Source organism: uncultured Bradyrhizobium sp., assembly GCF_964252615.1.
Lineage (GTDB): Bacteria > Pseudomonadota > Alphaproteobacteria > Rhizobiales > Xanthobacteraceae > Bradyrhizobium.
The window spans coordinates 1-55,146 of record NZ_CAXUNQ010000031.1 but is presented as its reverse complement, the minus strand read 5'-3'; the positions used below and the strand labels follow the sequence as shown (position 1 = coordinate 55,146).

The following is a 55,146-nucleotide window of genomic DNA, read 5'->3' as shown; positions in this document are numbered from 1 at the left end:
CGCTACGTCCACTTAAATCGAACCGGACAGCCGTGGCACAAGGCCGGGCATGACGAACTAACCACAAAAATCGAAATCAGAGGCTCAAGTCCGCGGCTCGAACATGCATTGCAGCGTCGGCTTCGCGATCTTGGTGAAGGTCGCAGCAATCTGTGGTTGCTTGGATGCCGGCACCCAGTCGTTCTCGATGGTCGGCACCCCGGTCTCGCTGATGCCTCGCAGCAACGCCTCGCGCAGATCCGGGTCGTCAACGGCTGCGACCGCATGGTCGTGTAAACAGCCGCAGACGGATTCAGGATGCGCCCAGCGATCCACCATGTGCGGCGCGCACAAGCGCACGAATTCGCCGCGCGGGTCGGGCAGTTTCTTCCAGGACCAGATTTGCGCTTGCGCAGAACTTCCGAAGATGACGGCCAGGAGGACGGCGGCGAGCGAACTGGTGCGGATCATCGTCACATTCTTCTTTTCGCGTTTTATGGGGACAGACGTGATCAGTTGGCGGCAACGGCAGCCGGCGCGGCGCTAACGACCGGCGAGCCGCTGTAGGAGAAGGTGCCGACGCCGGGCAAGCTGGCGTCGGACGAACCGGCCATCGAGGGACCGGCCAGAATGAAGGCGAAGGCCAGGATGAAGCTGATCGTCCGCATGGACTGTCTCCGGTTCGGGCTCAGGCGCTGACGCCCTTTCGTTGCCAACTTGATAGCCAATGGCTGTTTCCGGATGTCTGCTCGAAAAACAGAAAATGGTTTCGTCGTTCATGAGAATTGTTTCGTCGGAACCACATGACGAAACAATTCACCGCAAAACATCCACAATTCAAGCAGGTTGAGCTGGCGAGGCGAACCTACGGGGCGCTCGCTTCCGCAAGCCCGTTTCCGCCGGCCGCGTCAGCATTTCTTCAGCCTTTCCGGGGTAGGCAGGCCCTGGGTGCGAAGTAGCGGTGGATCAGGACCGTCCGCATCCGACTTAACCCGCGCATGCAACTTTTCTAGGCACTCGCGCGTTTTTGCATATCTCCGGAAATAAGGAGTGCAGTCGTGGGTAATGGCAGCATGGATGTCCGCAGCATGATCCCGGCCCGCGACACCGGTCAGCCGAATGCTGAACCTCTGGCAAGCGGCTTTCCCGACCTGCGGCTTGACGGCCGAAATCCCTTGAAATACGAGCGCATCACAAAATGCCGCGCGATGTCAGAGCAAAGCGCTGACGGCGGCCGGGGCAACGACCAGATGCCCCAGAAACTGGTGCACCTGGTCGGTTATCGCGATCCCAATGCCGTCCGAAGCATTGGATCCGGCCGTCCCGCTCGCCATGAACCACTGACATCATCCCCGCCGATTACTGGATGAATTCACTGCACTTCTGGACTGCGGCGTCGGCAGCGCCCCATGGCATGATCGGCACCGACGACGTCGAATTCTTCGGCGAGCCTTCTATGATCCTGTCCGAATAGACCATGTAAACGAGCACATTGCGTTTGGAGTCGCAGCCTCGGACGATCTGCATTTTCTTGAAGAACAGCGAGCGCCGCTGACGGAACATGTCGTCCCCCTGCTCCAGCTTGCCCTTGAAACGGATGGGACCGATTTGCCGGCAGGCCAGCGAAATGTCCGAAACTTCTTCCGCAAGACCCAGCCAACCCTTGTAGCCGCCCTTTTCAGGCACCGTGAAATGGCAAGCCACGCCATCCACCTCCGGGTCGTCAAGGCCATAGGTCGCGAGCTTGTCGTTGGGGCTGAGCCATTTGAAAACCGTCGAGCGCCGGAAGATCAAGTCCGGCTCATCGGCGGCGCGCGCGGATGAGCCGCCCACCACCGCTAGCGCCAAGCCGGCGAAAATCCAGCATCTCAGGCGCGTGTGGCAGCGATGGCGTGTCATGACGATCTCCGTGTGCAAGTCCTTCATGTAGTGCGGCGATTTCAAACCGAAAGACGCCCGACCTGTCCGAGCTTAGTTAATGAATTGTGAGACTTTTTTGCTACGCTGACGCCATATCCGCGAGGAAAACAAGACGCTCGCGCTAGCGGGGTTCGCGGCTGCGAACTAAACAGTGAGCTATTCGGAGTGCTGGGAAGTGGATGCGTACAGTAAGGAATCGGTCCGCCGACGGTACTCTAACAAAAGCTATCGGTTCGGCAACGCAGGGTTTTCCAGGGGATTTTGGGCAGTTGCGACGTTAACGGCCGGAGTTTGCGGCGCCGCTTCCTCTACGGCGGCCGCAACCTATTTCTGGCCGGACTACTATGAACCCGACCTGTCATATCGCGCGGTAACGCCGCATATTCACAGGCCCAAAAAACCTCGGCTTCCCAAGACCGACAACGTCTTGCAAGACACCCGCAAGCCGCAGGGACCGCTGATCATCGCCATCTCGATCGAGAAGCAAATCCTCAAGGTCTACGACGCCAACGGCGCGTTTGCGGAGACGCCGGTTTCTACCGGCATGCGCGGGCATTCGACGCCGATGGGCGTGTTCAGCGTCATCCAGAAGCACAAATACCACCAGTCAAACATCTATAGTGGCGCGCCGATGCCGTATATGCAGCGCATCACGTGGTCGGGGGTTGCGATGCATGCCGGCGCCCTCCCCGGCTACCCGGCGTCGCATGGCTGCATCCGAATGCCCACGAACTTCGCCGTGAAGATGTGGGGGTGGACCCGGATGGGTGCGCGCATCATCATTGCGCCGGGTGAACTGGCGCCGGAGAGCTTTGCGCACGCGCTGCTGCCGACCAGAAAGGCGATACCGGTTGCGGCCATGGAGCTGCCGAAGAACGTCGATGTCGCCGTTATCACAAAGTCCGATAAGGGCGCGATCGTACACCCACCCGTCAAGCCCGCCTATTCGGAAGCAAGTCTTGAACTCAAATCGACGGTCGGGCACGAGTCTGCAAGAGCCGTCCACAGCATCCACACCGCCGACGCCAGCACCGCGCTGACCCAGCCGCAATCGCCGCTGACCGTCGTCGATGTCCCGGCAGCCGGTCGGGCGCCTGTCGAAGCGAAATCGTCCGCCGCCGACCCACGCGCTGCCGAAGCCGGGCATGCCGGAAAGCCGGCTTTGATCGAGCAGCAAAAAGCAACCGAAAGCGTGGCTCTCGACGCGACAACGGCAGCCGGCGATGCCGAAGCCGTCGGTCCGAGTGCCAAGAAGGACCAGTCCCGCGCGGTGGATCCGGATAAGCCGGCAGCTTCGAACCCGGAGCCGGCAATTGCCGCTATACCAAAGCGTAACGGACAGATCGCGGTGTTTGTCAGCCGCAAGGACGGCAAGCTGTATGCGCGGCAGAATTTCGCGCCATTGTTCGAGGCCGCGGTGATGATCGCGCCGAGCGACCGCCCGCTCGGAACCCATGTTTTCACGGCGCAAGCCGACAAGGATGATGCCGGTCTGCTGCGCTGGTCGGTAGTTTCGATGCCGGCGGCGGCTCGCAACGCTGCCCGGTCGGACGACGAGGAACGCGCGTCGCAGCGCCGACGCACGAACGGCGCCATCGAGGTCAACCCTGCGCCTACGCCCGACAGCGCGTCGGAAGCACTGGATCGGCTGAGTATCCCAGCCGACGTAATGATCCGAATTGCCGAGTTGCTTTCGAGCGGCGGCTCGATCATCGTTTCGGATCAAGGCATCGGCGGCGGGGAAACCGGCGAAGGCACGGATTTCATTATTCCGCTGCGCTAGACCGGTCAGCACGCGCAGGCGGCGCGCATAAGATGTGGCAGGTACAATCTCTCCACGCCGGCCCGCGAAGGCGGGAAGGAGAAAATAATCGTTTTGTAAGGCGCGCGCTGGGCTAAAACACAGCCCTGATGGACCGATCCCTGCCGCTCCCTTCAACGCATGCGCCCACGGCGGCGAAGGACGCTGTCGACCGCCTGACGTTTCTCGGCTGGCGGACGGGCCTTGCGGCGATCGTGCTCGGCCTTGCGGCGTCGTTTTTCCTGTTTGGCTACACGCTGGCCTATTGGCGCAACGCCGACATGGATTTCATGGTGGTCTACAACGCCCTCCTCCTCAACGACGGCCGGCCGCAGCAGTTCTTCGATCACACCGCTTACATCTCGATCCTTTCGGTGCAGCTCTGGTTCAGGCTGCTGCACGGACTCGGACTGCTCGACGCCTGGACGTTGTCCAGCATGCCGCCCGCATCAAGCGGGGCCGCGTTCGATGCCGCGATGACGTCAGCCATTCGCGCCGGGCGCCTGGTCGCCTGGCTGACCGCGACCGGCTGCGTGCTGATCTTCGCCGGCCTCATTCGGCCGATCGTGCGCGACTGGCGCGTCGCGCTGATCGCGACCTTCGCCTTCACGTTCTCGGGCGGCGTCGCGATCCACGCCCGCATCCTGCGCAGCGAACTCGTCGCAGCCGTTCCGGTGCTGTCGGCGCTGTTGATCCTGATCGCACTCGGACGCCGCGCCGGCACGGCGCGTCCGCTTGGAATGGCGCTGGCAGCCTTTCTCTGCGTGTTGGGACTGGAAAACAAGGTGCAGGCGATTCTGCTGATCGCGGCACTGCCTTTGATCATCCTGCCGTTCGGTACCGCCGACAGCGCCAGCGTTGCGTTTTGGCGAAATTCGGCGCACGCCTCGCTTGCCACCGCAATCGCGGCCTTCGCAGCCGTAGCCGCGGCGTGGGCCGCATACCCGCTTGTCGGCATCGGTTTCGATCGCGCTGTGATCGAGGCGGCCGGGTTTCGCCCGTTGTTTCTGAACCGGTTCGGCGTGTATCAGGTCGCGCTGCTGATCCTGATCGCCGCCTGCATGGCTGCATATGCCACGGCCTGGAGGATAACCGCGGCCGAAACGCTCGCCTCGATGTTTGCCATGGCGACGGGCGCACTGGTCGCATTGCTGGCGCTGAAATTTGAATTCAATACCGGCAATATCATCGCGGTGGCCAATCCACTTGAAAAGATGCTGAGTTTCACGGACGCCGCAACGGCGGATCTTGCGAATGGCGCAAGCCTGCGGGGCATCGTCGTTCCGCTGTTGGAGGGCATCGCGTCCGTCCTCGCACGCTACACCTTCGTGCTGCATTCTTCACCGCGGCCGACGGTGTTCCTGACCTGGCTCGTCATTCCCGGCATTGTTTTCGCCTGGCGCCAAGGCGAGCGGCTGGCGGCCCTGCAGGCCCTCATGCTTGTGCTGGCGGCGATCGGAATCGACGCGCTCGGCGTGCGCCGCGGCCTGAAGTCGGAATATTTCGTTTTCACCGATCCGCTGATCATTATCGCCGGCGCGATCCTGCTTGACCGCATGCGCAGCTTTCGATTTCACAAATGGGCATATCCGATTGCCGCGACGCTGGTCGGTCTCCACCTCGTGATCGGCCAGGCCGAACCGGTGAAATACGCGCTCAAACGCGCCGGACCGGAGGTCGTATGCGAATGGAATCGATATTACCTTCCGCTGTTGCCACTGCCGTGGTGCAAGGCCGCGTCGTAACGGCGTGTTGAGCGGCGCGTTTGTCCAAAACAGGCTATCGTCCTTGCTTCGTTGGTTCGCACCTCGCAATGACGGAAACCCAACATGATCGATCGCAGAACCATGATGACGGCGGCGCTGACCGCGATCACAGCGCCGGCTCCGGTGAGGAACGCCTTGGCACAACCATCAATGAGCCGGATCACCGCCTACGGCTTTTCGTTTCCGCAGCTTGATGGTGGCGACATAAAACTCGCCGATCTTGCCGGACGGCCTTTCCTCGTGGTCAATACGGCGTCGCTGTGCGGCTACACGCCGCAATATGCCGGGCTGCAGGAGTTGTGGGTCCAGTTCCACGGCCGCGGCCTGACCATCATCGGCGTGCCCTCCAACGATTTTGGCGGCCAGGAGCCCGGTGGCTCGAAAGAAATCGCGGAGACTGCGCAGCACCGATACGGCGTCACCTTTCCGATCGCGGCAAAAACCGTGGTGAAGGGCGCCGGTGCGCATCCGTTCTACAAATGGGCGGCCGAGGCGCGGCCAAAGGATCTGCCGCGCTGGAACTTCCACAAATATATGATCGGTCGCGACGGCTACATCGCCGAGGTATTTCCCGAGTCGGTCGAGCCGGCCGACACGCGTATCAAAACCGCCATTGCGCGTGCGCTGGCGGCCGGCTGACCGCCATTGCGAAACAATCGACAACAGCGAATCATGGAGCGTTGGGGATAAAAGATGCCACGATGGCGGCGCAACCTCGTTTCGGCTAAGCTGAACGGGCGCGAAACACCATCGGCGCACCGGCCGGGTGGCGTTGGCAGGCGAATCCAGGGGGACTGCGATGCGCAGTTTGGCAGGCTTGATCTTTGCGAGCGCAATCTCGGTCGTTGCGGCGGGGACCGCGTCGGCGCAGGCGCCGGCTACGAAAGGGACCGCCCCGGCAGCGCCAGCCGCCAAAGGCGCTCCGCCCGCGCCCCAGGCAGCCCCTGCTCCGCCGGCTGCTCCCGCCCCGCCGCCCGGGCCCAAGGTCGCGTGCAATGGCGCCGCCGATGCGCTGGGTGTTTCTCGCGTCGTGCAGATCGATACCAGCGGCGGACCCGGTTTCGGCTTCGAGCACTTCAAGCAACTCGACTTTCTCAAGGACAAGGAAGTCGTGCTGACGTTTGACGACGGTCCGTGGCTGAACAACACGCCCTCGGTGCTGAAAACGCTGGCCGACCAGTGCACGACCGGCATCTTCTTTCCGATCGGCAAGCACGCCACGTATTATCCCGAAATCCTGAAACAGGTCGCCGCCGCCGGCCACACCGTCGGCGCGCATACCTGGTCGCATGCCAATCTTAACGGCAAGAAACTCAACGATCAGCAGAAAAAGGATGAGATCGAGAAGGGTTTCAGCGCGGTAAAATGGGCCCTGGGAGCGGCGCCTGCGCCGTTCTTCCGCTTCCCGGCGCTACAGCATCCGCCGGAAATGGTGACCTATCTTGGCGAGCGCAACATCGGGATATTTTCATGCGATCTCGATTCGTTCGATTTCAAGTCGAGCAAGTCGCAACAGGTGGTCGATACCATCTTCAAGAAGCTCGACAAGCTCGGCAAGGGCATCATTCTGATGCACGATTTCCAAAAGCATACCGCCGAAGCGCTGCCGGAGATTCTTCGCAAGCTGAAGGCCGGCGGCTACAAGGTGGTTCAGATGAAGCCCAAGACGCCGGTGCAGACCCTGCCGCAATACGACGAGGAGTTGTTGAAGGACGCCAAGCTGCCGACCATGAGCAGCCGTCCGGTCAACAGCGTGGTGCAGACGATCTCGGAATAACGCACCCATGCCGGCGCGGCGCATCGAGGGCTACGTCATCGTATCCGCGGACGGGATGCTTGCGAATGCCGATCGCATGATGCCCGACAGCCTGAAGTTCGAGGGCGATCAAACATTCTTCAACGCGGCGCTCGACCGCGCCGATCTGATCCTTCACGGTCGCTATTCCTACGAGGGCCAGCCGAACTCGCCGAAGCGAAAGCGGCTCATCCTGACATCGGTGACCGCAGCGCTGGCGCCTGACCCGTCGAATCCCAACGCTACCTTATGGAACCCGGCAGGCGCCACCTTTGACCAGGCCTGCGAGCGCGCCGGCATCGAGGCGGGCACCATCGCCGTGATTGGCGGCCCGGATGTGTTCGGGATGTTTCTCGACCGTTACGATACGTTCTGGTTGTCGCAGGCACCGCACGTGCGGCTGCCGGGCGGCTACCCCTGCATGCCCGGGGTGCCCGCGCGTCCGCCACAGGCCATTCTGGCCGCGCATGGTCTTGAAGCCGGAGAGGCGCAAATCCTCGACGCCGCGCATGAGGTTACCGTGACGCCATGGCGCAGAGCGGTTCGTAGGGCCGATTAGCAAAAGCGTAATCCGCCGATCTCCTCGAATGCGGCGCCATCCGCTTCGCTATTGCGTCCTACCGTCCGTATAGGCCGGCTCGACGTTCCTCGGCCCCCGGCCAATTCCCGCGATGACGAACAGCGCGCCGATGATCGACAGGTTCTTCATGGCGTGGATCATGTTGTTCTTCTGGTCGGCGCCGGTCTGGTTCCAGAAATCGTGGTAGTAGAAGGTCGCCGCGATCACAAAGGCGATCAGAACGATCGCAAAAAAACGCGCGCCGAAATTGAGGGCGATCGCAAGACCGCAAATCAATTCGGTTGCGCCCGCCATGATCGCCAGCATCTGCGTCATCGGCATCCCGGTCATGCCTTCGAGCTGTGTGGTGTAGGCCGTCAGCGTCCCGGGAATGACGACCTTGTCGGTGATCATCTGGGTCGTCGCGGCAATATCGAACAGCTTGAAAGCCCCGGAGACGATAAACAAAACGGCAAAGACGACGCGTCCGAAGGTGATAAAAGCTGGCATGGTCGGCCTCACTTGAACTGCTGCAGTACATCGCCCGAACGACGACCAATTATGGGCGTTCGGCCGGAGCTTTTCAAACGATCAGATGAATCTCGAGATTGCGATCGGGACCGAGCCCGAGCACGATCGATCGCTGCGCAGTTCGATCTAGCCGAACAGGCTCGGCTGCTGGCGGCCCGTCCGCTCCTGGGCTTCGACCGCCGCGACCGCCGTCATATTGAGAATGCCGCGCGCCGTCACCGACGGCGTCAGAATGTGGGCCGGCCTGGCGGTCCCCAGCAAAATCGGGCCCACCGGCAACGCGTCGGCCAGAATCTTGATCATCTGATAGGCCGCGTTGCCGGCATCGAGATTGGGCATGATCAGGACGTTTGCTACGCCGCTCAAGCGCGAATGCGGCAGGATCAACTCACGGGCGGCTTCGGACAACGCGGTATCGCCCTGCATCTCGCCGTCGGCTTCAATTTCCGGATGGCGCTCGGCAAACAGATTTGCAGCCTTGCGCATCTTGCGCGAGGATTCGGTGTCGTAGCTGCCGAAGTCGGAATGCGAAACGAAAGCGATCTTTGGAGTGATGCCAAAGCGCTGCACGTGAACCGCTGCCCGTCCCGCGATATCCACGAGTTCTTCGGCGGACGGGTTTGGCCGTACCTGCGTATCGGCAATGAAAAGGGCGCCTTTGCTGGAGATCACCAGGGAGAGCGCCGCAAAATCGCTGGCGCCGGATTGGAATCCGACGATTTCGCGGATATGACGGAGATGGCGCATATAGCTGCCCTCGATGCCGCAAAGCATCGCGTCGGCTTCGCCGCGAACCACCGCCAGCGCGGCAATGACGGTGGCGTTGGTCCGAATTGTAGTACGCGCGACATCCGGCGTCGCCCCATAACGTCCCGCGACCGTCATGTAGGACTGCACATAGGACCGATAGCGTGGATCGTCCTCCGGATTGACGAGGTCGAAATCCCGGCCGGCCTTGATCGCAAGCCCGAAGCGCTTGATCCGCGCCTCGACCACCGACGGGCGTCCCACCAGGATCGGCCGCGCCAGCTTTTCCTCGAGCACGACCTGGGTCGCGCGCAGCACGCGTTCGTCCTCGCCTTCGGCATAGATCACGCGCACCGGCTGAGTTTTGGCTTTGGCGAATACCGGCTTCATTACCAGTCCGGAGCGGAACGCAAAGCGCTCCAGGCCCGCGACATATTCCTCGAACTTCTTGATCGGACGGGTCGCGACGCCGGAGGCCATCGCGGCCTTTGCCACGGCGGGCGCGATACGCAGGATCAGCCGCGGATCGAACGGGCTCGGAATTAGCGACCCCGGACCGAACCCCTGGGTTTCGCCGCTATCGAAGCCGGCCGCCACCGCATCCGACGGCGGATCGCGCGCGAGCTGCGCGATCGCGTCCACCGCGGCGTGCTTCATATCCTCGTTGATCGCGGTGGCCCCGACATCCAGCGCGCCGCGAAAGATGAACGGGAAGCACAGCACATTGTTGACCTGATTGGGGAAGTCGGAACGTCCGGTGCAGATCATGGCATCGGGACGCGCTTTGCGCGCCTCATCCGGCATGATCTCAGGATCCGGGTTGGCCAGCGCCATCACCAGCGGCTTGTCGGCCATCTGCCTGACCATCTCGGGCTTCAGCACGTTCGGAGCGGACAGACCGAGAAAAATATCGGCGCCGGCGATCACCTCGGCCAGGGTGCGCTTCTCGGTCTTCTGCGCATACACCGCCTTCCAGCGGTCCATCAGCGTATTGCGCCCCTCATGCACGACGCCATCGATATCGCAGACCCATATATTCTTGCGCTGCGCGCCCAGCGAGACCAGCAAATTGAGGCAGGCAATCGCCGCAGCGCCGGCTCCGGAGGCGACGATCTTGACGTCCTCCAGCTTCTTGCCGTTGAGCAGCAGCGCGTTCTTGATCGCGGCGCCGACGATGATGGCGGTGCCATGCTGATCGTCGTGGAACACCGGAATTTTCATGCGCTCCTTGAGCCGGCCCTCGATCTCGAAGCATTCCGGGCCCTTGATGTCCTCCAGATTGATGCCGCCGAAGGTCGGCTCGAGCGCCGCCACCGCTTCGACGACCTTCTCGATGGTGTCGGCGGCGATTTCGATGTCGAACACGTCGATGCCGGCGAACTTCTTGAACAGCACCGCCTTGCCTTCCATCACCGGTTTCGACGCCAGCGGGCCGATATTGCCAAGTCCGAGCACGGCGGTGCCGTTGGAAACGACGGCGACCAGGTTGGCGCGGACGGTCAGGTCGGCCGCTCTTGCGGGGTCGGCGGCGATATCCATGCAGGCGGCAGCGACGCCGGGCGAATAAGCGAGCGCCAGATCGCGCTGGTTGGCGAGCGGTTTGATCGCCTGGATTTCGAGCTTACCGGGCCGCGGAAACTGGTGATACGCAATTGCCGCGGAATGAAGATCTTCGGAATAGGATGCCATAGATTCCCCCGCGGCTTCCTCGGCCCCGGCTTGATACACCGATGGCCTGGCTAAGGCAGATCAATTGTCCGGCAGATTGAGCCGAATATGAAGCTCGCGCAACTGCTTGGGCGCAACCTCCGAGGGCGCGCCCATCAGCAGGTCTTCGGCGCGCTGGTTCATCGGGAAAAGCGAGATTTCGCGCAGATTGGAGGTGCCGCAGAGCAGCATGACAATTCGGTCGACGCCTGCAGCCATGCCGCCATGGGGCGGCGCGCCATACTGGAACGCGCGATACATGCCGCCGAACCGCTCGACGACCTCTTCCTCCCCATAGCCGGCAATCTCGAACGCCTTCACCATGGCGTCGGGCCGGTGATTGCGGATGCCTCCGGAAGCAATCTCGTAGCCGTTGCAGACGATGTCGTACTGGAACGCCTTGATGGTCAGGGGATCGGCGGTTTGCAATGCCTGAAGGCCGCCCTGCGGCATCGAGAACGGGTTGTGCGAGAAATCTATCTTCTTTTCGGTTTCGTCATATTCGTACATTGGAAAATCGACGATCCAGGCCAGCTCGAAGCGATCCTTGTCGATCAAATTCAATTCTTCGCCGAGTTTTGCGCGCGCCAGGCCTGCGAACTTCCAGAATTTTGCGGGGTCGCCGGCGACGAAGAACGCGGCGTCGCCTGCCTTCAATCCGAGGGCCGTACCGATCGCCGCTGTGCGCTCGGTACCGATGTTGTTGGCTAGCGGCCCTGCGCCCTCGCCGCCCTCGCGCCACATAATGTAGCCGAGTCCAGGCTGGCCCTCGCCTTGCGCCCACGAGTTCATGCGGTCGCAGAACGCACGGGAGCCGCCGCCAAGTCCGGGAATCGCCCACACCTGGTTCCTGGAGTCCTCCAGCATCCGGGCGAACACCTTGAAGCCGGAACCGCGGAAGTGTTCGGACACGTCCTGCATGACGATCGGGTTACGCAGGTCGGGCTTGTCGCTGCCATATCTGGATATTGCGTCCGCAAAAGGTATCCGCGGCCAGCCGCGGGTGACCGGCTTGCCTTGGGCAAAATCCTCGAACACACCGGTGACAACGGGTTCCATTGCCGCGAACACGTCGTCTTGTTCGACAAAACTCATCTCGACGTCGAGCTGATAGAACTCACCCGGCAGCCGGTCGGCACGCGGGTCCTCGTCGCGAAAGCAGGGTGCGATCTGGAAGTAGCGGTCGAAGCCCGACATCATCAGGAGCTGCTTGTACTGCTGGGGGGCCTGCGGCAGCGCATAGAACTTGCCCGGATGGATGCGGCTCGGCACCAGGAAGTCGCGGGCGCCTTCCGGCGACGACGCTGTCAAAATCGGGGTCTGGAATTCGAAGAAACCTTGTTCCTTCATCTTTTTTCTCATTGAATCAACGATTTGGCCGCGAGTCATTATATTTTGGTGGAGTTTGTCGCGACGAAGATCGAGGAAACGGTACTTAAGCCTTATATCCTCAGGATATTCTTGCTCTCCGAATACTGGCAGCGGCAGCTCGGCGGCCGGACCCAGCACCTCGATTTCGGTGATGAAAATCTCGACTGTTCCGGTCGGCAGTTCGGCGTTTTCGGTACCTTCCGGACGACGCCGGACCTTGCCGTCGATCCGCACCACCCACTCCGCGCGCAATTTTTCGGCATCCTTGAACGCCGGCGAATCCGGGTCGGCAACGCATTGGGTCAGCCCATAATGGTCGCGCAGGTCGATGAAAAGAAGCCCGCCGTGGTCGCGAATGCGATGGCACCAGCCCGACAAACGAACGTCCTGGCCGATGTGGCTGTCGCGGAGCGCGCCGCAGGTGTGGGAGCGGTAACGATGCATGGAGGTCCTGGAAGCGTCGGGGGTGGGCGAAGGCCCGCTAGCATTCATGCAAAAGCGAATGCAGACGGCGTGAGGGTTTACCCGAGCCGAACCGGCGCGGCAACCGGGCCCGGGTCGGGCCGCTGAAACGACCGAGCGTGATTGCCAATGCCCGGCGCCTTCCTATCTCTACGTTCATGACGCTCCACTTCCCCTTCGACAATACCTACGCAGCTCTGCCCAACGGCTTTTTCGCCCGGGTCGCGCCCACCCCCGTGATGTCCCCCAGACTGGTCAGGCTGAACCGGCCGCTCGCGTTGCATCTCGGCCTCGATCCGGAGTGGCTGGCGGGCTCCGAAGGCGTCGAGACCCTTGCCGGCAAACGCGTCCCTGAAGGCGCCGATCCCATTGCCATGGCCTATGCCGGGCACCAGTTCGGCCATTTCGTGCCGCAACTCGGCGACGGTCGCGCCATCCTGCTCGGCGAGGTCATTGACGCCGACGGCGTCCGCCGCGACATCCAGCTCAAGGGCTCCGGACCTACGCCCTTTTCGCGCCGCGGCGATGGCCGCGCCGCACTTGGGCCCGTGTTGCGCGAATATATCGTCAGCGAGGCGATGGCAGCGCTGGGCATTCCGACCACGCGTTCGCTTGCGGCCGTCGTGACCGGGGAGAACGTGGTGCGCGAGACGCTGCTGCCGGGCGCGGTGCTTACGCGGGTGGCGTCCAGCCACATCCGCGTCGGTACCTTCCAGTATTTCGCGGCGCGCAGCGACGTTGCGGGCGTACGGCGCCTCGCCGATCACGTGATCGCAAGGCATTATCCCGAGGTAGCCGGCGCCGAACATCCCCACCGGGCGCTGCTGGACGTGGTGATCGCGCGGCAGGCCGGCCTGGTCGCGCGATGGCTGCTGGTCGGCTTCATTCACGGCGTCATGAACACCGACAACACGTCGGTTTCGGGCGAGACCATCGACTACGGTCCATGCGCCTTCATGGATAGTTACGATCCGGCGACGGTCTTCAGTTCGATTGACGAGCAGGGCCGCTATGCCTATGGCAACCAACCCCGCATCGCGCTGTGGAACCTGACGCGGTTCGCCGAATGCCTGTTGCCGCTGCTATCCGGGGACCAGGAGAAAGCCATTGCGGAGGCGCAATCGGCACTCGGCGAGTTCGCCGATAAGTTCGACAATGCCTATTACGCCGGTCTGCGCCGAAAGCTCGGCCTGTTCACTGCGCGCGATGACGACCCGAAATTGGCCGGCGATCTGCTGAAGGCGATGGCCGACAACGAGGCCGACTTTACGCTCACCTTCCGGCGATTAAGCGATGCAGCGCTTGGTCCCGAAGGCGATGCCGCAGTCGGGCAGTTGTTCGCCGATCCCGCGGCCTTCGACGCATGGGCCGTGCGGTGGCGGCAGCGGACGTCAGACGAGCTCCAGGATGCCCCGGCCAGACAGGCGGCGATGCGCGCGGTCAATCCCGCTTTCATTCCACGCAATCATCGGGTGGAAGCCGTCATCGAGGCGGCGGTGAACCGCAACGATTTTACGCCGTTCGAAGAACTTGTGACCGTTCTGGCGAAGCCATACGAAGACCAGCCGGCATTCATCCGCTATGCCGAACCGCCCCTACCCGGCGAGCGCGTGCTGCAAACTTTTTGCGGAACCTGAATGGTTAACCGTCCGGTAACCGCGCCGGCGCCGTTCTTGGCCGGCGGCACAAACGTTAAGAAACGCTCAACCGGTTCCCGACAAATCTACCAGTTTGCCGGGAGAGTTACGTGTACGACGCATTGGTGTTTGAGTTCATAGGGGCGGCGATGCTCGGGCTGTGCGGCATCGTGATCGCTTTGCCGTCGCGGCGTCCGCCTGTCGGACGTGCACGCAGGGTCTGACCTGCCAGGCATCGTGTCCCGGACGCGGCGGCATCCCCCATGCAGTTCCGCAGAGCCAAAGCACGAATAGCTAAAAACTGCCTGCCTAACCCCGTTGCAAGCCTCAAATTTGCTGCAAGACTCTTGACATACCAGCGCTTTCGGCAGAACGCCCTTTTAGAAGCGTTATGGACCGTTCATGGAACTGATCACTACCACCGCCGACCTCGCGGCCGTTTGCGACCGCCTCGCCAAGCACGCGGTGATCACCGTCGACACCGAATTCCTGCGTGAAACCACATATTATCCGCTGCTCTGCGTGGTCCAGATGGCCAGCGCCGACGAAGCGGTCGTGATCGACACGCTCGCCGCGGGTCTCGACTTAAAACCATTCTTCGACCTGATGGCCAACGAGAAGGTGCTGAAGGTTTTCCATGCCGCACGGCAGGACATTGAAATCATCTGGCACGAAGCCGAAATACTTCCGCATCCGATCTTCGACACCCAGGTCGCCGCCATGGTGCTCGGCTATGGCGACAGCATCGCCTACGATCAGTTGGTCGAGCGCGTTACCGGGCACCGGCCGGACAAGACCCATCGTTTCACCGACTGGTCGCGGCGGCCGCTGACCGAGGAACAGACGCACTACGCCGTTTCCGACGTCACCCATCTGCGCGACGTGTTTGCGGCGCTCGATGCCGATCTCAAGAAACGCGGTCGCAGCGAGTGGGTCAGCGAGGAAATGGAAGTCCTGACCTCGCCCAAGACCTACGATTTCCACCCGGAGCGCGCCTGGGAGCGGCTGAAGACGCGGGTGCGCAAGCCGAAAGAGCTGGCCGTGCTGATGGAAGTGGCGGCTTGGCGCGAACAGGAAGCGCAGAGCCGCGACGTTCCGCGCAGCCGCGTGCTGAAGGACGACGCCGTCGGCGACATCGCCACCCACGCCCCGACCAGCCTGGAACGCCTCGCAAGCCTGCGCTCGCTCCCGAAAGGGTTCGACCGCTCGAAGTGGGGCGCCGACATCGTGGCAGCCGTGCAGCGCGGCATCGCCCGCGACCCGCGCGGGCTGCCCAAAATTGAAAAACAGCGCAACAACTCCAATGGCGCCATCGTAGAGCTGTTGAAGGTGCTGTTGCGGATGACCTCCGAACGTCACGCCGTCGCCAGCAAGGTGATCGCCACGGTCGACGATCTCGAACAGATCGCGGCGGATGACAATGCCGACGTCGGAGCGCTGCACGGCTGGCGGCGCGAACTGTTCGGCGAGGCCGCGCTCAAGCTGAAGCATGGCGGGTTGGCGTTGGCGATCGAGAACGGCCGCGTGGTCCGTGTGGATCGCGATCAGGCGTGACCCCGCTATCGCAAGGGACCACCCTCTTCGGCGAGCCTGACAAAGGCCTACGCGGCATCCCGACGGGCCAAAGCTGTCCCGATCAGGGAGCGCAGAAACCGCTGCTCCTCCCCGAGCCGTTGCTGAGATAACGGACTTTCCTCAGATTGGAACAGTCCCGATCTCCGAATGTTCGGCATCGAAGGCCGTTCAAGAACAGGGCAATCAGGGCCGTCCTAAGCTGCCATGCCAAGGCGTGCGGCCGACTTTGTACGGACCGGTTTTCCGCCCGGCGGATCTTCCGGCCCCCGATCCAACTCGGATAGCGCATCGAGCACCTCATCGATGGTTACGAGGCGATGGGACCCGGGCAGTTCTCTCAACGCCGGGTTCGATGCCACCGCGGCCGCATCCGATGCCCAGGATGCGAGAATGGCACGCTTCTCGTAAGTCGAAATCGCGGTATCAGCAACGACGTCGCGAGGGTGATCGTAGGCCGAACCGGGATGCAGGATCGCATTCAGGTCAATAATGTTGTCAGCACGATCGATCATCGGATGATCCTCCTTTCCTTCTCCTTGTTCGCACTGCCGATGACTTCCCACCCGCCAAGGCGGGTGGAGCTCCCGCCCGGCCCCGGGCGGGAGTCACATTTGGTCGAAATCAGGCGGCTTTGCCTTCAAGCTGATGCACGTTGTCGGTAGCGGCGCCATTGATTGCAATCCGCCGCGGCTTCATCGCTTCGGGAATTTCCCGGACCAGCTCGATTTTCAGCAGACCATTTTCAAACGAGGCGTTTTTCACCTGAACGTAATCGGCCATGTTGAACTGCCGCTTGAAGGGCCGCGCCGAAATACCTCGATACAGATATTCGTGCTCGGCCTTATCCACCTTGCCGCCCTCGATGGTGACCACGTTCTGCTCGGCCGTCACGGAGATTTCGTCGGGCGAAAACCCGGCGACCGCGAGCGAGATCTGGTAGCGATCGTCGCCCAGCCGTTCGATGTTGTAGGGGGGATAGTTGTCCTCGCCGGCACGCTGGGCGGTTTCAGCGAGGTCGAAAAGGCGATCGAAGCCAATGGTCGAACGCCAGAGGGGAGAAAAGTCGTAAGTGCGCATAGCCAAATCCTCCAAAGAGCAAAATGGTACGAGCGGCACCGGACCTGACCAGTGCCCGTCTCACATTCCCGACCCGTTGCGGCATCGGGAACACCACCTCACGGTGGCGACCCGATAATTAGAAAAACGCCTTTTTGGTTTCAAGAGGGAGCAGAAAAATTTTTAGCCGGTATCCGGGCCGGCCTTTTAACTGACGGGATGCCGACCTGGATCGTCATGCGCCGCAAGCAATGCGCTGTTCAGCGCCGCACAATCGACCCTGACCGCCCGAGCAGCCGCGCCAGTTGCTTGAAGCGGCTGCCGACGCGGTCGGCGACGAGATCGACCATCCGATGCTCGAACACCAGCATCAGTTTGCGGCCCCGGCTGCGAAAATGCGTCGCCGGCAATACGCCGGGCCGCGCCGCCGAGATCAGGTGCGCGACGCGAAACGCCGCTCCGAGAACGCGGGCGCGCTCGACCATCGGTGCAGGGACCATGTCGCGGATTTCCGTCGGCGGCTCGTTCTGTTCGCTCAGGCCGGCATAGCGATAGAATACTGCGAGCGCCACGAACGCCCTGCCCTGATGACCGACCGTGCCGAAATTTCCGTTGGTGATCAGGCTCATCGTCTGCTCGCCACGGTGGTCTGGATGAACCCGCCAGCCAATGTCCGATAACAGACAGGCGGCATGGCGCAGGCGGCGGTCTTCCTCGGTTTCGCGCAGTTTCGCGATTCTGACCAGGCGGTCGGTCCAGCCGATCAGTTCCTCGGCATGACGCGCCGAGCGCGACAGCAGTTCGTTCAGGGTCTGCGCCGCGCAGATCAATCCGTCCTTAGCGCGTTCCCGCTCGGGCAGCATCGAATACAGCAGGCCTTCGCGCACGCCATAGGTCGAAAACACGACGGTCTTTGGTTTCGCCGTGCGAATGATGTATTCGAGAACCAGCGCCGCATAGGCCAGCAGCGGCCGCCGGGCTTCCGATACGGCTTCTATGTCGGCCAGCATGTTGGTGGCCACCAGACGACGCAGACGGCGGGCGAAGTCCAGCGCTTCGGCCGCCGGAATCGAATAGCCGTGCATCACCTGCAACGGATATTCGCTCTGGATGATATGGATGCGCGCCAGCGCCCGCCACGTTCCCCCGACCGCATAGAAGGTCCGGCCCAAGCCGGCCTTGAGTTGCGCAATTTCCGAAAGGTCGTTCTTGACGATGCGCTCGGCGCGCTTGAGCGACTTGTGCGAAGTGTCCTGCAAGGCGAGGCTTCCGAGCGGAAGCGTCACCCCCTGCCGGACGCGGTTGCGGTGGATATCGATCAATTCCAGCGACCCGCCGCCGAGATCGCCGACGATGCCGTCCGGCTTGTGCACGCCGGAGACGACGCCGAGCGCGGACAGTTTTGCCTCGAGCGGTCCCGATAGAATCTTGACGGGCACGCCGCAAATGCGCGAGGCTTTTGCGATGAAGTCGAGGCCGTTGCTGGCATCCCGGCATGCCGCCGTAGCGATGGCATAGACGCGGCCGACTTTCATTACCCGGCACAGCGCGCGAAAACGCCGCAGCGACGTCAGCGCCTTGCCGACGGCATCGGATGCCAGCAGGCCGGTGCTCTGCACCTCGCGGCCAAGCCCGCATAGCGTCTTCTCGTTGAAGATGGAGACGAGGCTGCGCTCCATCGATTCATAGACGACGAGACGCACCGAATTCGAACCGATGTCGATGACCGCGACGCTGGATCTGCGTTTGCGCGGCCGCTTCACCGTACCGACCCCTCACGACGATTGCTGACGCTCGGTGCGTCGCGTGAGGCGGCGCGGCGAAGATTCCTTGAGCGACTTTCCACGGCCTGACAGACTCGGATTCGTCATGAAATAATTATGCAGGTTGAAGGGTTCCTCGCCCTTCGCGGCCTTCATACGCGTAGACGATCCATCCGGCAATAACTGCCAGCTTTGCTCGGTATCCTTCAGGTTCGCGACCATGATCTGTTCGAGAACCTGCTGATGCACCGTGGGATTTTGCAAAGGACACAGGACTTCGACGCGCCGGTCGAGGTTGCGCGGCATCATGTCGGCGGAAGAGATATACACAGATGCTTTGGGACCCGGCAGACCGTGTCCCATGCCGAAACAGTAGATTCGGCCATGCTCGAGGAACCGGCCGATGACCGATTTGACGCGGATGTGGTCCGACAGGCCGGGGACGCCGGGCCGCAGGCAGCAGATGCCGCGTACGATCAGTTCGACCGAGACGCCTGCCTGGGACGCTTCATACAACGCATCGATGATATCGGGATCGACCAGCGAATTCATTTTCATCCAGATCGCCGCCGGCTTGCCGTGGCGGGCGTAGTTGGTTTCGCCGCGGATATGCTCAAGCATGCGCTTGCGCAAGGTGAGCGGCGATACCGCCATTTTCTCGATATCGCTCGGCTCGGCATAACCGGTAATGTAATTGAATACGCGCGCGGCATCGCGGCCGATGATCGGATCGGACGTGAAGTAGGACAGATCGGTGTAGATGCGCGCCGTCACCGGATGATAGTTGCCGGTGCCGGTGTGAACATAGGTGGTTAACGTGGCGCCCTCGCGGCGCACCACTAGCGACAGCTTCGCGTGGGTCTTCAACTCAAGGAAACCGTAGACGACCTGTACGCCGGCACGCTCCAGGTCGCGCGCCCAGCGGATGTTGGCCTCCTCGTCGAACCGCGCCTTGAGCTCGACCAGCGCGGTGACCGACTTGCCGGCTTCGGCGGCCTCGACCAGCGTACGCACGATCGGAGAGTCGCGCGATGTGCGATACAGCGTCTGCTTGATCGCGACCACGTCGGGATCGCGCGCCGCCTGCTGCAGGAACTGCACGACCACATCGAAGGATTCATAAGGATGATGGACGATCAGGTCCTTCTGCCGGATCGCCGCAAAGATGTCGCCGCCGTGATCCCTGACGCGCTCGGGATGGCGCGGGACGTAAGGCACGAATTCGAGGTCGGGCCGGTCCAGCCGGGTCAGTTGCGACAATTCGTTCATGGCGAGCACGCCGTCGACCAGCAGTACTTCGTCGTCGGCGGTGGAGAGCGCGCGCTGCACGAAGGCGCGCAATTCTTCCGGCATCGTCGCCTCGATCTCGAGCCGGATCACCGATCCCCGGCGCCGCCGCTTCAACGCCGTCTCGAACAGGCGCACCAGATCTTCCGCCTCTTCCTCGATTTCCAGTTCGGAGTCCCGGATGATGCGGAACGCGCCCTGCCCCTTGACGGTATAGCCGGGGAACAGCCGGCCGATGAACAGGCCGGTCGCCTGTTCCAGCGTGATCAGTCGCACCGCGCCGTCCTTGCCGGCGGGCAGGCGGATGAAGCGATCGATCTTGCCCGGCATGCGGATCAGCGCATTCATCGGCTTGCCGTCGGAAACGCGCGACAGATGCAGTGCGACGGTAAAGCCGAGGCTGGGAATGAACGGGAACGGATGCGCCGGATCGATCGCCAGAGGGGTCAGCAGCGGGAAAATGTTGTGGAGAAAATGATCCTCGATCCAGCTTCGCTCCGCCTTGGTCACCTCGCGGCCGTCAACCAGAATAATGCCGACGTCGGCGAGAATGCCGCGCAGATCGCGCCAGATCGCCTGCTGATCGCCTGCAAGCTTCGAGACGGTTTCGTTGATGAGAACGAGTTGTTCGGAAGGCGACAACCCATCCGGGCTGCGCTCGGTGATGCCCTCCCGCACCTGCGCCTTGATGCCGGCCACGCGGACCATGAAGAACTCATCAAGGTTATTGGCGGAAATCGACAGGAACCGCACCCGTTCCAGCGCCGGATGACCGGGATTGACGGATTCCTCGAGAACCCGGCGATTGAAATGCAGCCACGACAGCTCGCGGTTGATAAAACGTTCCGGACTTGTTCCGATCACGGCCCCTGCGTGAGCTTCTATGTCTTTTTCTTTCAAAACAACGGCTTGTGAGGAATCCATAGGGTGTCGATCCATCCCAGATCAGGAAACTGCGCGGTCACGCGGGCGCAGCTTGTGTTAGTGCGATGACGTTTCAATGACATTGATGTTCCCCGCAGCGCCCCCGTCAAGTCGGGTCGGATCTCAGAGCGACTGCGGATCGGCATCCCGCAACAGTTCGGCCGCCAGCGCCCGGGTCGCCGGTCTGCCCAGCCGTAACGCCTCGGCGTCCAGCAGTTCGACCGCCCGGCGGGCGGCGGCAAATGACCGCTCGATCCGTGCTGCCAGATAGCTCACCACGGTTTCATCGACACTGAGTTGCCGGTCCACGCAGAATTTGACGATCAGCGCGCGAAATAGTTGATCGTCGGGCGGCAGCAGCGTTACCACCGGCACCGCGCGGAACCGCGAGCGCAAATCGCGCAGTTCAACCTGAAAGGCCGCCGGCGGTACCCGCGCCGTGATCAGGACGAACGCCTGATCTTCGCGCGCGAGATTCATCAGATGAAACAGCGCGCGCTCGTCAAAGCTTGACTGGTTCAGGTCTTCGACCACCAGCGCACCGGTCGCCAGCGCTCCGGGCACCGCAGCTGCGGATAGCGCCTGTGCGGTGGTCGATCGCGCACCGACCTCCTCCGCCCAGATCGCGGCGAGGTGACTTTTGCCGGAGCCTTCCGGGCCCGCTAGCAGCATGATCCGGTTCGGCCAGTCGGGCCAGCCGTCTATCAGCGAGAGAGCCGCCGCGTTGGCCGGTCCTTCGAGAAAATTATCGCGCGAGCGGCTCTCGGCGTGCGGCAACGCAAACGCTAGCTGACGAGGTTGAACGCGGGCTGCCACGCAGTCACTCCATGCCGGCGCACCGGCGTACCCTAGTTGACTTCGATCGTGCTCATGTGCCGTACCCACTCCACCAGATAGAGCGATACGGAAACCAAAGTAAAGATCGTCACAAAACCCATCAGGATCAGGTCATACGGCGTCGACCTGAAGCCAAATCCGAGCGCGGCCAGCACCAGCGCGGCGAACGCAACCTGCGCGACTGTGTTAAGCTTCGATACCATCAACGGCTTCATCGGAATCGGCTTGCCGAACAACCACGATACGATCACGGCCGATACGATCATGATATCCCGCGACACCACCAGAATGACGATCCAGCGCGGCACCGCGCCCCATATTCCGAGCGCCACATAGATCGAAACCAGCAGCGCCTTGTCGGCCAGCGGGTCGAGCAGCGCACCGAGTTCACTGGCCATGTCGAAGCGTTTGGCGAGAAAGCCATCCACCGCATCGCTGATGCCGGCGACGACGAAAATCACGAAGGCAACCTCCATCCTGTCGGACGCAATTGCCCAGACGATGAAAGGCACCAGCAAGATGCGCCCCAGCGTAATGATGTTCGGAATGCTCACCTGGCGTTTCCCGGCCTCCGGCCCGATTTCACTCAAGATCAGAGCTTTCGATGCCCGGACCGGCTTCCTGTTTACATAGACCATGCCGGGAGCGCTTGCGAGCCATTGCACGCCGGTGAAATCCGACGTAACCACCCCGGCGAACATCTGGAATCGGGCATGGCCGAGCAAAAGAACGGGCTGACATACGCGGACTCCGGGGTCGATATCGATGCCGGCAACCGTCTGGTCGATCTGATCAGGCCGATGGTTCGCGCCACCGCCCGGACCGGGGCCGACGCCGAGATCGGCGGCTTCGGCGGGATATTCGATTTGAAGGCTGCCGGCTTCGAGGATCCGGTTCTGGTCGCCGCAACCGACGGAGTCGGCACCAAGGTCAAGATCGCAATCGAAACCGGCTTGCACGCCGGCATCGGCATCGACCTGGTGGCGATGTCGGTGAACGACCTCGTGGTGCAGGGCGCCGAGCCGCTGTTCTTCCTGGACTATTTTGCCTGCGGCAAGCTCGATCCGGAGGCCGCCGCCAGCATCGTGGCGGGCATCGCGGAGGGCTGCCGGGAATCCGGTTGCGCGCTGATCGGCGGCGAAACCGCCGAGATGCCCGGGCTCTACAAGGACGGCGACTACGACCTTGCGGGCTTCGCGGTCGGCGCCGCTGAACGCGGCACGCTGTTGCCGCGCGCCGACATCGCGGCCGGCGATGCGGTGATTGGATTGGTTTCGTCGGGCGTTCACTCCAATGGATTTTCACTGGTCCGCAGGATCGTCGAAGTATCCGGGCTCAGCTTCGATGCGCAGGCGCCGTTCTCGCCGGTCATGACGCTCGGCGGCGCGCTGCTGACGCCGACGCGTCTTTACGTGAAATCATGCCTGCGCGCGATCCGCGAAACCGGCGCGGTCAAGGGACTGGCCCACATCACCGGCGGCGGTTTCACCGATAACATCCCGCGCGTGCTGCCGAAGCACCTTGGCGTCGGCATCGACCTCGCGCGCTTGCAGGTGCTTCCGGTGTTCAAATGGCTTGCGCGGCAAGGCGGCCTTGCCGAACTCGAACTGCTGCGAACCTTCAACTGCGGCATCGGCATGATTGCCATCGTAAAATCCGACGCGGTCGATCAGGTCATGGACCTCTTCACAGAGGCCGGCGAAAGCGTGGCGCTGCTCGGCGAGGTCATACCCGCCGCCGGCGGGCATCGCGTGGTCTATAATGGTCATCTCGACCTTGAATGGTGATGCCATGAAGCGCCGGGTCGCGATCCTGATATCCGGGCGCGGATCGAACATGACGGCGCTGATCGAGGCCGCCAAGGAGCACGATGTACCGGCCGAGATCGTGGTCGTCATCTCCAACAAGGCGGACGCAAGCGGGCTGCCAAATGCCCGCGACCGCGGCGTCCCGGCGGTCATCCTCGAAAGCAAACCATTCGGCAACGACCGGGCGGGTTTTGAAGCCGAGCTGCAAGCCGTGCTGGACGACAATCGTGTCGACCTGATCTGCCTGGCCGGCTTCATGCGGCTGTTCACCGCGGAATTCGTGCAGCGCTGGCAGGGCCGCATGCTCAACATCCACCCCTCCTTGCTGCCGTCGTTTCCCGGCCTCGATCCGCACGGACAGGCATTGCGCGCCGGGGTGAAAATTTCCGGCGCGACCGTGCATTTCGTGATTCCGGAAACCGATGCGGGCCCGATCGTGATGCAGGGCGCGGTCGCGGTGCGCGATGACGACACGCCGGCAACGCTGGCCGCCCGCGTGCTCCAGATCGAGCATCGCATCTACCCCGACGCGCTGCGGCTGGTGGCCGGCGGCGGAACGCGGCTGGATGGCGGCGTGTGCAGGACCACGGCCCATGGCCGTTCCGGCGACACCCTGATTTCGCCGGAACTCGCCTGATCCGAAGCCGATGCCGCAAAACAAATCCCCCGGCTTTCACCGGGGGCCATCGCCAATCGTGACCGATCGCGGCGAAGTTCTAGGAAACTTTCAGGTTCTCGGCGGATGACTTGCCGCGATTTTCGACGAGGTCATATTCGACGACCTGATTTTCATTGAGGGTAGAGAGTCCGGCGCGCTCGACCGCGGAGATGTGGACGAACACGTCCTTGTCGCCTTGCATCGGCTTGATGAACCCATAACCCTTGGTCGGGTTGAACCACTTGACGGTGCCTTTTTGCATCGCCTGTCTCCTGCTCTAGACATAAAAAAGACGCGCCACGCTTTTTGCGTGCCACGCCACAAGCGGGCTTCCGGAAGTCTGCTCAATTTCCAAGTCACGAAACGCACAGTCGAACGGCCTAAATCCGATTGTGCCGCGATTGCAACACGAAAATTGCGCGTTAGCAAGTCTCGGTCTTGCCTCAAGCCCGACGTCGCGGCTCGAATTTATTCTGAAATTCGAGATCCGGATGCAGCATCCAGATGCCGGGTATCGCGGGCCGATCGTGGGGTGAACCAGGGCCTCGTCACAGCTCCAGGCCCCGGCCGGATGGTCCAAGGCGTCCGGATTGATCGAACGCGCCGACCATCGGCATATGCGGACGGCGCCCGTCGCTCAGAACGGCTTCGCGGCAACATAACCTTGCACTCCGAAATCCTCCCTCGATCCGGACATCAGCGGCACGAGGTCGTTCGGATGAATGAATTCATCCCTGAAGCACGCATGCACTTTGGGATCAAAAATGCTTTTCAACCAGTCGATAACGACCTTGTGGCGATCGGAGTTTCGGAACTCCTTGTGATAGGTGAGCCATAGATCCATGTGATAGTTGATTCCGAGATCGATCGCGACCAAGGGCGCGCCGAGTGCTATCGCCGAGGTCGGCAGAAAGCCGATCCCGGCGCCCCGCTCGATGGCATAAAGAACCGCCACGCTGGAATTGGTTGATATCCCTACGATGCCCTCCAGCGACTCCAATCCCAAAATGCGCGCATAACCGGTTTCATCAAGCTGCACGCCATGCTGTTTGACGATCCGATGATTTCTGAGATCCATGAGGGATTTTGGAAGTCCATAATCATCGCGATATGCTTCCGACGCAAATGTATAGATGTGGAGCCGTCCAAGCTTTGCGACAATGAGGTCCGGGTCGGTCGGCCGCTCGAGCTGAATTGAAATATCCGCCTCGAGGCGCGACACGTCGGCCTGCTCCATGGCGCAACGAAGATCGACCGTGATCTTTCGATAGGTTTTCTGGAAATCGATCAGCCTGGGAAGAATCCAGAAATTCCCCGGCCCCTCGGTCACGGCCACGCGCACCGTTCCATTCGTATCCGTTGACGACGCGCGGCGAAAAATGTTGAAGCTGAGACGCTCCATCTGTTCAACATCCAACAGCAAGGCTCTTCCCTCGTCGCTCAGCGACAGGCCCGACTGATCGCGCAAGAAGAGCTTGAACCCCAATTCCTCTTCAAGCCTGTCGATCTTTCGCATAAGGGTCGTGCCGGTCAGCCCGAGCGCATCCGCTGCAGTTCTGAAACTTTGATGACGGGCGCACAAAAGAAATGCCCGCAGATCCTCCCACGAGGCGTTGAGCGCATCATCGATTTTTTTGCGCTGCGCTGGCGCAGCACCCCGATGCAAATGTTGCGGCATACCCGTCATTCCCGTCAGGTATGATCATTGTCACACATATGGAAACCATAAATGCATAAAGTAACAAGAGAAAGCGGGGATTTGGTCGCACGGCACGACCTGGACGGGCTGCTGCTCTCGGCCACGATCAGTGCGGAACCGGCTGAGCTTCATCAGTTGGCTGCCTTGGCCGAGATCGCCAACCGCGAGATCCCCGGCGTCAACGCATCGGAAGCCGGACTGACCCAGTTTCTGCGCGACGATCCGGAGTCGATTTTCGCTTTTCGACGCAGGGAGACGCTGCTGGGGGGCATCGCGTTCCTGTATCTCAACTGCCGGGGACAGGATGCACTCCTGCTCGATAACATCGACTTGAAAAACCCCGGTCGCGAGTTTCTGGCACGCGGCGGCGAGGAAGTATCCGCTATTTATGTTTGGGCCCTCGCCGGCTATGGCCGCGCAGCGATCGGATTAGGAAACGTTGCCGCGCGTTTGAGAAGGCCGCGTTTTATTGGCGCCGATTACTTTGCGCAACCATCGACCGCAGCGGGGCGCGATTTGCTTGTCGCGCTCGGATTCAAATCGACACCGAGCTACCAGCCCGACCTTTGGCGTTATGAACGCCGCTCACAGCATTTCCCGATTCATATGCCGGCACCGATTTCATCAGCAAGGAGTTTTCTAAATGCTTGGCAATAAGTCACTACCATGCGCTAAATCCGAGGCGCGGGCCATTTCGGTCCGTCTGGCGCGCGATCCCAACGATCTCATGCTTGTCACCGCCATTCGCGCGGCGGTTTATCTTGCCGAGCAGGATTGCCCGATCGAGGAGGAGTTCGACGGCAACGATCTGGTGGCGGCGCACTTCATCGGGTTTGTTGGGAAGGAGCCGGCGGCCTGCCTTCGCGTGCGGTTTTTCGGCGAGTTCGCGAAGGTCGAGCGGTTGGCCGTGCGCCACCAATTCCGGCGCTCGCGGATTTCGTTCAAGCTGGTACAGGCCAGCGTCGACTACATCAAGCGCAAGGGTTTTCGAAAAATCTACGGTCAGGCGCAGGACCGGCTGGTGGACTTCTGGTCGCATTTCGGCGCCAGGCCGCTCGGTGACAACCGCAAGCTCACCTTTTCCGACTTTTCCTACACCGAAATGGTCCTTGACCTCGAGCCGGGGCCGGACGCCATTACGCTCGATAGTGATCCTTACGTGATCATTCGGCCGGAAGGCGATTGGGACCGACCGGGCGTGCTGGACGTCTCCGCGGGTCGTGCCGTGACCTCGCCGGTTCGCCAAATGTGATTCCCGGTGGCCGTCATGATCGATCGAAAATTCGCGTTGTCCATGCACGACGATCCGCCGATCCTGGTCTGCGCCGACCTTCAGACCGAATATCTCACCGAGGGGCGCAGCCACGTGATCGCCGATGCCGACGCGGTCACGTCGCGAAGCCTTGAACTGCTGACGCTCTGGCGCGGCAATCTCTGGCCGGTGATGCACCTGAAGCGGATTACCCAGGCGGCGTGGTTCAATCCGGCATCAAGCCTGACGGACTGGATCGCGACGTTGAAGCCCAGACCGGGGGAACTCACGTTCGAACACCCGCTGCCATCGGCGTACAGCTCGACGCGGTTTGCGGAATACATGTCGAACATGAAAACCATCCGCTGCGTGATGCTGGGGTTCTCGCTCGATGAAACCATCCTGTCGACCGTCATCGACGGATTCCATCGCAGCCACAGCTATCAGGTCGTTCGAGACGCGGTAGCCTGCCGCCGGCGGGCGGATGGCGACGCCGCAGCCTACAAGGGCGTCCTGGTGGAAGTGATCGGCAACTACGCCCGCGTCCGGCGCAGTTCCGATCTTATCGCGGCCGTCAGGGAGATTACGGTATGACGAAAACCGAAACCACAACCCCCGAAGGATCGATCATGGTCCACCGCGTTCGGCCGGCTCCATGAGCATGCGCCGATCGGCGTCGATCTTCCTCAACGCGGCCATAAGCCGCAGACCGTCACCGGCAAGCGGGTCGACGTCGATGCTCTGCAACAACTAGGGCAATTTATTATCAAAATCGCCGGAATCGTGATCGCTCACCATGAAAACTCCAGACGCGAGTAAGCATCATGACCCAAAAGGATGATCTTAGCGAACTGTCGTCCCTCATCCTATCGGCAATCGAAATAGCTCGCAACCTGAAGTTGCCTACCAGCACCTATATCCTGTCGATGGCTCTGATGGAAGTCATGCAGGAAAGGGACGCCATCGATACGCGCTCGAAGGGCGACCCGCCACGCTGAAACCAATACCCCGCGAGCCTCATCCAACCACCATGATCCGCGGGTGAGCCGCCCGCCCGGTATTAACGCGGTTGCTCGGCGTGTTGGAGCTTGCGCTTGCGCCAGATCGATCCCATGACCAATACGACGATGAGTCCGAGCACTGCGCAGATGGTTTCGCCTCCGTGCCCGCCGCCGCCAAAGTGCGGCGCCACGCCGAAAGTCGCGAGCAAGGCGTCCAGGTGCGCGCCGGCGGGCCCGTCGAAAAAACGCTGCAGCATCGGGTGAACCGCGGGATCGGTCGCGATGACGTCGCCCGCGATCCAGCCCAGCAACGCCGCACCAGCCCATACCAGGATGGGCAGGCGGGTAAGCAATGCCATGATCAGGGCGGCGCCGGCGACGATCAGGGGAACGCTGATGGCGAGCCCGAGAACCAGCAGCGGCACGCTGCCGTTGGCGGCGGCGGCGACCGCGATGACATTGTCGAGGCTCATGACGATGTCCGCAACCACCACGATCTGCACCGCGGCCCACAGATGCGATGCGGATTTTACGGCGTCCTCGTCCTCGTTCTCCGGCACCAGCAGTTTCGCGGCGATCACCATCAGCGCCAGTCCGCCCACCAGCTTGAGGTAGGGCAACTCCATCAGGGTCGCGACGATACCGGTGAAAATGATGCGCAAGATCACGGCCGCGGCCGCACCCAGGATCATGCCCCATAGCCGCTGGCGCGGCTCCAGCCCGCGGCACGCCAGCGCGATCACCAGCGCGTTGTCGCCGGACAGCAGAACGTTGATCCAGATGATCTTGCCGACCGCGACCCAGAATGCGGGCTGCTGCATTTCGCTTTGAAACTGGGTAAAAAATGCTCCGATGTTTGCCGGATCCAAGATCTGCAGCACAGCCTACCCCTCTCAGCCCCCGGCGACCGCCGGCCTCTATGCTCAGCCGACGATTTCATTGCCCGAGAAAAACTGCGCGATCTCGATCGCCGCGGTTTCCGCCGCGTCCGAGCCGTGCACCGAGTTTTCGCCGATCGATTTCGCATGCAGCTTGCGGATGGTGCCGTCGGCCGCCTTGGACGGATCAGTCGCGCCCATGACGTCGCGATGCTTCAGAACGGCGTTTTCGCCCTGCAGAACCTGCACAACGACCGGTCCCGAAATCATGAAGTCCACCAGTTCGCCGAAGAACGGCCGCGCCTTGTGCACGGCATAGAAGGTCTCGGCCTGCTCGCGGGTCATGCGGATGCGCTTCTGCGCCACGATCCGGAGTCCAGCCTTTTCGATCAGGGCGTTGATAGCGCCGGTCAGATTGCGCTCGGTGGCGTCGGGCTTGATGATCGAAAAGGTGCGCTCAATCGCCATGATTTGTCCTTGAAGCGGGATGGGAGATTGCGGCGCTTATATCGGCGCCATCCCGGATCGGCAAGCGACCAAGCCAGGAGAGCAAGCGACATCAGGCCGCTCCCGGCAACGCCGACCGGCCGCAGCTCAAGCGCGATCCATCAACCTTTCAGCCCCTTGGCATCGATCAGGCTTTGCGCCAACGCCTGAACCGCCGCGGCCGGAAGCTGGATGCCCGACAGTTTCCAGCCATCGCCCTGGAAATGAAGGCTCACTCCTCCGGCTTGTTCGGTGTCGCCAAGACGAACCAGAAATTCGACCGGCTTGGTCGGCGAAATCCGGCGCAGCAGGTCGAGCGTGCCGGAAGTGCTGAGTTCGCTGAGACGATGCATGTCCGCGATCGGGTTGCCGCCCAGGCCGACCGCGCCCTGGTTGAGAATGCGCGTGAGGTTTTCCTTGGTCAGCATTTTCGCGATCATGGCATCGGCAACCGTCGCGCCGTAGGAATTTACCAGCATCTGCTCCAGCGGCTTGATCGGCCGGTCACGACCGAGTTGCTTCAAATAGCCGCCCACGATCTGCTCGACCAGGGAATGCCGTAGTCGCGGCAGGTCGGTTCGTGCCAGGACCGCAGCGCCGTCGCCAGCCCGCGCTGCTTCAACCAGGCCGCCAAGGGATATGACAGCCGATCCGACGTAAATTCCGGCACCCACCAACAGAGCAACCAGGACACCAAAAAACCACCGCATGAAGCCACTTTCTTCAAGGTTCGACGCGCGCCCGGCAGGGTTTATCGAGCAAATGAGGCGATAGTGGATCGTGCGGAAGCCTGGGATGCGGGCATTGTTCGCGACGCCAACCTTGCTGCGATTTCATGGAAATGAACCGTTCCTGACAAAGCCGTCCCTGCGCCATTCAGATTTCCGGCGCTAAAGTTCCAGCTGGACTAACCGACGCGCCATCGGCGCCAAACTCGAGGAGACGATCATGTTGCGCAAACTTGGGCTTATTGCAGTTGCCGCGGCCTCGCTCAGCGCGGCCGCATTGGCACCGACATCGGCTTCCGCCTGGGGCGGAGGCCACCATGGTGGCAGTTGGCATGGCGGCTGGGGCGGACCCCGGCTGGTCGTCGGCGGTCCCGCTTATTATGCCGGCTACGGTTATGGCGGCTGCTATGTGCGGCGATTGGTCCCAACCCCTTGGGGGCCGCGCTGGCGCCTGGTCAACCGCTGCTACTGATCGGAACCACCCATTTCGCGATCTAAAGCATCAGCCGCAGTCGCGGCTGGTGCTTGATATGACGGCGCCGGGGGAACCGGCTCGCCGCTTCATTCAATTTTTACGCCATCGGCATGCCATCGATAAACCAACGAAACAATTTTGCCCTGAACGACTTGATCCGATGCCAATAAACATAAACAGCGCACGGAACCGCCGATGTCCGATCGAATCAACCAGAGCAGCGAGGCGATTGATCACCCTATCAGCCGATCAATTTGTTATGCCATCGGCGAACGATTGCAGCAAAATCTGCGCCCGGACAACGCCCGCCTGCCGTCCCATCTCCAGCGCCTGATGGACGAGTTGCAGCGGCGCGACTATCGCGACTGATCCGTCCCGCGATGTCAGGCATGAGCGGCCGGATCCAGATATAGCGTACGATTGGAGTTGCGTTGCCGACCCGATCCGGTGACAACCCCGCATGCTTTCCATTACCGACATCGCCGTCCGGATTGCCGGGCGGCTCCTTATCGAGCATGGCACAGCTCAAATTGTGCCGGGCGCGCGCGTCGGTCTGATCGGTCGCAATGGTGCAGGGAAATCGACCCTGTTCCAGGCCATTCGCGGCGAACTGCCTCTCGAAGCCGGCACCATCGCGATTCCGCCGCGATGGCGCGTCGGCAGTCTTGCCCAGGAAGCTCCAAACGGCCCGGAGAGCCTGACCGACGTCGTTCTCAAAGCCGATGTCGAGCGTGCCGCGCTGCTGCAGGAGGCAGACAGCGCACACGACCCGCACCGGATTGCGGAGATCCAGACCCGGCTTGTCGACATCGACGCGCATTCGGATCCGGCGCGCGCGGCGGCGATCCTGAGCGGGCTCGGATTCTCTACTGCCGATCAGGCGAGGCCGTGTTCGGAATTCTCCGGCGGGTGGCGCATGCGGGTGGCGCTTGCGGCGACGCTGTTTTCGGCCCCCGATTTGCTGCTGCTGGACGAACCGACCAACTATCTCGATCTGGAGGGCACGCTGTGGCTGGAAGATCATCTGGCGAATTATCCGCGCACCGTCATCGTCATCAGCCATGACCGCGACTTGCTGGATACTTCGGTCGATCAGATCCTGCACCTGGATCGCGGCAAGCTGACGCTCTATCGCGGCAGTTATACCTCCTACGAAGAGCAGCGCGCGACCAGGGAGATGCTCGACGCCAAGCACGCCAAACGCCAGGACGCCGAGCGCAAGCGGCTGCAGGCCTTCGTCGATCGCTTCAAGGCCAAGGCCTCGAAAGCGCGCCAGGCGCAGTCGCGCGTCAAGATGCTGGAAAAAATGAAGCCGATCGCCGCCGTGGTGCGGCAGGATGTGCGCGAGATCACCTTCCCGGCGCCGGAAAAGATGCTGTCTCCGCCCATCATCGCGGTCGACCATGTCGCCGTCGGCTACGATCCCAAGAACCCGGTGCTGAATCGCGTTACGCTGCGCATCGACAATGACGATCGCATCGCATTGCTGGGCTCCAACGGCAATGGCAAATCCACGCTGGTAAAACTGCTCGCCAACCGGCTGGCGCCGTTCTCCGGCAAGATCACGCGCGCGGACAAGATTTCGATCGCTTATTTCGCCCAGCACCAGCTTGACGAACTGAACGAACAGGGTTCGCCCTACGATCACGTGCGCAAGCTGATGCCCGACGCCCCGGAAACCAAGGTGCGCGGACGCACCGGCGCGATCGGTTTTTCGGGCAAGGCCGGTGACACCGCCGTCAAAAGCCTTTCTGGAGGTGAAAAAGCGCGGCTGCTGCTGGGGCTTGCGACGTTCTTCGGCCCCAACATGATCATTCTCGACGAGCCCACCAACCATCTGGATATCGACAGCCGCGCCGCGCTGGCCGAAGCGATCAATGAGTTTCCTGGCGCGGTCATCATGGTTTCGCATGACCGTTATTTGATCGAATCATGAGCTGATCAATTGTGGGTTGTCGCCGATCGCACCGTGACTCCCTACGACGGCGATCTTGACGACTATCGGCGCATGGTGCTGTCGGCCCGCGGCATGCGCACCGGCTCGCGCGACCGGGGCGCCGATCGCGGCAATGGACGCGACAAACCGCCACGCAACAAGGCAGAAAAGCGCGTGCCGTTGAAGCAGAAGATCATCGATGCCGAGACGGAAATGGCGCGCATCAACGGCATCATCTCGAAAATCGATGTCGCGCTGTCGCTGCCCGATCTGTTCCAGCGCGATCCGAAACAGGCGGCGCAGCTGAGCAGGGCACGCGCCGGCGCTGCAAGCGCCTTGCAACGCGCGGAAGAAGAATGGTTGGCGGCCAGTTCGCAATATGACGAAACCGCCGGGTGATCAGGTACCGCAGGATGGCTCGAGCGCGGCGAAACCATCGTCCACGAGCGGTCGTCCTGACGGGTTCGCTGCGCTCAACCCGTCCGATGATTCATCGGCTACGTCGCCGCCGGTTTCTTCTTCGCCTTGGGCTTGGCCGTTTTCGGCTGGCTCGCCGGCTCGAGGCCGCGTTCGACCGATGACAGGCGGCCGGACGTGAACGTATAAATTCCCGGGCGCGGTCCGCGCGAATAGGTCAGCAATGCGACGCGGCGGCCGGCGCCGTCGGTGGATAAACTCACGTTATCGGGAGCCGTGCCGATGCCACGCGCCACGTCACATTCCGTATGCAGGAGCGCAACAGCCCCGGGCCTCGCCGTCGGCACCCCGGCCGATCCGTCGGTCAGCGCGTTGGCATCGGCGGGAGCACCGGGAGCCGCCATTCCCGGGCACATTCCGTCCGCGCTGATCAGATCGTCTGATGTGACGGGCTTGTCCGGCGTCAACGGCGGCGTCTCGATCGAGACATTCCTGATGAACATCCTGCCCGGGCGCGAAAACCAGTCCGCGTCCTTGGTCAGCAGGTCCGAGGAAAACATACTGGCGGTGCTCGAGCAGCCGGCTATCAGCGGAGCCGCCAGTACCAGCAGAAGCAATCGCTGTCGATGAGGATTGTCTTGTCGCACGATCAATTACGTTCCCGCCCCCGCGCCCTAAGCGCCTGTCCCACCATCACTTTGCGGCACCACCGTGGCTATGTCCTAACGGCGCGGACCGAATCTCGGATTATTACTAACTGCCTGATATCAGTTATTCCCGCCGCCGCCACCCGCCCCGCTCATCGGCCTGCCAATAAGTGACCTCAAAGCCCCGCGACTTGCAATCGGTCCATGCGGTGCGGGCCGCGGCCAGCGCGTCGCCATCGTCGCCGTTGAAAACCACGACAAGGCGCTCATAGCCATGGCAATCGGCCGGCAACGCGGCATTGTCGACCAGGAACCGGACATTGGCGTTGTTGGGATTGTCCCCCTCGATCGCGAGCACGATCGGCTGATCCAGGGCGTCGCCGACACGCCAGGTGGCGTGCGGCAAGAACGAATCGTCCCGATAAGTCCACAGATGCGCATCGAGCGCGTCGGCGCGTTCTTCCGATGTGGCTTGCACCACAACGCGCCAGCCGCGCTCCAGCGATTTCTCGAGCAGCGGCGGCAAGACATTCTCAAGGCTCATGTTCTGCAGATGATAGAACAGGACTTCCGTCATCGCTTGCCTTCATAATGCTCGGCGACCAGCCGCTCCAGCAGCCGCACGCCGTAGCCCGAGCCCCAGCTCTGGTTGATCTCCGTCTTGGGCACGCCCATCGCGGTGCCGGCGATATCGAGATGCGCCCAGGGCGTGTCGCCAACGAAGCGCTGCAGAAACTGTGCGGCGGTGATCGACCCGCCATTGCGCGCGCCGGCGTTCTTCATGTCGGCGAACTGCGAATCCATCAGCTTGTCGTATTCCGGGCCCATCGGCAGCCGCCAGACCTTCTCGCCGGTCGCCTGCCCGGCGGCATACAGCCGTTCCGACAGTTCGTCGTCATTCGAGAACAATCCGGCGTGTTCAGTGCCGAGCGCCACCAGGATGGCGCCGGTCAAGGTCGCCAGATCGATCATGAATTTCGGCTTGAACTTCTCTTTGACGTACCAGAGCACGTCGGCCAGCACGAGACGGCCTTCGGCGTCGGTGTTGATGATTTCGATGGTCTGACCCGACATCGAGGTGACGATGTCGCCGGGGCGTTGCGCATTGCCGTCGGGCATGTTTTCGACGAGGCCGATGGCACCGACCGCGTTGATCCGGGCCTTGCGCCCGGCCAGCGCGTGCATCAATCCGACCACGCAGGCAGCACCTCCCATGTCGCCTTTCATGTCTTCCATGCTTCCGGACGGTTTGATCGAAATGCCGCCGGTGTCAAAGCAAACGCCCTTGCCGACAAAGGCAACCGGCTGATCGCCTTTCCTGCCGCCGTCCCAGCGCATGATCACGGTGCGGCTCGGCCGCGTGGAACCCTGCCCCACGCCGAGCAACGCTCCCATCCCGAGCTTCGTCATCGCCTTCACATCGAGCACGTCGATGCCGACGCCAAGTTTGCGCAACTGGCTGGCGCGGCGCGCGAATTCGACCGGAAACAATACGTTCGGCGGCTCGTTCACCAGATCACGCGCAAGGATGACCCCGTCGACGATGTGATCGTCGGACGCGAAGGCTTTCTTCGCCGCGGACACATCGCCGACCGCCAGTGAAATCTCTGCGCTGAGCGGAGGCTCTTCGCCATCCTTCTTTTTGGTCTTGTAGCGATCGAATTTGTAAGCGCGCAGGCGCACGCCGGCGGCGACGGCGGCTACCTGTTCCGGCGTCATGGGCCCAGCCGGCAGTTCGGCGATGATCGTCACGGCCTCATTGCCCGGACGAAGTTTGCCGGCCACGGCACCGCCGAGCTTGAGGAAATCGTTGTTCTTGAGCTCGGGCTGCTTGCCGGTTCCGACCACGATCAGCCGGCTGGCTTTGACGCCTTCGGGCGCCAGAAAATCAAGCGTAGACGCGCTCTTGGCCTTGAATTGCTCGGCAGCAGCCGCGCGCTTGATGGTGCCGGCCGCCGGCCCCAGCGCCTTGCTGGTCGCCGGACCGAAGTTCAGCGTATCGTCGCAAAATACCACCAGGATGCCGCGCAATGCGCTGGAAAACGGGACGAAGCCGACCTTAACGGCGTCGGGCATAGGGAATCCTCCAAAATCAGGCTGTCGGGGAACGGGTCCATGGATGGGGTGATCGAGCGTTCTCCCTCTTTCCCGGATGATTCTCGGAGAGCACGTCTCTAGGCTTGCGCCACTATGGCCTGTTCGGCGCGCCGCTGCCAAGCGTTGCCGTGGCCGACGGGTCACATCTCACGAATTATTAACCATATCCCTAAGGTGCCACGGCTCAGCCATTTTGTTGACCGATCAAAGGGATGGTAGTGTGAGAGTGTAACGATCGGAAACGGCGGCGCGGCCTTGGGGAATCCCTCTACGGGATCTGGGCGCGGCGGCGGGTTCCAGTTCGGGACGACGGGGATCGTACGGGTACGATGGGGTCGATCGACAAGTACATTTTTCGCACGACGCTGGCGTCGTTTGCGCTGGTTCTGGTCAGCCTGACGGGGGTGATCTGGATCACGCAGGCGTTGCGCGGCATCGATTTGATGACCAGTCAGGGCCAGACCATCCTGACCTTTCTCGGTATCACCAGCCTGGTCATCCCAGCGCTGGTGCTGATCATCGCGCCGATCGCCCTGATGATCTCAATCTCTCACACGCTCAACAAGCTCGCGACCGACTCCGAAATCATCGTAATGAACGCCGCCGGCCTTTCGCCGCTGCGGCTGTTCCGCCCGTTCTTTTACGCCACGATCGTGGTGGCGATCCTGATCGCCTTCATCGCTACCTACCTTGCTCCGGACGGCATGCGCCGCATCAAGCGGTGGGACGCCGAGATCACCGCGGACGTGCTCACGAACATCCTGCAGCCCGGCCGCTTTGCGCAGCTGGACCAGAATCTCACCATCCGCATCCGCGAGCGGCAGCCCGGCGGCATCCTGGTCGGCATCTTTGTCGACGATCGCCGCAATCCGGACGAGCGCGTCAGCATTATCGCCGACCACGGGACGGTACTTACCAACGGAGGCGGCTCGTTTCTCGTCCTTGAAGATGGCAACCTCCAGCGATTCCAGACCGGCAAACGCGATCCGGCCCTGGTGGTTTTCGGCCGCTATGCGTTCGACATGTCGAAATTCTCGAATATGGGCCGCAACGTGGCTCTCGGCATCCGCGAACGATATCTTTGGGAGCTGGTTGCGCCGAACCCCGACGATCCGATCTACCAGCAAATACCGGGGCAATTCCGGGCCGAAATGCACGATCGGTTCCTGGCGCCGATTTATCCGTTTGCATTCGCCGCTTTGACCTTCGCGTTTCTGGGCGCGCCGCGCACCACGCGGCAGAGCCGAAACTTTTCGATCTCGAATTCCATTCTGACGGTATTCGGATTGCGCATCGCCGGATTCGCCTGCTCGGTCATGGCGGTGAAATCGCCAATGGCGCCGGTCGTTCAGTATCTGATGCTGGTGACGGCAATCTGCGCAAGCCTGTGGATCATTGTCGGCGGCATCGTCGTCGAGCCGCCGGCGGCGCTGATGGAAGCCATCGGCAAATCGAACGCGCGCCTTCTGCGCCTGGTGGGACGGCCCGCAACAGCATGAGCATGGTCACCAACACGCTGGGACGATATTTCGCCGGACGCTTCGTGGTGTCCGCGGTCGGCGTGTTCGCCAGTATTTTCATTCTCCTCGTCCTCATCGATTACATCGAGATGGTCAGGAAGACCTCGGGACTGGCTTCCGCCCCTGCCCTCATGGTTGCCGAGACGTCGCTGTTTCGCGTGCCACAGCTGCTCGAAAAGATGATGCCGTTCTGCATCCTGATCGGCGCGATGACCTGCTATCTGGCGCTGTCGCGGCGGCTCGAACTGGTGGTGGCGCGCGCCGCCGGGGTTTCGGCCTGGCAGTTCATTGCACCGGCGCTCACCAGCGCGCTGCTGCTCGGCGCCATCGCGACGCTTGCCTACAATCCGATGTCCGCCAATTTGCGGGAACTTTCCAAGCGGATGGAAGCCGAACTTTTCGGCTCCGCTTCAGGGGGCGGTTTGCAGGATGCTGCCGGGTTCTGGATCAACCAGGTCAACAGCGAAGGGCAGGCGATCATCAATGCCGCCCGGAGCGAGCAGCAGGGTGTCCGACTGACCGGGCTGACCGTGTTCAGATTCGATACCGAATTTCAGTTCCGGGAGCGAATCGAAGCTCGGGAGGCGACGCTCGAAGTCGGGCATTGGCTGTTCAAATCGGTGCGCCGTTTCTCGCTGGACGCACCCCCGGTCGATCAGGAGCGTTTTATCCTCAATACCAGCCTGACGCCGGCACAGGTCCGCAACAGTTTTTCCACTCCCGAAACTGTGTCATTTTGGCAACTACCGGGCTATATCAGGTCTTCGGAGAGTTCCGGATTTGCGACCGCCGGCTATCGTCTGCAATATCACAAGCTCATCGCACAGCCGTTTTTGCTGGCTGCGATGGTAATGCTGGCCGCCTCGGTGAGCCTGCGCTTCTTCCGTTTCGGCGGCGTGCAAAAGATGGTTTTGAGTGGCGTGGGTGCAGGCTTTCTGCTCTACGTTTTGTCGAAGGTAACCGAGGATTTGAGCAAGGCTGAGTTGATGAATCCCATCGCTGCGGCGTGGTTGCCAGTTTGCGTGGGCGGCCTCACCGGATTTTTGGCCCTGCTGTACCAGGAGGACGGGTAGTGACTGCAGTCGCCGCCCTCCAGCGAAGCTTGCCCGCATCCGGGCGGCGCACCCCGTTGCGCCGTCATCGCTTCCGTTTGCCTGTCGTTCCGGTGCTGCTCGCGGGGCTGGCTTTCGCGGCCTTGCTGAATGTCGCGCCGATGACGCCGGCCGCGGCGCAAAGCTTCACCTTCAACCCCATCCACACCAGGCCAAAGCCGCCGCCCCCCGCCAATAACGGGCAGATGCTCGTTCAGGCCGTCGAGGTGGATTATGACTACAATAATCAGCGGGTGTCCGCAGTCGGCAACGTGCAGATGTTCTTTAACGGGACCTCTATCGAGGCCGACAAGGTGATCTACGATCAGAAGACCAAGCGTCTGCATGCCGAAGGCAACATTCGCCTGACCGACGTGGACGGCAAGATCACTTACGCCAACATCATGGATTTGAGCGACGACTACCGCGACGGCTTCGTCGACTCGTTGCGCGTCGATAGCGCCGAACAAACGCGGATGGCGGCGACGCGGGCGGACCGTTCCGACGGCAACTACACCGTCTTCGAAAACGGCGTCTATACCGCGTGCGCACCTTGCAGGGACGATCCGAAGAAGCCGCCGCTGTGGCAGGTCAAGGGCGCCCGCATCATTCACGACCAAAGCGACAAGATGCTGTATTTCGAGAACGCCCAGTTGGAGTTCTTCGGCGTTCCGATGGCGTATCTGCCGTATTTCTCGACGCCCGATCCGACCGTCAAACGCAAGACCGGCTTCCTGATGCCCTCCATCACCTCATCGGCGTCGACGTTCGGCTATGGCGTGGAAACGCCGTTCTACTGGGCGATTGCGCCGGATTACGATGCGACCTTCAGTCCGCGAATCACGAGCCGGCAGGGCGTGCTGTTCCAGGGCGAATTCCGGCAGCGCCTGATCAACGGTTCTTACCAGATCCGCGCCTATGGAATCGATCAGCTGGATCCGAAAGCCTTCGCCGGCCAGCCCGGCGACGTCCAGTTCCGCGGCGGCGTCGACACCAAGGGTCAGTTCGCCTTGAACGACAAATGGGTCTGGGGCTGGGACGGCGTCCTGCTTTCGGACTATTTCTTCTTCTCGGATTACCGGCTGGCGCAGTACAAGGACACGCTGGGCTCGTTCCTGAGCGTGCCGACCGAAGCAATCTCCCAGCTTTACCTGACCGGCGTCGGCAATCGCAGCTATTTCGACGCCCGCACGATTTACTACCTGAGCTATTCAGGCAACCAGGCCCAGGTGCCGATCGTGCATCCGGTGATCGACTATTCGAATGTGCTCAACCGCAATCTCCTGGGCGGCGAGTTCAGCTACAAAACGAATTTCACCAGCCTGACGCGCGATACTGCCGCGTTCGACCCGATCACTCTTCTGGCCGCCAGCAATGGCTGGTGCCTGCCCACATCAGCCGATCCGACGGTGAAGACACCGACCAACTGCCTGTTGCGCGGCATCCCCGGCACTTACACGCGGGCGTCCGCCGAAGGACAGTGGCGCCGGTCATTCACCGATGACTGGGGACAGATCTGGACGCCGTTTGCGAAACTGCGCGTCGACGCGATCGACGCCTCGATCTCGAACCAGCCGGGCGTCTCGAATTTCCTGCCGGTCGGTGACACCCAGGCGCTTCGCGTGATGCCGACCGTCGGCCTCGAATACCGTTATCCTTTCATCAACGTGCAGCCCTGGGGCACTACGACGATCGAGCCGATCGCGCAGGTCATTGTCCGTCCCAACGAAACCTATGCCGGCAGGCTTCCCAACGAAGACGCGCAAAGCATTGTGTTCGACGCCAGCAACCTGTTCAGCGTCGACAAGTTCTCGGGCTACGATCGCGTCGAGGGCGGCGGCCGCGCCAATGTCGGCGTGCAGGCCACGACGCAGTTCGACCGCGGCGGTTCGGTCAATGTGCTGTTCGGACAATCCTATCAATTGTTCGGCCTGAATTCGTTCGCGGTCGCCAATGTGACCAACACCGGACTCGATTCCGGCCTCGACAAGGCGCGATCCGACTATGTCGCCCGCATCAATTATTCACCGAACCGGACCTATACCTTCAGCACCCGCGCGCGCTTCGACGAATCGACGCTGGACGTGCAGCGGTTCGAAGCCGAAGGCCGCGCCAGCTTCGATCGCTGGTCGGTCAGCCTGATGTACGGCAATTATGCGGCGCAGCCCGAATTGGGATACCTGACCCGCCGCGAAGGTCTGCTGGGCAGCGGCTCGATCAAGGTCGCGGCAAATTGGGTGGTATCGGGCGCCGCCCGATGGGATCTTGTCGCCAATCAGATCAATCAATACGTGATCGGCGCCGGCTACGTGGACGATTGTTTTGTTCTCGCGGCCAACTACGTCACCTCGTATACGTATGCCGCAGGCTCGGCACCGCCGATCCTCAACCACTCGATCATGCTGCAGATCGGTTTGCGGACCCTCGGCAGCACGGCTGCCACCGGCGGCCCGAGCGGTATTCAACAATAGAACCGCTGCCGGCGTGTGCAGCGTGCGGCGAATCCCATCGGCTGACCTGGAACCGACTATGACGACCTCGTTCCTCCCGCGTCTTTCGCGTCTGATCTTAAGCGGTACCGCGGCTTTGATTCTCATCGGCGGCGGATCGCCGCTGCATGCGCAAACCGTCGCCGTCATGGTCAACGGCGAACCCATCACCAATTACGATATCGAGCAGCGCAGCAAGCTGACCGCCCTCACGACGCACAAAATCCCTCCCCGGAAGGACGTGATCGAGGAACTGATCAACGAAAAGGTGAAGATCAAGGAAGCCAAGCGATTCGGTGTCGACCCCACTTCCTCCGACATCGATTCGTCCTATGCGATGATGAGTTCGCGGATGCGCATGACGGCGGAGCAGCTCGACAAAATGCTCGAAAACCAGAGCATTCGCCCGGACACGCTCAAGGCCCGCATCAAGGCGGATATGGTCTGGGGCAGCCTGGTGCGCGGCCGCTACAAGGAGAGCCTCCAGGTCGGCGAAAAAGACGTCGCCGCCGCCGTTCAGGTCAATACCGACGACAAGGACAAGCCACAGACCGAAAGCTTCGAATACCAGTTGCGGCCCATCGTGCTGATCGTCCCGCGCGGCTCTGCACCGGCGGCCACGGAAGTCCGCCGCAAGGAGGCCGAAGCCCTGCGCACGCGGGTGCAAACCTGCGACGAAGCCAATTCGCTTTTCAAATCCATGCAGAATGCCGCGATCCGCGACACCGTCACCAAGACCTCCGCGGACATTCCGGCTGTCCTCCGCGACGTCCTCGACAAGACCCCGGTCGGCCATCTGACCGCCCCGGAAGTAACCAAGCAGGGCGTCGAGATGGTGGCGCTCTGCGGCCGCAAGCCGACCACGGTCGACACACCGAAGAAGCGCGAGGTGCGGGAAAAGATGTTCGCCGAAAAGTTTGAAAAAAAGTCGAAGGCCTATCTGGAGGAGGTCCGCAAAGCTGCGCTGATCGAATACCGTTAAACGCATGCTGAAACCTCTCGCGCTGACGTCAGGCGAACCGGCCGGGATCGGACCGGATATCGCGCTCGCGGCCTGGCTGCGCCGCAGCGAGCTAAAGCTTCCGGCGTTCTATCTGACCGGCGATCGGGATTTTCTCAGTGCGCGCGCCCGAACTCTCGGACTTGACGTCAAATTGAAAAACGTTCGCGCCGAAGACGCGGTCGCTACATTCCCGGACGCCTTGCCGGTAGTCGCCACCGGCCAGCCCGCGACGGCGCGGCCGGGGCAGCCGGACGAGCGCAGCGCCGACGCGGCGGTCGGCTCGATCCGGCATGCCGTCGACGACGTGATCGCCGGACGCGCGGCGGCGGTCGTTACCAACCCGATCGCAAAAAGCGTCCTGTACCGGGCCGGTTTTCGACATCCCGGCCACACCGAATTCCTCGCCGAGCTTGCCGCTCAGGACGGCAACACGCCGCAGCCGGTGATGCTGTTGTGGTCGCCGGCGCTCGCCGCCGTGCCGGTGACGATCCATCTGTCGCTGCGCGACGCCATTGCGCAGTTGTCCAGCGCACTGATCGTGAGCACCGGCCGCATCGTTGCGGCGGACCTGAAGGCGCGCTTCGGCGTCGCGCGTCCGCGCCTTGCGATATCCGGCCTCAATCCGCATGCCGGCGAGGAGGGATCGCTGGGCACCGAGGAGCAGACCATCGTCGCCCCGGCCATCGAGATGCTGCGCCGCGCGGGCATCGACGCCAGGGGTCCCCTGCCCGCAGATACCATGTTCCACCAGGCCGCGCGAACGACCTACGACTGCGCGATCTGCATGGTTCACGACCAGGCGCTGATACCGGTCAAGACGCTGGGGTTCGACGACGCCGTCAACGTCACGCTGGGCCTGCCGTTCATCCGCACCTCGCCGGACCACGGCACCGCGTTCGACATCGCCGGTACCGGCCGCGCCAATCCATCGAGCCTGATCGCGGCGTTGCGCCTCGCCGCCCGGATGGCGGCGACAGCGCCGGCATGAGCGCGATCGACGACCTTCCGCCGTTGCGCGAGGTGATCCGCCAGCACGCACTATCGGCGCGGAAATCGCTCGGACAGAATTTTCTGCTCGACCTCAACCTCACCGCGCGCATCGCGCGCGCCGCAGGGCCGCTCGAGGACGCCACGATCATCGAGGTCGGGCCGGGTCCCGGCGGGTTGACGCGCGCCTTGCTCGCATCGGGCGCCAAGCGCGTGATCGCGATCGAGCGCGACGAACGCGCGCTGGCTGCGCTCGACGATATTGCGAAACGGTATCCCGGGCGCCTGGAAATCATATCCGGCGACGCGACGACGTTCGATCCGCGGCCGCTGCTCGGCGCCGGGCGCGCCGGGATCGTTGCCAACCTCCCCTACAACATCGCCACCGGTCTGCTGATCGACTGGCTCTCGATCGAACCGTGGCCGCCATGGTACGACATGATGGTGCTGATGTTTCAGCGCGAGGTGGCCGAGCGCATCGTCGCGGGCGAGAACGAGGAGGCCTACGGGCGCCTCGCGGTGCTTGCAAACTGGCGCGCGACAACGAAAATCCTGTTCGATATTTCCCCCGCGGCTTTCGTGCCGCAGCCCAAGGTCACGTCGTCGGTGGTGCGCCTGGTACCGCGCGCGACGCCGGAGCCGTGCGACCGCAGGGCGCTGGAGCAGGTTGCGGCGGCGGCATTCGGCCAGCGGCGAAAAATGCTGCGGCAAAGCCTCAAATCGCTCGGCGCCGACCCGGCGCGGCTGGCCGCCGCCGCGGATGTCGATTTGACGCGGCGAGCGGAAACCGTTCCGGTGAGCGGCTTTGTTGCCATGGCCCGTGAATTGGCCGATATACGCAACAGCAAATCGAACGAGGATTAGGGAGAGATCGATCATGGCGCTCATGCGTCGTCAATCGCTGGTAAAATTCGACGCGCCGTTGTGCGAAACCATCGTCGAAACGCCGAAGCCGCAGGGCAAGCAGGTGCTGGTTCGCGTCGAGCGTTGCGGATTGTGCCACTCCGACCTGCACATCCAGGACGGTTATGCCGATCTGGGCGGCGGCAGGAAGCTCGACACCACGCGCGGCATGACGCTGCCGTTCACGCTGGGCCATGAGATCGCCGGCATCGTCGAGGAAGTTGGGCCGGATGTTTCGCCGGATATGATCGGTGCCCGCAAGGCCGTGTTCCCGTGGATCGGTTGCGGGCAATGCCGCGATTGCCTCAATGGCGATGAAAACCTTTGCGCCAAACAGCGCTTTCTCGGCGTCGCCATCGACGGCGGTTTCGCCAGTCACGTGCTCGTCCCCGACGCGAAATACCTCCTGGACTACGACCCGTTGCCGGTCAACCAGGCGGCAACCTTGATGTGCTCCGGGGTCACCGCCTACGGCGCACTGAAGCGCCTGGTCGACCGCCCGCGCCAGCGCAACCTGCTGCTGATCGGGCTCGGCGGCGTCGGCATGATGGGACTTGCGTTCGCGCAAGCCCTGTTCAAGCAGAAGATATCGGTTGCCGACCTCAGTCCGTCGGCGCGCGACAGCGCGCTGAGCAACGGCGCAGCGGTCGCCTACGATCCGTCCGAGCCGGATATCGTCAGGCGCATCCTGAAGGAGACCGACGGAGGCTTCGACGGGATCGTCGACTTCGCCGGTAACGAAAAATCGATCGGATTCGCCATCTCGGCACTCGCGCGCGGCGGCAAGATCGTGGTGTCCGGCCTGATGGGCGGTAATTTCAGCCTGCCGATGGTGCAGTGGATCTACAAGCGCATGACCATCGAGGGTTTCATGACCGGCACATTGAGCGAGGCGCATGAATTGATGGCGCTGGCGCGTGCCGGCAAGGTCAAGCCGACGCCGATGAAGGAAGAGCCGATGGGCGAGGTCCAGAAATGGATCGACGAATTGCGGGCCGGAAAGGTGGTGGGGCGAATTGTGCTGACAAATTAGCTTCTGGCGACGGAAGCCCCGATCCCGCAGGGCGTTCCAGTGCGCGAACGGCACGAGGCGGTGATTATGGACGAGATCGTGCAACTGCTGACAGGGTTGTCAAAAGAGGCGGCTTGATATTCGCTTACCCGAGCTGCTGTCGCAGCTTCTGCACAAACGAAGTCACTCCGATTTGCCGATCCAGCTTGAGTTGTTCGGCGCGCAGGATCGATTTTACCGCTTCGTAGGCAATACCGATGTTGTCGTTGATGACGATATAGTCGTAAGCGTCAAAGTGGCTCATCTCGTCGCCGGCTTTCTTCATCCGAGCGCGAATCACCCCGTCAGAGTCCTGGGCGCGAGTGTGCAGCCGCTGCTCCAGGGCTTGAACCGATGGAGGCAGAATGAATACGCTCACCACATCTTTCGGCGAGCGGCCACGCAGTTGCTGGGTACCTTGCCAGTCGATGTCGAACAGCACGTTTTGCCCCATCGCCAACGCCGCTTCGACCGGCCCTCGCGGTGTGCCGTAGCTGTTATCGAACACGTCAGCCCATTCAAGCAGTTCATCGTCCGCAACCATGGCATCGAACTTCTTCCGGTCGATGAACTGATAGTCACGACCATCGACTTCGCCGGGGCGCATCGGCCGCGTTGTGACCGAAACGGACATTTTCAGGTCGGGGTTCTCGGATATCAACATGCGCGACAGCGTGGTTTTGCCGGCGCCCGAGGGCGACGACAGCACGAACATCAGCCCGCGCCGTTCGACGCCGTCAAAGCCTTTGCCTTCAAGGGCTTTGCCGTCAAGAGCTTGCGCTTCGAGACCTTGGCCTTCGAACGCTTGACTTTCAAAGCCTTTGCCAGCCGCCGCCGCCATCGATCACTCCAGATTCTGCACCTGTTCGCGGAATTGCTCGACCACGTTCTTCATCGCGAGCCCGGTATTGGTCAATTCAAGATCGTTCGACTTTGAGCAGCAGGTATTGACCTCGCGGTTGAATTCCTGCGCCAGGAAATCGAGCCGCCGGCCGACTGCGCCGCCTTCGCCGATCATCTCGCGAACCTGCGCGGCATGCGAGGCGATGCGATCGAGTTCCTCGCGGATGTCGGCCTTCGCCGCCATCATCAGCGCTTCCTGATTGAGACGATCGGAATCGAAACGGTCGGACGATTCCAGCAATGCCGCGATCTGTTCGGTGAGCCGCGCCCGGACGGCCTCGGGCTTGCGTCCGGGCGCCGCTTCGGCCTTCTTGGCGAGGCTTTCGATTTCATCCATCCGCTGCAACAGGATCTGCCCAAGCGTCACGCCTTCGCGCTTGCGCATCGCCACCAGCGCCGTCAGGGCCTGATCGAATGCCGCCGTGACTGCTGATTTCGCCGCCTTGTCCTCGGCTTCATCGCTCTCCGGTTCGACCACCTCGATAACGCCCTTGATCGCCAGCAGCCCATCGATGCTCGGCGCCACCGCGTCGATCCTGCCCGCCAGCACGCCGGCGATCTTGACGATCGACGCCAGCACGTCCTCGTTGACGCGGACCGTCGAAAGCGCGCCCGCGCGCTTCACGTTCAGGTTCGCGTAAACCGTGCCGCGCGACAGAACGCCGACGGCGCGCTTGCGTGCGATCTGTTCGATCTCGTCCCATCCGGGCGGAAGCCGCATGCGCAGGTCAAAGCCCTTGGCGTTGACCGATTTCAATTCCCACTCGAACGCATATGGTCCGCTGGTGCCGTGGCTTCGCGCAAAGCCGGTCATGCTCGACAGCGCCATCGCGTGATTGTCTCCAAAAAAGCTGAGAGATTCGTATCCAGGATCGCGGCGACCTTAGAGCGTTTCCGGGGGAAGTGGAATTCGGTTCGGGCGCGGAATCAGGGCCTGCGCCGCCGCTATTGCGGGACCACGGCAGGCGCCGTCGACTGCACGGCGCCCTGCCGTGCAGGCGTCGTAGAACGGGTGCGCTTTGCCGGCGCCGCGGGTTTGGTGGCCGAGGCGGTGGGATTGGTATCGGCCGGGGCGGCCGCAGCGGCCGGCGCCGGATCATCCGGCGGTTCGACCGTATCGTTCTGGATCGCCTTTTCCATGGTGCGCAGTTTGGCGACGTTCTTTTGGTGCTGGTCGTAAGTTTCGGTGAAACTGTGTCCGCCGGTTCCGTCGGCCACGAAAAACAGGTCGCGGGTCCGCGCCGGATTGGCGGTGGCTTCCAGCGACGCCCGTCCGGGATTGGCGATCGGCCCGGGCGGCAGGCCGTCGACCACATAGGTGTTATAGGGCGACGGCTGCATGATCTCGCTGCGCTTGATCGGGCGTCCCAGCGTTCCCTTGCCGCCGGCCAACCCATAGATGATGGTCGGGTCGGATTGCAGCTTCATCTTCTGCCGCAGACGGTTGACGAACACCGCAGCAACGCGGCTGCGCTCATCGGCCTTGCCGGTTTCCTTTTCGACGATCGAGGCCAGCGTCACCAGTTGCTCCGGAGTCTTGACCGGAATGTCGGTATTGCGCCGCTCCCAGATCTCCCCAAGCACCCGCTTTTGCGACTGCTGCATGCGCTGGATCACCTGCTCGCGGGGCGTGCCGCGCGGGAATTTGTAGGTTTCCGGCAGCAGCGTGCCTTCGCGCGGTATCTCGCGGACGGCGCCCGTGAAAATCTCGTTCTCGGACAACCGCGCCACGATCTGTTCGGAGGTCAGCCCTTCAGGAACAGTGACGGCATGCTGCACCACCTTGCCCTCGACGATGGTGCCGATGACATCGCGCAGGCTGGCGTTCTTCCTGAATTCGTATTCGCCGGGCTTCAGTTCGGTGCTCGCCTTCAAGGCAAACACACCGCCGATGAAGAGCCAGCGGTTCAAATCAATGACACCCTCGCGCTGCAGGGTCTCTGCGATGTCTCCTTTTCCCGCGCGCGCGGGAATGTTGACGATCTTGTCTTCCTTCAATGGCCCGGGCGCCTCGATCATCTGCTTGCCGTAGATATACGCGCCGCCGAGGCCGATCATCGAGACCAGCACGATGGTAATGACCGCATTGCCGACGATGACGAACGGGTTACGGGCGCGCTCGGACCGCTTCGGGGGCGGCGGAACCTGCTCCGGCTCCAGCGCGGCGCGCGGGCTCCTTGGCGAGATGGGTGATCTTTCACTCATCGATGTAACCTGAGTCCTGCCGGTTCAATCGTACGCCCGTCCTAGGAGTTGTCGCCGAATACGGCGAAACGGTGGAGTTACGTCTATTTAGGCGCCTAATTGGCCACGCGCTGCATGATAACGGATGCGTTGGTGCCTCCGAAACCGAACGAATTCGACAGCGCCACCTTGATCTCGCGCCGGCGCGGTTTCTGAGGAACGAGGTCGATCACCGTCTCTACCGATGGATTGTCCAGATTGATAGTAGGCGGCGCGATGTTGTCGCGAATGGCCAGGATGCAGAAGATCGTTTCTACGGCACCCGCGGCACCCAGCAGATGGCCGGTCGATGACTTGGTGGACGACATCGACACCGTAAAGGCGGCATTGCCAAGCAGGCGCTGGGCGGCTCCCAACTCGATTTCATCGCCCAGTGGCGTCGAGGTGCCATGCGCATTGATGTAGTCCAGGTCGGACACGGTAATCCCCGCGCGCCTCAGGGCCATGTTCATGCAGCGGAAAGCGCCGTCGCCATCCGGCGTCGGCGCGGTGATGTGGTAGGCGTCGCCGGACAGGCCATAGCCGATGATCTCGGCATAAATCTTGGCGCCGCGTTTTTTGGCGTGCTCATACTCCTCGAGCACCACGATGCCGGCGCCTTCGCCCATCACGAACCCGTCGCGATCCCGGTCATACGGCCGCGATGCCTTTTGCGGCGTGTCGTTGAAATTGGTCGATAGTGCGCGCATGGCGCAGAAACCCGCCATCGCCAGCCGGTTGATCGGAGATTCGGTGCCGCCGGCAACCATGACATCGGCATCGCCAAGGGCGATCAGCCGGCTGGCATCGCCGATGGCATGCGCGCCGGTCGAGCAGGCGGTCACGACCGCGTGGTTCGGACCCTTCAGGCCATGCGCGATCGACACGTAGCCCGCGGCAAGATTGATCAGCCGTCCTGGAATAAAAAACGGCGACAGTTTTCGCGGGCCGCGCTCTTTCAACAGCACCGCGCCGTCCGCGATTCCCGAAAGCCCGCCGATCCCGGAGCCGATCATCACCCCGCTGGCGCACCGATCTTCTTCCGTCGAAGGATGCCAGTTGGCGTCGTCGAGCGCCTGCTTTGCCGCGCACATGGCGAAGATGATGAAGTCGTCGACCTTGCGCTGGTCCTTGTGCTCCATCCACTGGTCGGGATTGAAGGTGCCATCGCTGCCGTCGCCGCGCGGAACCACACAGGCGATCCGGCTGGTCAGATCGGACACGTCGAACGTGTCGATTTTTTTAGCGCCGCTCTCGCTGTTGAGGATGCGCTTCCAGGTCGGCTCGACGCCACAACCGAGTGGCGACACCATGCCGAGGCCCGTGACGACAACCCGCCTCATTTCCAAGACTCCAGCCCAATCAAGTCACGGCCCACAACAAGAAGCCGGTGGGCCGCAATCACGGCCCGTCCGGCTTCATCGGTACCGCGCGGGGTCGTCAGCTTTTTGCGTTCTTTTCAAGAAATTTGGTGGCGTCTCCAACCGTCAGAATCGTCTCCGCCGCGTCGTCGGGGATTTCGCAGCCGAATTCTTCTTCAAACGCCATCACCAGCTCGACCGTATCGAGACTGTCGGCACCGAGGTCGTCAATGAAGCTCGCGTTGTCGACTACCTTCTCGGGCTCGACACCAAGGTGTTCGACCACGATCTTCTTAACCCGCTCGCCAATCTCGCTCATCGTTCAACCTCGTGCTTGTTCCATTTGACCCGATGCCCATCCGAGCCATCGCGGTGCGTTAACTCGCTAAGTCTCTATCGCAGTCGCGCATTTGTCTTGAGTTAGCCCCATCATTGCCGACGGAGGCCCGGCGAACGACGGCAGGCTCCGCACCGCCAATATACAGGGTTTCAAATTCCTGCAATGGCGTTCTTTGCCGTGCCGATCGTGGCCCGGTTATCACACGCCCGCCGCCTTGACCACAAGCCCCAACCGGCCCGGCCGGACCGCGCGATGCGATCGCCGACGAACCGCCAGATGCCTCAAAACATGGCCATTCCGCCATTGACATGAAGCGTTTGCCCGGTGACGTAGGCGGCCTCGTTTGAACTCAGATAGACCGCTGCGGCTGCGATATCGTCCGGCGTTCCAAGCCGTGCGGCAGGAACTTTCGACAGGATCATTTCACGCTGTTTGTCGTTGAGCGCATCCGTCATCGGGGTTGCAATAAAGCCTGGTGCAATGCAGTTGGCCGTGACGTTGCGCTTGGCATATTCCGCCCCCAGCGTCTTGATCATGCCGATCAGTCCGGCCTTCGCCGCGGTGTAGTTGCCCTGGCCGGGATTGCCGGTAACGCCCACGATCGAGGTGATCGCGATGATGCGGCCGAAGCGCTTGCGCATCATCAGCTTGGTTGCGGCGCGGGCCAGGCGGAAGGTCGCGGTCAAATTGACGGCGATGACGTCGTCCCAATCCTCGTCGCGCAACTGCACGAAAAGATTGTCCCGGGTGATGCCTGCATTGGCGACGAGAATATCGAGCTTTCCCATCGCGGTTTCAGCGGCGGGAACAAGCGCTTCGACCTCCGCCGCATCCGACAGGTTGCAGGGCAGCACGTGGCTTCGCTCGCCGAGTTTGCCGGCAAGCGCGTCCAGCACCTCCCGCCGCGTTCCTGAAAGCGCGACGGTCGCGCCCTGCGCATGCAGCGCCTGCGCGATCGCGCCGCCGATGCCGCCGGTCGCGCCGGTGACGAGCGCCGTCCTGCCAGTCAGATCGAACATATCAAACTCCTACCGGATTATCCGCTCTGCGCCGTCACGAGGGCCGCTTTTGCGCCGGCTATATCGCTCGGCCCGCTGACGGAAATTCCGACGGCGCCGTCGGCGATGCGCTTGACCAGCCCGCTCAGCACCTTGCCGGCGCCGATTTCGAAAAATCGGGTCACGCCATGGCTCGCCATGTAAGCCACCGACTCGCGCCAGCGCACGGTTCCGGTTACCTGCTCGATCAGGCGCCGCCGAATCTCGTCCGGATCCGTTATCGGCGCGGCCAGCACGTTGCACACCAGCGGCGACGCCGGCGGATTGATCGTAACGTCGGCCAGCGCCTTGGCCATGGTGTCCGCCGCAGGCTGCATCAGCCGGCAGTGGAACGGCGCCGATACCGGCAGCAGCATGGCGCGCTTGGCGCCCTTGACCTTGGCGATCTCGCAGGCACGCTCGACAGCGGCCTTGTCGCCGGACACCACCACCTGACCGCCGCCATTGTCGTTGGCGGCTTGGCAGACCTGACCTTGCGCCGCTTCGTCGGCGATGGCGATGGCGGCCTCATAGTCGAGCCCGAGCATTGCCGCCATGGCGCCGACGCCGACCGGGACCGCCTTCTGCATGGCAAGGCCGCGGGTGCGCAATAGCCGCGCGGTGTCGCTGATGGAAAGGCTGCCGGCAGCGGCCAGCGCCGAATATTCCCCAAGCGAGTGTCCGGCGACATAGGCGGCGTCGCGGCCGACCGAGAAGCCCGCCTCGGTCTCCAGCACGCGGAGCGTCGCCAGTGAAACCGCCATCAGCGCCGGCTGCGCGTTCTCGGTCAGTTGCAGGGTTTCGGCCGGCCCCTCCCAGATGATGGCGGTCAGCTTTTCGCCCAACGCCGCGTCGACCTCGTCGAAAACCGCGCGAGCGGCGGGAAACGCGTCCGAAAGCGCCTTGCCCATGCCGACGGCCTGGGAGCCCTGGCCCGGAAAGGTGAATGCTGCGGTCATGTCAGCCCCTGAATGTCCATCATGTCGCCAAAGTCGCGCCGAAAGACACCGGCTGGCCCTGACATGTCAAGCCGACGGGGCGAACACCGGTTCCGCCGCGGCCGAGGCCTCCGATTTTATCGCCGCTTCCCTTGCCATTGCGGTCAAAATCCGTATAAACCGCCCCATCCGTGGATCCCGGCCGGGAGCTGAACGGACGGTCTCAGCAATTTCACCTAAGTGGCGATTTTGATGCGGCAGGGCCAGTCGGTCCGTCGTCCCGTGCTTCCGCCTTCTGAGCTTACTTTCCGAGTCCTATCCATAGGCCTCGAAGGGCTTGCCGCCGGAGGACGCGTCAACTTAGGAAAGGACACCCATGCCTCTCTATGAGCATGTTTTTCTCGCGCGTCAGGATGCGAGTACCCAGCAGGTCGAAGAATTGACCGCCCAGATGACCGGCATCGTCGAGCAAGGCGGCGGCAAGGTCGTGAAAACGGAAAACTGGGGCGTGCGCTCGCTGACCTATCGCATGAACAAGAATCGCAAGGCGCATTTCGTGCTCTTGAATATCGACGGCCCCTCCGCGGTGGTCGCCGAGATCGAACGGCAGGAGCGCATCAGCGAAGACGTCATCCGCTATCTCACCGTTCGCGTCGAAGAGCACGAGGAAGGTCCCTCGGCGATGCTGCGCAAGGTCGATCGCGACCGCGATCGCGACGATCGTGGCGGCGGCTTCCGCGGCGACCGCGAGGGCGGTTTCCGCGGCGACCGTGACGGCGGCGGTTTCCGCGGCGGCGACCGCGAGGGCGGCGGCTATCGTGGCGATCGCGGCCCGCGCCGTCCGCGCGATGAGGCCGACGCCCCTGCAGTTGCGACCGAGGAGTAAGCATCATGGCTGAAGCAGGTGCACGCCGTCCGTTTTTCCGCCGCCGCAAGACCTGCCCGTTCACGGGCCCGAATGCGCCGAAGATCGACTACAAGGATTCCAAGCTGTTGATGCGTTACGTTTCCGAGCGCGGCAAGATCGTGCCGAGCCGCATCACCGCCGTCTCCGCCAAGAAGCAGCGCGAACTCGCGCGCGCCATCAAGCGCTCGCGTTTCCTCGGCCTGCTTCCCTATGTGATCCGCTAGCTATCCTAGCGGGGCGCGCGTCTTCGCGAACCGGAATCCGGCAAGTTGCACGTGGCTGGATGCCGGGTTGGCCGCCTTCGCGGCGCCCCGGAATGACGATACCAATGCGAGCCCGCGCCGCGGCTCTTGTTTTTCATAAGGCTTCCGGTCTCGTCCGGTCGCCGATGGTTGGGGTTTTGACGCCTCTAACCGCTCGAAAGGAGCGGGACAGCTGATGATGACGACCGTTCTCATTGCGTTGGCGGCCGGTGCCGCGTCCGCCCTGATGTTCGCCTCGATCATCTCGGGCGCGCTGATTTCGCTCGTCCTGTTCTATCTGGCGCCGCTGCCGCTGATGGTCGCCGCCCTCGGATGGGGGCCGCTGAGCGCGACGGTCGGCGGCATCGCCGCAGCGTCGGGCCTCGGGGCGATTTTCGGCCTGCCCTACTGCATCGCCTTTGTCGTCACGATCGCACTGCCGGCCTGGTGGCTCGGACATCTCGCCTTGCTGGGCCGGCCCGCCACCGCGGCTGCATCGGCCGGCGATGGCGCAGCATCCGGCGCGCCTGTGATGGAATGGTACCCGGTCGGCCGCATCCTGCTCTGGACCGCCGGCTTTGCCGCGCTGACCACCGTGGCGGCGCTGCTGACGCTTGGCGGCGATGCCGGGGCAATCTCCGCCGCGCTGCGCCGCGGACTGCTGCGCATCATCGGCGGTCGCGATCCTGTGGCCTCCGGCGACACCGAACACCTTGTCGATGCGTTGGTGACAATCGCGCCGGCCGCCGCCGCTATCGTTGCGATGCTGACCCTGACGCTCAATCTCTGGCTGGCCGCGAAAGTCACCGCGACGTCGGGCCGGCTGCATCGTTCGTGGCCCGACATGAAAAGCGTGGCGCTGCCGCAGCTGACGCTGGCTGCGCTGGCGCTGGCGCTGGCATTCTGTTTTACCGGCGGCCTGCTCGCGATCCTCGCCCAGATCGCAAGCGCGGCGCTGATGATGGCTTATGCGCTCACCGGCTTTGCCGTGCTTCACACTCTCACGCTGGCGCTGAAGAGCCGCGCGCTATGGCTGAGCGGCACCTACGCGGTGGTGCTGGTATTCGGCTGGCCGGTGCTTGCAATGGTCGGACTTGGCGTCGCCGACGCCATTTTCGGATTTCGCCGCCGCTACCTGCAACGCCCGCCGCCGCCTGCGCCGGTGTCGTGACCCTTCAACCCGAACTACACCGCATCGTCCCATAAGGAGACAACACCATGGAAGTCATTTTGCTGGAACGCGTCGCCAAGCTCGGCCAGATGGGGGAAGTCGTCCGCGTCAAGGACGGGTTCGCCCGCAACTTTCTGCTCAAGCGCGGCAAGGCGCTGCGCGCCACCTCGGACAATCGCGCAAAATTCGAAGGCATGAAGGCCGATCTCGAAGCCCGCAACCTGCAGGCCAAGGGCGAGGCGGGCAAGGTCGCGGAAAAAATCGACGGCCGCAATGTCGTCGTGCTGCGGCAGGCGTCTGAATCCGGACAACTGTTCGGATCGGTATCGATTCGCGACATCATCGCGTCGTTTGAAAGCGACGGCGTCGCCATCAGCCGCAGCCAGGTGATGCTGGACGCGCCGATCAAGACGATCGGCAAGCACAAGATCGCCATTGCCGTGCATCCGGAAGTCGAAGTCGGCGTCAGCGTGACCGTCGCACGAAGCGCCGATGAGGCGGAGCGCATCAACCGCGGCGAAGACATTTCGACGCGAAAGGAAGACCAGGATGCCGCCGCCGAGGCACTGGCCGCCGCCGGCGAATTCTTTGATCCGGAAGCCCGCCACGACGATGCGGGGCCCGCACAGGACGACGCCGAAAAGTAGACCGCGGCCCTGTTGCGACAGAACGGCTGAAGCCTGGCCCGGTCAGGCCCTGGTGGATTCACATCTCGTCATACGCGGGCCTGACCCGCGTATCCATCCGTCTTCGCAGGAGTCGCTTCGAAGGGGATGGATTGCAGGGTCAAGCCCTACTGGATTCACACATCTCATCATCCGCGGGTCAAGCCCGGCCATGACGGCCGAGATGGGTGCATATGGCAGGGCTCGTCCCGGCCATCCACGTCTGTGCTCCACATCGGAAAGAAAGACGTGGATGCCCGGCACAAGGCCGGGCATGACGGCGTGGTCTACGTCATGCGCGGCAAAGCCAGGCATGACAGCGCGGTCTACGTCATGCTCGGTACAAGGCCGGGCAGCGGTTCTACGTCATGGCCGGGCTCGTCCCGGCCATCCACGTCTTTGCCCCACATCAGAAAGAAAGACGTGGATGTCGGGCACAAAGCCCAGCAATGACGGCGCGATCTACGTCATGCCCGGCATAAGGCCGGGCAGCGCGTTCTACGTCATGGCCGGGCT

At 62.4% G+C, this 55,146-nt stretch carries 54 protein-coding genes and 1 pseudogene; 28 read left to right on the top strand and 27 right to left on the bottom strand.

The features are described 5' to 3' along the window. Nucleotides 1-84 precede the first annotated feature (84 nt). Both ACFE72_RS15880 and ACFE72_RS15875 read right to left on the bottom strand, forming a co-directional pair. Nucleotides 85-450, bottom strand: a complete 366-nt coding sequence (locus tag ACFE72_RS15880) for a hypothetical protein (protein ID WP_375414066.1) — start codon at nt 448-450, stop codon at nt 85-87. Nucleotides 451-491: 41 nt separating this feature from the next. After that, entirely contained in the window at nt 492-647 is a 156-nt protein-coding gene (locus tag ACFE72_RS15875) for a hypothetical protein (RefSeq protein WP_375414065.1), read from the bottom strand. Nucleotides 648-1,052: 405 nt separating this feature from the next. Between ACFE72_RS15875 and ACFE72_RS15870 the strand changes: the two genes are divergently transcribed. Beyond that, a complete protein-coding gene (locus ACFE72_RS15870; protein WP_375414064.1) occupies nt 1,053-1,349 on the top strand; it encodes a hypothetical protein in 297 nt (98 codons plus the stop codon). Here the strand turns inward: ACFE72_RS15870 and ACFE72_RS15865 are convergent. Next, entirely contained in the window at nt 1,339-1,878 is a 540-nt protein-coding gene (locus ACFE72_RS15865; RefSeq protein ID WP_375414063.1) for a CreA family protein, read from the bottom strand. The genes ACFE72_RS15870 and ACFE72_RS15865 overlap by 11 nt on opposite strands. Nucleotides 1,879-2,074: 196 nt before the next feature. Between ACFE72_RS15865 and ACFE72_RS15860 the strand changes: the two genes are divergently transcribed. From ACFE72_RS15860 to ACFE72_RS15840, 5 genes are all read left to right on the top strand, one after another. Continuing rightward, complete coding sequence (locus ACFE72_RS15860; RefSeq protein WP_375414062.1) at nt 2,075-3,682, top strand: L,D-transpeptidase family protein; 1,608 nt, start codon at nt 2,075-2,077, stop codon at nt 3,680-3,682. A 128-nt stretch (nt 3,683-3,810) separates the two neighbouring features. After that, nucleotides 3,811-5,445, top strand: a complete 1,635-nt coding sequence (locus tag ACFE72_RS15855) for a hypothetical protein (protein ID WP_375414061.1) — start codon at nt 3,811-3,813, stop codon at nt 5,443-5,445. 84 nt (nt 5,446-5,529) lie between these two features. Beyond that, a complete protein-coding gene (locus ACFE72_RS15850; RefSeq protein WP_375414060.1) occupies nt 5,530-6,105 on the top strand; it encodes a glutathione peroxidase in 576 nt (191 codons plus the stop codon). Between the two features lie 160 nt (nt 6,106-6,265). Then, entirely contained in the window at nt 6,266-7,243 is a 978-nt protein-coding gene (locus ACFE72_RS15845) for a polysaccharide deacetylase family protein (protein ID WP_375414059.1), read from the top strand. A gap of 7 nt (nt 7,244-7,250) precedes the next feature. Further along, entirely contained in the window at nt 7,251-7,820 is a 570-nt protein-coding gene (locus ACFE72_RS15840) for a dihydrofolate reductase (protein ID WP_375414058.1), read from the top strand. A 48-nt stretch (nt 7,821-7,868) separates the two neighbouring features. Here ACFE72_RS15840 and ACFE72_RS15835 read toward each other — a convergent pair whose 3' ends face one another. The 3 genes from ACFE72_RS15835 to aspS all read right to left on the bottom strand — a co-directional run bounded on the left by ACFE72_RS15835 (nt 7,869) and on the right by aspS (nt 12,620). After that, nucleotides 7,869-8,330, bottom strand: coding sequence for a DoxX family protein (locus ACFE72_RS15835; RefSeq protein ID WP_375414057.1), 462 nt, complete (start codon nt 8,328-8,330; stop codon nt 7,869-7,871). A gap of 147 nt (nt 8,331-8,477) precedes the next feature. Beyond that, nucleotides 8,478-10,787 (bottom strand): NADP-dependent malic enzyme, encoded by a 2,310-nt coding sequence (locus ACFE72_RS15830; protein ID WP_375414056.1) that lies wholly within the window; start codon nt 10,785-10,787, stop codon nt 8,478-8,480. Nucleotides 10,788-10,847: 60 nt separating this feature from the next. Further along, the gene (gene aspS, locus ACFE72_RS15825; protein ID WP_375414055.1) at nt 10,848-12,620 is read right to left on the bottom strand and encodes an aspartate--tRNA ligase; all 1,773 of its coding nucleotides are present in this window, start codon (nt 12,618-12,620) and stop codon (nt 10,848-10,850) included. A gap of 176 nt (nt 12,621-12,796) precedes the next feature. Between aspS and ACFE72_RS15820 the strand changes: the two genes are divergently transcribed. Beyond that, a complete protein-coding gene (locus tag ACFE72_RS15820; protein ID WP_375414054.1) occupies nt 12,797-14,275 on the top strand; it encodes a YdiU family protein in 1,479 nt (492 codons plus the stop codon). 402 nt (nt 14,276-14,677) lie between these two features. Beyond that, on the top strand, nt 14,678-15,829 hold the full coding sequence (gene rnd, locus ACFE72_RS15815) for a ribonuclease D (RefSeq protein WP_375414053.1): 1,152 nt from the start codon (nt 14,678-14,680) through the stop codon (nt 15,827-15,829). A gap of 215 nt (nt 15,830-16,044) precedes the next feature. On the opposite strand, the gene ACFE72_RS15810 is transcribed toward rnd, so the two are convergent. From ACFE72_RS15810 to ACFE72_RS15785, 6 genes are all read right to left on the bottom strand, one after another. Then, entirely contained in the window at nt 16,045-16,362 is a 318-nt protein-coding gene (locus ACFE72_RS15810; protein WP_375414052.1) for a hypothetical protein, read from the bottom strand. Between the two features lie 109 nt (nt 16,363-16,471). Then, entirely contained in the window at nt 16,472-16,927 is a 456-nt protein-coding gene (locus ACFE72_RS15805) for an Hsp20 family protein (RefSeq protein ID WP_375414073.1), read from the bottom strand. A gap of 239 nt (nt 16,928-17,166) precedes the next feature. Beyond that, on the bottom strand, nt 17,167-18,669 hold the full coding sequence (ppx, locus tag ACFE72_RS15800; protein ID WP_375414051.1) for an exopolyphosphatase: 1,503 nt from the start codon (nt 18,667-18,669) through the stop codon (nt 17,167-17,169). Between the two features lie 12 nt (nt 18,670-18,681). Beyond that, nucleotides 18,682-20,880 carry an RNA degradosome polyphosphate kinase gene (locus tag ACFE72_RS15795; RefSeq protein ID WP_375414050.1) on the bottom strand — a complete coding sequence of 733 codons (2,199 nt, stop codon included), beginning with the start codon at nt 20,878-20,880 and terminating at the stop codon, nt 18,682-18,684. 123 nt (nt 20,881-21,003) lie between these two features. Beyond that, complete coding sequence (locus tag ACFE72_RS15790) at nt 21,004-21,696, bottom strand: chromosomal replication initiator DnaA (RefSeq protein WP_375414049.1); 693 nt, start codon at nt 21,694-21,696, stop codon at nt 21,004-21,006. Nucleotides 21,697-21,728: 32 nt separating this feature from the next. After that, on the bottom strand, nt 21,729-22,271 hold the full coding sequence (locus ACFE72_RS15785; RefSeq protein WP_375414072.1) for a CDP-alcohol phosphatidyltransferase family protein: 543 nt from the start codon (nt 22,269-22,271) through the stop codon (nt 21,729-21,731). Between the two features lie 159 nt (nt 22,272-22,430). Between ACFE72_RS15785 and purM the strand changes: the two genes are divergently transcribed. Continuing rightward, the gene (gene purM, locus ACFE72_RS15780; RefSeq protein ID WP_375414048.1) at nt 22,431-23,504 is read left to right on the top strand and encodes a phosphoribosylformylglycinamidine cyclo-ligase; all 1,074 of its coding nucleotides are present in this window, start codon (nt 22,431-22,433) and stop codon (nt 23,502-23,504) included. Between the two features lie 4 nt (nt 23,505-23,508). Then, entirely contained in the window at nt 23,509-24,162 is a 654-nt protein-coding gene (purN, locus tag ACFE72_RS15775) for a phosphoribosylglycinamide formyltransferase (RefSeq protein ID WP_375414047.1), read from the top strand. A 79-nt stretch (nt 24,163-24,241) separates the two neighbouring features. Here the strand turns inward: purN and ACFE72_RS15770 are convergent, their stop codons facing one another. Together ACFE72_RS15770 and ACFE72_RS15765 are read right to left on the bottom strand one after the other, a co-directional pair. Next, nucleotides 24,242-24,445, bottom strand: a complete 204-nt coding sequence (locus ACFE72_RS15770) for a cold-shock protein (RefSeq protein ID WP_375414046.1) — start codon at nt 24,443-24,445, stop codon at nt 24,242-24,244. A 375-nt stretch (nt 24,446-24,820) separates the two neighbouring features. Beyond that, the gene (locus tag ACFE72_RS15765) at nt 24,821-25,861 is read right to left on the bottom strand and encodes a LysR family transcriptional regulator (RefSeq protein ID WP_375414071.1); all 1,041 of its coding nucleotides are present in this window, start codon (nt 25,859-25,861) and stop codon (nt 24,821-24,823) included. Nucleotides 25,862-25,912: 51 nt separating this feature from the next. On the opposite strand from ACFE72_RS15765, the gene ACFE72_RS15760 reads away from it, so the two are divergent. The 4 genes from ACFE72_RS15760 to ACFE72_RS15745 all read left to right on the top strand — a co-directional run bounded on the left by ACFE72_RS15760 (nt 25,913) and on the right by ACFE72_RS15745 (nt 28,132). Continuing rightward, nucleotides 25,913-26,539 carry a hypothetical protein gene (locus ACFE72_RS15760; RefSeq protein WP_375414045.1) on the top strand — a complete coding sequence of 209 codons (627 nt, stop codon included), beginning with the start codon at nt 25,913-25,915 and terminating at the stop codon, nt 26,537-26,539. After that, complete coding sequence (locus tag ACFE72_RS15755) at nt 26,526-27,134, top strand: GNAT family N-acetyltransferase (protein ID WP_375414044.1); 609 nt, start codon at nt 26,526-26,528, stop codon at nt 27,132-27,134. Before ACFE72_RS15760 ends, ACFE72_RS15755 begins: the two co-directional genes overlap by 14 nt. A 15-nt stretch (nt 27,135-27,149) precedes the next feature. Next, a complete protein-coding gene (locus ACFE72_RS15750) occupies nt 27,150-27,728 on the top strand; it encodes a cysteine hydrolase family protein (protein WP_375414043.1) in 579 nt (192 codons plus the stop codon). A gap of 230 nt (nt 27,729-27,958) precedes the next feature. After that, the gene (locus ACFE72_RS15745) at nt 27,959-28,132 is read left to right on the top strand and encodes a hypothetical protein (protein ID WP_375414042.1); all 174 of its coding nucleotides are present in this window, start codon (nt 27,959-27,961) and stop codon (nt 28,130-28,132) included. 62 nt (nt 28,133-28,194) lie between these two features. On the opposite strand, the gene ACFE72_RS15740 is transcribed toward ACFE72_RS15745, so the two are convergent. The 3 genes from ACFE72_RS15740 to ACFE72_RS15730 form a co-directional block, all read right to left on the bottom strand. After that, on the bottom strand, nt 28,195-28,956 hold the full coding sequence (locus tag ACFE72_RS15740) for a TerC family protein (protein ID WP_375414070.1): 762 nt from the start codon (nt 28,954-28,956) through the stop codon (nt 28,195-28,197). A 102-nt stretch (nt 28,957-29,058) separates the two neighbouring features. Further along, nucleotides 29,059-29,481: a nucleoside-diphosphate kinase gene (gene ndk / locus ACFE72_RS15735; RefSeq protein WP_375414041.1), complete on the bottom strand. Its 423-nt coding sequence runs from the start codon at nt 29,479-29,481 to the stop codon at nt 29,059-29,061. Between the two features lie 140 nt (nt 29,482-29,621). After that, nucleotides 29,622-30,209: a DUF2939 domain-containing protein gene (locus ACFE72_RS15730; RefSeq protein ID WP_375414040.1), complete on the bottom strand. Its 588-nt coding sequence runs from the start codon at nt 30,207-30,209 to the stop codon at nt 29,622-29,624. Nucleotides 30,210-30,447: 238 nt separating this feature from the next. Here ACFE72_RS15730 and ACFE72_RS15725 point away from each other — a divergent pair, with 238 nt between their 5' ends. The 3 genes and pseudogenes from ACFE72_RS15725 (at nt 30,448) to ACFE72_RS15715 (ending at nt 33,037) form a co-directional block, all read left to right on the top strand. Beyond that, the gene (locus ACFE72_RS15725; protein WP_375414039.1) at nt 30,448-30,699 is read left to right on the top strand and encodes a sulfur globule protein precursor; all 252 of its coding nucleotides are present in this window, start codon (nt 30,448-30,450) and stop codon (nt 30,697-30,699) included. A 198-nt stretch (nt 30,700-30,897) separates the two neighbouring features. Continuing rightward, a complete protein-coding gene (locus ACFE72_RS15720; protein WP_375414038.1) occupies nt 30,898-31,071 on the top strand; it encodes a hypothetical protein in 174 nt (57 codons plus the stop codon). Between the two features lie 91 nt (nt 31,072-31,162). Further along, nucleotides 31,163-33,037 (top strand): annotated as a pseudogene (locus tag ACFE72_RS15715) (ABC-F family ATP-binding cassette domain-containing protein). Nucleotides 33,038-33,135: 98 nt separating this feature from the next. On the opposite strand, the gene ACFE72_RS15710 reads toward ACFE72_RS15715, so the two are convergent. From ACFE72_RS15710 to ACFE72_RS15700, 3 genes are all read right to left on the bottom strand, one after another. Next, complete coding sequence (locus ACFE72_RS15710; protein WP_375414069.1) at nt 33,136-33,702, bottom strand: hypothetical protein; 567 nt, start codon at nt 33,700-33,702, stop codon at nt 33,136-33,138. Between the two features lie 124 nt (nt 33,703-33,826). Then, entirely contained in the window at nt 33,827-34,279 is a 453-nt protein-coding gene (locus ACFE72_RS15705; RefSeq protein WP_375414037.1) for a DNA polymerase III subunit chi, read from the bottom strand. Beyond that, nucleotides 34,276-35,778, bottom strand: coding sequence for a leucyl aminopeptidase (locus ACFE72_RS15700; protein ID WP_375414036.1), 1,503 nt, complete (start codon nt 35,776-35,778; stop codon nt 34,276-34,278). The genes ACFE72_RS15705 and ACFE72_RS15700 overlap by 4 nt, the downstream gene beginning before the upstream one ends. 350 nt (nt 35,779-36,128) lie before the next feature. On the opposite strand from ACFE72_RS15700, the gene lptF reads away from it, so the two are divergent. The 7 genes from lptF (at nt 36,129) to ACFE72_RS15665 (ending at nt 44,825) form a co-directional block, all read left to right on the top strand. Then, on the top strand, nt 36,129-37,298 hold the full coding sequence (gene lptF / locus ACFE72_RS15695; RefSeq protein WP_375414035.1) for an LPS export ABC transporter permease LptF: 1,170 nt from the start codon (nt 36,129-36,131) through the stop codon (nt 37,296-37,298). After that, a complete protein-coding gene (lptG, locus tag ACFE72_RS15690) occupies nt 37,295-38,392 on the top strand; it encodes an LPS export ABC transporter permease LptG (RefSeq protein WP_375414034.1) in 1,098 nt (365 codons plus the stop codon). The genes lptF and lptG overlap by 4 nt, the downstream gene beginning before the upstream one ends. Nucleotides 38,393-38,484: 92 nt before the next feature. Then, nucleotides 38,485-40,881 (top strand): LPS-assembly protein LptD, encoded by a 2,397-nt coding sequence (locus tag ACFE72_RS15685; protein WP_375414068.1) that lies wholly within the window; start codon nt 38,485-38,487, stop codon nt 40,879-40,881. A gap of 58 nt (nt 40,882-40,939) precedes the next feature. Beyond that, nucleotides 40,940-41,881 carry a SurA N-terminal domain-containing protein gene (locus tag ACFE72_RS15680; RefSeq protein ID WP_375414033.1) on the top strand — a complete coding sequence of 314 codons (942 nt, stop codon included), beginning with the start codon at nt 40,940-40,942 and terminating at the stop codon, nt 41,879-41,881. A 4-nt stretch (nt 41,882-41,885) separates the two neighbouring features. Continuing rightward, nucleotides 41,886-42,890 carry a 4-hydroxythreonine-4-phosphate dehydrogenase PdxA gene (pdxA, locus tag ACFE72_RS15675; RefSeq protein WP_375414032.1) on the top strand — a complete coding sequence of 335 codons (1,005 nt, stop codon included), beginning with the start codon at nt 41,886-41,888 and terminating at the stop codon, nt 42,888-42,890. Continuing rightward, a complete protein-coding gene (gene rsmA, locus ACFE72_RS15670; RefSeq protein WP_375414031.1) occupies nt 42,887-43,753 on the top strand; it encodes a 16S rRNA (adenine(1518)-N(6)/adenine(1519)-N(6))-dimethyltransferase RsmA in 867 nt (288 codons plus the stop codon). Before pdxA ends, rsmA begins: the two co-directional genes overlap by 4 nt. Nucleotides 43,754-43,766: 13 nt before the next feature. Continuing rightward, a complete protein-coding gene (locus tag ACFE72_RS15665) occupies nt 43,767-44,825 on the top strand; it encodes an alcohol dehydrogenase (RefSeq protein WP_375414030.1) in 1,059 nt (352 codons plus the stop codon). A 124-nt stretch (nt 44,826-44,949) separates the two neighbouring features. Here the strand turns inward: ACFE72_RS15665 and gmk are convergent, their stop codons facing one another. The 7 genes from gmk to fabD form a co-directional block, all read right to left on the bottom strand. Further along, on the bottom strand, nt 44,950-45,558 hold the full coding sequence (gene gmk, locus ACFE72_RS15660) for a guanylate kinase (protein ID WP_375414067.1): 609 nt from the start codon (nt 45,556-45,558) through the stop codon (nt 44,950-44,952). 129 nt (nt 45,559-45,687) lie between these two features. Then, nucleotides 45,688-46,575, bottom strand: a complete 888-nt coding sequence (locus tag ACFE72_RS15655) for a YicC/YloC family endoribonuclease (RefSeq protein ID WP_375414029.1) — start codon at nt 46,573-46,575, stop codon at nt 45,688-45,690. 116 nt (nt 46,576-46,691) lie between these two features. Further along, nucleotides 46,692-47,951 carry an endolytic transglycosylase MltG gene (gene mltG, locus ACFE72_RS15650; protein ID WP_375414028.1) on the bottom strand — a complete coding sequence of 420 codons (1,260 nt, stop codon included), beginning with the start codon at nt 47,949-47,951 and terminating at the stop codon, nt 46,692-46,694. Between the two features lie 95 nt (nt 47,952-48,046). Next, nucleotides 48,047-49,312 (bottom strand): beta-ketoacyl-ACP synthase II, encoded by a 1,266-nt coding sequence (fabF, locus tag ACFE72_RS15645; RefSeq protein WP_375414027.1) that lies wholly within the window; start codon nt 49,310-49,312, stop codon nt 48,047-48,049. A gap of 97 nt (nt 49,313-49,409) precedes the next feature. After that, a complete protein-coding gene (locus ACFE72_RS15640) occupies nt 49,410-49,649 on the bottom strand; it encodes an acyl carrier protein (RefSeq protein ID WP_006610957.1) in 240 nt (79 codons plus the stop codon). 302 nt (nt 49,650-49,951) lie between these two features. Further along, a complete protein-coding gene (gene fabG / locus ACFE72_RS15635; protein WP_375414026.1) occupies nt 49,952-50,689 on the bottom strand; it encodes a 3-oxoacyl-[acyl-carrier-protein] reductase in 738 nt (245 codons plus the stop codon). Nucleotides 50,690-50,706: 17 nt separating this feature from the next. Then, a complete protein-coding gene (gene fabD, locus ACFE72_RS15630) occupies nt 50,707-51,666 on the bottom strand; it encodes an ACP S-malonyltransferase (protein ID WP_375414025.1) in 960 nt (319 codons plus the stop codon). A gap of 355 nt (nt 51,667-52,021) precedes the next feature. On the opposite strand from fabD, the gene rpsF reads away from it, so the two are divergent. The 4 genes from rpsF (at nt 52,022) to rplI (ending at nt 54,612) form a co-directional block, all read left to right on the top strand. After that, nucleotides 52,022-52,531, top strand: a complete 510-nt coding sequence (gene rpsF / locus ACFE72_RS15625) for a 30S ribosomal protein S6 (RefSeq protein ID WP_375414024.1) — start codon at nt 52,022-52,024, stop codon at nt 52,529-52,531. A 5-nt stretch (nt 52,532-52,536) separates the two neighbouring features. Beyond that, nucleotides 52,537-52,776, top strand: a complete 240-nt coding sequence (gene rpsR, locus ACFE72_RS15620) for a 30S ribosomal protein S18 (RefSeq protein WP_002711478.1) — start codon at nt 52,537-52,539, stop codon at nt 52,774-52,776. A gap of 214 nt (nt 52,777-52,990) precedes the next feature. After that, nucleotides 52,991-53,965: a hypothetical protein gene (locus ACFE72_RS15615; RefSeq protein WP_375414023.1), complete on the top strand. Its 975-nt coding sequence runs from the start codon at nt 52,991-52,993 to the stop codon at nt 53,963-53,965. Nucleotides 53,966-54,012: 47 nt separating this feature from the next. Then, nucleotides 54,013-54,612: a 50S ribosomal protein L9 gene (gene rplI / locus ACFE72_RS15610; protein WP_375414022.1), complete on the top strand. Its 600-nt coding sequence runs from the start codon at nt 54,013-54,015 to the stop codon at nt 54,610-54,612. The last annotated feature ends 534 nt before the right edge of the window (nt 54,613-55,146 follow it).

What these genes read in the sequence shown, in the direction of transcription:
- ACFE72_RS15640 (WP_006610957.1), bottom strand. Translation starts at nt 49,649, where the DNA reads ATGAGCGAGATTGGCGAGCGGGTTAAGAAGATCGTGGTCGAACACCTT.
- ACFE72_RS15880 (WP_375414066.1), bottom strand. Translation starts at nt 450, where the DNA reads ATGATCCGCACCAGTTCGCTCGCCGCCGTCCTCCTGGCCGTCATCTTC.
- ACFE72_RS15720 (WP_375414038.1), top strand. Translation starts at nt 30,898, where the DNA reads ATGTCCGATCGAATCAACCAGAGCAGCGAGGCGATTGATCACCCTATC.
- lptG (WP_375414034.1), top strand. Translation starts at nt 37,295, where the DNA reads ATGAGCATGGTCACCAACACGCTGGGACGATATTTCGCCGGACGCTTC.
- ACFE72_RS15845 (WP_375414059.1), top strand. Translation starts at nt 6,266, where the DNA reads ATGCGCAGTTTGGCAGGCTTGATCTTTGCGAGCGCAATCTCGGTCGTT.
- fabD (WP_375414025.1), bottom strand. Translation starts at nt 51,666, where the DNA reads ATGACCGCAGCATTCACCTTTCCGGGCCAGGGCTCCCAGGCCGTCGGC.
- rplI (WP_375414022.1), top strand. Translation starts at nt 54,013, where the DNA reads ATGGAAGTCATTTTGCTGGAACGCGTCGCCAAGCTCGGCCAGATGGGG.
- ACFE72_RS15745 (WP_375414042.1), top strand. Translation starts at nt 27,959, where the DNA reads ATGACCCAAAAGGATGATCTTAGCGAACTGTCGTCCCTCATCCTATCG.
- rsmA (WP_375414031.1), top strand. Translation starts at nt 42,887, where the DNA reads ATGAGCGCGATCGACGACCTTCCGCCGTTGCGCGAGGTGATCCGCCAG.
- ACFE72_RS15865 (WP_375414063.1), bottom strand. Translation starts at nt 1,878, where the DNA reads ATGACACGCCATCGCTGCCACACGCGCCTGAGATGCTGGATTTTCGCC.
- ACFE72_RS15700 (WP_375414036.1), bottom strand. Translation starts at nt 35,778, where the DNA reads ATGCCCGACGCCGTTAAGGTCGGCTTCGTCCCGTTTTCCAGCGCATTG.
- ACFE72_RS15730 (WP_375414040.1), bottom strand. Translation starts at nt 30,209, where the DNA reads ATGCGGTGGTTTTTTGGTGTCCTGGTTGCTCTGTTGGTGGGTGCCGGA.
- ACFE72_RS15705 (WP_375414037.1), bottom strand. Translation starts at nt 34,279, where the DNA reads ATGACGGAAGTCCTGTTCTATCATCTGCAGAACATGAGCCTTGAGAAT.
- ACFE72_RS15840 (WP_375414058.1), top strand. Translation starts at nt 7,251, where the DNA reads ATGCCGGCGCGGCGCATCGAGGGCTACGTCATCGTATCCGCGGACGGG.
- ACFE72_RS15665 (WP_375414030.1), top strand. Translation starts at nt 43,767, where the DNA reads ATGGCGCTCATGCGTCGTCAATCGCTGGTAAAATTCGACGCGCCGTTG.
- ACFE72_RS15870 (WP_375414064.1), top strand. Translation starts at nt 1,053, where the DNA reads ATGGATGTCCGCAGCATGATCCCGGCCCGCGACACCGGTCAGCCGAAT.
- fabF (WP_375414027.1), bottom strand. Translation starts at nt 49,312, where the DNA reads ATGAGGCGGGTTGTCGTCACGGGCCTCGGCATGGTGTCGCCACTCGGT.
- ACFE72_RS15835 (WP_375414057.1), bottom strand. Translation starts at nt 8,330, where the DNA reads ATGCCAGCTTTTATCACCTTCGGACGCGTCGTCTTTGCCGTTTTGTTT.
- mltG (WP_375414028.1), bottom strand. Translation starts at nt 47,951, where the DNA reads ATGAGTGAAAGATCACCCATCTCGCCAAGGAGCCCGCGCGCCGCGCTG.
- gmk (WP_375414067.1), bottom strand. Translation starts at nt 45,558, where the DNA reads ATGTTCGTGCTGTCGTCGCCCTCGGGCGCCGGCAAAACCACGCTGTCG.
- ACFE72_RS15755 (WP_375414044.1), top strand. Translation starts at nt 26,526, where the DNA reads ATGCTTGGCAATAAGTCACTACCATGCGCTAAATCCGAGGCGCGGGCC.
- ACFE72_RS15765 (WP_375414071.1), bottom strand. Translation starts at nt 25,861, where the DNA reads ATGCCGCAACATTTGCATCGGGGTGCTGCGCCAGCGCAGCGCAAAAAA.
- rpsR (WP_002711478.1), top strand. Translation starts at nt 52,537, where the DNA reads ATGGCTGAAGCAGGTGCACGCCGTCCGTTTTTCCGCCGCCGCAAGACC.
- rpsF (WP_375414024.1), top strand. Translation starts at nt 52,022, where the DNA reads ATGCCTCTCTATGAGCATGTTTTTCTCGCGCGTCAGGATGCGAGTACC.
- ACFE72_RS15850 (WP_375414060.1), top strand. Translation starts at nt 5,530, where the DNA reads ATGATCGATCGCAGAACCATGATGACGGCGGCGCTGACCGCGATCACA.
- ACFE72_RS15855 (WP_375414061.1), top strand. Translation starts at nt 3,811, where the DNA reads ATGGACCGATCCCTGCCGCTCCCTTCAACGCATGCGCCCACGGCGGCG.
- ACFE72_RS15820 (WP_375414054.1), top strand. Translation starts at nt 12,797, where the DNA reads ATGACGCTCCACTTCCCCTTCGACAATACCTACGCAGCTCTGCCCAAC.
- ACFE72_RS15770 (WP_375414046.1), bottom strand. Translation starts at nt 24,445, where the DNA reads ATGCAAAAAGGCACCGTCAAGTGGTTCAACCCGACCAAGGGTTATGGG.
- ACFE72_RS15680 (WP_375414033.1), top strand. Translation starts at nt 40,940, where the DNA reads ATGACGACCTCGTTCCTCCCGCGTCTTTCGCGTCTGATCTTAAGCGGT.
- lptF (WP_375414035.1), top strand. Translation starts at nt 36,129, where the DNA reads ATGGGGTCGATCGACAAGTACATTTTTCGCACGACGCTGGCGTCGTTT.
- ACFE72_RS15795 (WP_375414050.1), bottom strand. Translation starts at nt 20,880, where the DNA reads ATGGATTCCTCACAAGCCGTTGTTTTGAAAGAAAAAGACATAGAAGCT.
- ndk (WP_375414041.1), bottom strand. Translation starts at nt 29,481, where the DNA reads ATGGCGATTGAGCGCACCTTTTCGATCATCAAGCCCGACGCCACCGAG.
- ACFE72_RS15615 (WP_375414023.1), top strand. Translation starts at nt 52,991, where the DNA reads ATGATGACGACCGTTCTCATTGCGTTGGCGGCCGGTGCCGCGTCCGCC.
- ACFE72_RS15830 (WP_375414056.1), bottom strand. Translation starts at nt 10,787, where the DNA reads ATGGCATCCTATTCCGAAGATCTTCATTCCGCGGCAATTGCGTATCAC.
- aspS (WP_375414055.1), bottom strand. Translation starts at nt 12,620, where the DNA reads ATGCATCGTTACCGCTCCCACACCTGCGGCGCGCTCCGCGACAGCCAC.
- ACFE72_RS15750 (WP_375414043.1), top strand. Translation starts at nt 27,150, where the DNA reads ATGATCGATCGAAAATTCGCGTTGTCCATGCACGACGATCCGCCGATC.
- ACFE72_RS15725 (WP_375414039.1), top strand. Translation starts at nt 30,448, where the DNA reads ATGTTGCGCAAACTTGGGCTTATTGCAGTTGCCGCGGCCTCGCTCAGC.
- ACFE72_RS15655 (WP_375414029.1), bottom strand. Translation starts at nt 46,575, where the DNA reads ATGGCGCTGTCGAGCATGACCGGCTTTGCGCGAAGCCACGGCACCAGC.
- ACFE72_RS15810 (WP_375414052.1), bottom strand. Translation starts at nt 16,362, where the DNA reads ATGATCGATCGTGCTGACAACATTATTGACCTGAATGCGATCCTGCAT.
- ACFE72_RS15805 (WP_375414073.1), bottom strand. Translation starts at nt 16,927, where the DNA reads ATGCGCACTTACGACTTTTCTCCCCTCTGGCGTTCGACCATTGGCTTC.
- purM (WP_375414048.1), top strand. Translation starts at nt 22,431, where the DNA reads ATGGCCGAGCAAAAGAACGGGCTGACATACGCGGACTCCGGGGTCGAT.
- ACFE72_RS15740 (WP_375414070.1), bottom strand. Translation starts at nt 28,956, where the DNA reads ATGCAGCAGCCCGCATTCTGGGTCGCGGTCGGCAAGATCATCTGGATC.
- fabG (WP_375414026.1), bottom strand. Translation starts at nt 50,689, where the DNA reads ATGTTCGATCTGACTGGCAGGACGGCGCTCGTCACCGGCGCGACCGGC.
- pdxA (WP_375414032.1), top strand. Translation starts at nt 41,886, where the DNA reads ATGCTGAAACCTCTCGCGCTGACGTCAGGCGAACCGGCCGGGATCGGA.
- purN (WP_375414047.1), top strand. Translation starts at nt 23,509, where the DNA reads ATGAAGCGCCGGGTCGCGATCCTGATATCCGGGCGCGGATCGAACATG.
- rnd (WP_375414053.1), top strand. Translation starts at nt 14,678, where the DNA reads ATGGAACTGATCACTACCACCGCCGACCTCGCGGCCGTTTGCGACCGC.
- ACFE72_RS15760 (WP_375414045.1), top strand. Translation starts at nt 25,913, where the DNA reads ATGCATAAAGTAACAAGAGAAAGCGGGGATTTGGTCGCACGGCACGAC.
- ACFE72_RS15875 (WP_375414065.1), bottom strand. Translation starts at nt 647, where the DNA reads ATGCGGACGATCAGCTTCATCCTGGCCTTCGCCTTCATTCTGGCCGGT.